Here is a 57,671-nt window from a genome sequence, read left to right on the forward strand (position 1 = left end):
TAGTCGGCAAGTGATGATGGAACCGCAGCGGATCATTCTGAACTAAGGCAATAACAAACAGCCAAATATCCAATTTTTTTTTGGAGAAACACGTCAACTTAATAGGTGTTGCTATTTTTGCTCAAATGGATAAAGTCCAGATGTAATAATATGTTATTTTTTGTGGATAACCTTTGATCGCAATTAAACTATTCTACGATGTTAGGTTTGATGCATGCTTAGNCAAATGGATAAAGTCCAGATGTAATAATATGTTATTTTTTGTGGATAACCTTTGATCGCAATTAAACTATTCTACGATGTTAGGTTTGATGCATGCTTAGTGTGTTTTACATCGTTGCGAGTGAACGCATCCTGCGTTCCTGTGCTGTAACGATGTTTTACATCGTTGCGAGTGAACGCATCCTGCGTTCCTGCGCTGTAACGATGTTTTACATCGTTGCGAGTGAACGCAGTCCTGTGTTCCTGTGCTGTAACGATGTTTTACATCGTTACGAGTGAACGCATCCTGCGTTCCTGTGCTATAACGATGTTTTACATCGTTGCGAGTGAACGCATCCTGTGTTCCTATGCAGTAACGATGTTTTACATCGTTGCGAGTGAACGCACCCTGCGTTCCAGTGCTGTAACGATGTTTTACATCGTTGCGAGTGAACGCACCCTGCGTTCCTGTGCTGTAACGATGTTTTACATCGTTGCGAGTGAACGCAGTCCTGTGTTCCTGTGCTGTAACGATGTTTTACATCGTTGCGAGTGAACGCAGTCCTGTGTTCCAATGCTGTAACGATGTTTTACATCGTTGCGAGTGAACGCACCCTGCGTTCCTGTGCTGTAACGATGTTTTACATCGTTGCGAGTGAACGCATTCTGTGTTCCTGCGCTGTAACGATGTTTTACATCGTTGCGAGGGAGCGCACCCTGTGTTCCTATGCTGTAACGATTCCTTTTCATCATTTTGTCACAAGTCGCAGAACTCTGCTGTAATGGAATGTGATAAATGATAGATGTGTATTCTTTGCTTGCCGCGTCCGCCTGGGATGAGTATTCCCCTTGAGAGTAAGCTGTGGAGCAGGCTGCGCGCTTTTTGCTGTTCAACATTTAGCGCTGAACATATGTCATTCGGTTTTACTTTTCTATTGCTGAGAAGCGCCATACGAATAATTTCTTTATCTTCGAAGGAGCAACTGCTGTACTGACCAGAGTGACTGGTTCCAAACCATTTTCCCATGAATTGATGGATCATTTGCTCGCACATTCTCGGTTTGTCTTTTACATCATCGAAGGAGAAGCGAAGCAATTTCCAGCCATCTAGCAGCAAATGATTTTGCCGGATCCATTGATCGGAAAACTGAGAGCGCGTAATATTCTGCAAGTGTGGACCGTATCCGTCGATTTCGATTGCCAACTTGACGTGCTCGCGAATGAACGCAAAGTCGATAAATCGTGTACCGTCGCGGAAGTCTTGGATTTCATACTCAGGCACCAGATTGTCAAAGTTTGAGAAGGCGGTCCACCATACGTGCTCCAAAAATAACTTTTCCGCATGACCGAGTCCTTCTGTCAAACGCCTCCGCGCTTCACCTTTTCGCGACTTTACATGGTGTCTTATAAATTCCGAATAAGCAAGTTCAACCTTCAAACACCATACCTCCTTAGGAAAAAATAAAGCCGCTCCCCAGTCAGGATAACCTGAAACCGGGCAGCGGCGTGTGCTTCACAACCGTATGTCTATTAAAAAATTATAGCACAAAGCTTAAAGATAATGCTACTTGAAACTTTTGATATTTTTGGAATAGGTAAGACAAGGCCATTGTAATCGGCAACCTAGCTCGCATGGAGTAACAGAATGGAATCTTGAAAGAAAAGATGCAGTACAGTAGCAGCCATCCAAAAATTCCCATCAAATAACCCCTGAAGATAGAATCCATAGGCACATATTACACCATCAAAACTATCCAATCATTGTGGTCGAATGATCCCTAAAAAAAGCATGAACAGCCTATAAATGTTTTTTCGTAGTGATGTAATGTAGTAATTAAGAGGTGATACCATGGAATTTATTAGACCAGAGGATTATTTGCCGAGAAAGCAAAATATACCGGACTTGAAGAAATACGGAATCGGCTTGATCGGCTGCGGGAGCATCGCGAATACGGCGCATTTACCCGCCTATCGTAAGTATGGATTGCATATTGCGGCTGTCTGCGACGTCAACGAGGAAGCGGCTCGCGCTACAGCGGAAAAATTTGATATTCCCTATTGGACGACCAATGTTAATGAACTATTGCAAAATGATGAAGTTGGGATTATCGATTTAGCGATCCATCCTGAACCGAGAATGGAAGTGCTGAAACTGATCGGCAAGGCGCCTCGGCCTGTTTTATGCCAAAAACCGTTAGCGTTGGATTTGGAGCATGCTCAGGTGCTTAATCAAGAGGCGAATCGGCTGGGTATCGTGCTTGGCGTGAACCAACAGGCTCGCTGGGCCCCGGCTCATAGAGCGCTGAAGATGGTTCTTGAGCAGGATCTCATCGGCGAGGTATACAGCATTCACCATGATATGCGTTCCTTTCAAGACCAAGCTGGCTGGTGGTGGACGAAAATGAACAATTTCAATATTGTCGATCACGGGGTCCACTATGTGGATTTGTGCCGATATTTTAACCCTAATCCCGAAGAAGAGTGGTCCCGGGTACACTGCACGACAGCTCAGTTGAAGCGGCAAAACGCGGTTGACCCGCTGATCTATTCGGCAAACGTTGAGTTTGGTCCGAAAGGCGGACGAAACCCGCTCATGGCTTCGCTTCATTTTAACAATATTGCAAAAGCAAGCCGTTCCCATAGCAACACATGGTGGATTGACGGGACAGAAGGAAGCCTCTGGTGTACGCAGGATACGCTCTATATGGCGCTCAACAAACACAAAAACGTCGTGCATGAGATCAAACTGAAAGGAACTTGGTTCCCTGACGCTTTCGCAGGATCTATGATCTCATTCATGACTGCCATGGAGGAAGGCGAGCGCCCGCCGGTTACTCCGGAAGATAACTTGCAGACTATCGCTATGACGACTGCAATGGTCATTTCCAGTCAAGAAGGATGTGTAGTTGAAAGAACGGACGTGTTGAAAGGAAGCGATTAGTCATGAACAGACTCGGTTTCATGAGTTACATATATCTAGGCTGGAGCGCGGAAGCAATCGCCGAAGACGCAAGCAAACACGGGTTGACTTATGTGCAGATCGACCCGAAGCAAGCTATGCACGTGATGGACGATGAGCCTTTTTCACTGACACGTGCTGAAAAAATCCGTACCATCTTCGAAAACAAGGGGATTTCCGTCGTAGGTTTATCGGGTTACACCAATTTGCTGAATCCTAACCTTCAGAAGCGTGAAGACAAGTTGAAACAGCTCGAGAAGATGATCGACCTATGTTCGGCTTACGATACACGGTATATCGCGACGGAAACGGGAAGCCTTCACCCTACTAACGCTTGGCGTGATTTTGAAGGAAACCGGACGCCTGAAGCATGGGATGAGCTGCTGAAAATCATTGACCGTTTGCGGAACCGGGCAGTTAAAAACGATGCCATGTTGTTGATCGAAGGATTTGCGCTTAATGTGCTAGCGACTCCGGAACATGGTGTCCGTTTGATGGAACAGCTTGGAACCGAAGGGCTGGCTCTCATTATGGATCCATTCAATTATTTGACGCAAGAAGATTTGAGCCGCCAGGAAGAGGCTATGGCAAACATTTTCGACAGCATTGCTCCACATTCTCCGATTGCGCATGCCAAAGACGCACTATACCGTGATGGAGTATTTACAACGCCTAGGGTAGGGGCGGGACAAGCGAATTGGAGCGTGTATGCAGCGCTGCTCGCCAGTCAATTACCGGATGTCCCGTTGATTCTGGAGCATGCAAAGCCGGAAGAAGTAGCGGAATGTTTGGATTTGATCCGAAAATCCTTTGAAAGCGCAGTTAGGACGTGAAGAATGTCTATGACGCATAAACCGAAATTGGGGATACAGGGTCCTGTTGTTGCATATCAGGATCCGTGGGCTGGGGAAGCTTCAGAGCTTATTATGCGGACGGGAACGGGAAGTATTTGTCCGTCTCAAGACCCAAAGCCTGAGCCTGTTGAATTTCTACACGCCTTGCGCGAATTGAAAGCGGACTTTTATGTTCATCATGTGATTCCAGAAATGAAAGGGCATTCAGAGCTCTTGGCAGATATCGCGGAAGCGGGATTAGACATTTGTCTCGGCAACGAATATGGAAACATTAATGGGCCCTGGACGGAAGGAACGAACCGGTACGACGTGCCCGATGAGACGATTATGCAAGCAGCGCGCTCAGGTCGGTGCATTGGACTGCTGTACGATGAACCGGAGCATCTGCAAATAAACGCAGGACAGTATCGGCATGATGGTTGGTTTCCGCATTGGGGCAGCACCGATGATATGAATTTGGAAGAGTCGCGCGACAAGGTTGAGCGGTCGGTTATGTCCCATGTCCAGCATGTACATAGCGTCTTGGAGCAATTTGGATCACCCCGCAGTTCCATGCCTTTGATTGCGGAGCATGTGTTTCCTACCATGTTCCACACATTTGCCAGAGCGGGAATGGACATCTGCCCCAAGATTATGAAGGAATCGTTTCAATCCTTGCAGCTATCCACCGCATTGGGAGCGGCCAAACAATATGACAGAGCGCTATGGATTTGCGCCGATTTGTGGGGGCCGGATACGGGAGAGTGGTTCACCCGCTTTCAAGGATTTCCCGGTCACTCTCCGCAGGAATTTGAATCTGCTTTGAAAATGGGCTACTTGATGGGACCATCTCATTTGTTCGTGGAAAATATCGATGTTTTGATGAAACACCGTCAAACTGGATTTGAAACAACCGAATTTGGTGAAGTATGGAAAGAGTTTGTCCGTAAATTTATCCCTGAACATCCGTTGACCTGGCACCATTCACAGGCGAATCCGGATATCGCAATCATTCATTCGGATGACGGTAATTACGGTCAAAATGAAAGATTGTTCGGCAATAGGACACTCGCTAATTTTGGCGGTTCCCAAAGTGTGTTTCACATCTGGCATTTGCTCAGCCGAGGAACGATACCAGCTCATGGCAGCTGCATGCATATCCCAGGCTACGACTTTCCAAGACACGAATTGAAAAGAGATGTAGCATACGAACAATTCCCGTTAGAACAAGGGTATGTTTCAAGCGACGGAAGAAGAGTGCATCCGTTATTTTTTCCGGTTAGAAATGTCCTTGCATTTGACGATAAAGTCAGCGTAGATCAATTGGGACGACCGAAATTGGTTATGGTTGGAGGCTCCTCGCTTTCCGCCGAAACACTGTTTGCTGTCATCAAAAGGGCGGAAGATGGGGGAGTCGTCGTGATCGCAGAATGGCTGCTGCCTCCTAATTGTCCGGAAAAGCTAAGGAACAGTGGAAAAATGGGCTTCGGAAGGTGGATCGTCACGAACGATTTTTTGGATGAACGAGTGAAAGAAATCGTCGAACCCTTTTTGGGGGAGGAACGCTGCTGGATGCAGCGCTTTGGCACTACAGAAGTGAGGATGTACCCAAAGGATAGGGACGGGTATACACTCGATTTTGAAATCGCAGCTGTATGAAACGAATCCAAGCGTTAAGGTTTCGGAATAGGGGGAGATAAGTTTGGAGCAAAACAAACATCAGGATCCGTTTGCGGAGATTGCCTTTCGCGAACATCCCGGAAATAAAGACGAATTGCGGGAGATTCCTCCCGTGGCTTATGAAAAAAAATATTTCACTCCGGGATCGGAAAAAGCGACGAACGTATCTCATCACACCTACGAGGAACAAATCGCAATTTTCCATGAAGAGTTGAAGCTGCTGCGTGAGAAGTATCGCCCATTTATGAGAAATTTGGCTCCCTCCTCCACCATGCGCCGCAACCGACAAGCATGTAAGGAGTTTCAATTTCGCTATCAAACGTCTGAGGACGCCAACTTTACGAATGTGCTGGAAGGAGCAGGGGATTGGGAATCGGTAATGGTTCCTGATTTCCGCGGACCGACGGGAGAAAACGGCAAATGGACGGGGTTTTACCGCAGTGAATTTCCGCATGCTCCGGCTCCCGAAGGAAAGAGAGTCTACCTCGTATTTAAAGGGGTTGACTATAAAGCGACCGTATATCTCAATCGCAAGTGTATTGGCAGCCATGAAGGGTTCTTTGCTCCTTTTGAATTTGACGTGACTGATTTGCTGCAGGACCTCAATACACTGGTCGTTGAAGTGGTTAACGATTATCCGATGATGGGGGTAGGAGGCACGAAGCTGGACGGGGATAAAATGTATGCTGCTACAGGCCCGGGATGGGACGATTCAAATAGCGGCTGGAGCCACTGTCCGCCAGGTGCCGGCATATACAATTCTGTCTATTTGGAAGATCGGTCGACGTTGTTTATTCAGGACATTTTTGTTCGTCCGAATATCGATGACGGCTTCGTGGAAGTATGGATTGATTTGATGAATACGACGAATATGCTGAAGGAAAACTTCGAATTGATGCTTGAAATCCTGCCGAAAAACTTCACCGGTCAAGGAATCCGGCCCATTTCATTTCAAGTGGCATACGCCGGTCCAGGTCTCAATTACTATCGCTACAAGGTGGATTTACTGTCATTCCGGATGTGGGAGCCGGAAACTCCTTTCTTGTATATAGCTCGCGCTCAAGTAAAGAACAGTACGGAATGTATGGATATTCAAGACCGCACCTTTGGCATGCGGAAATTTCATATGGACGAAAAGGACACCCCCAAAGGAACACTGTATCTTAATAACCAACTGATTATGTTAAGAGGCGCCAATGAAATGGGGCACTTGCAGCAATGTGTCATGAACAACGATTACGAGCAGTTAATTGACGATATTCTGATCGCGAAACTTGCCCATTTGAACTTTTACCGCATCACACAGCGTCCTGTTCAGGAAGAAATATATGACTATTTCGATATGCTCGGCATGATGCATCAATGCGATCTCCCAACGTTCGGATTTATCCGCCGCAACCAATTTGTCGAGGGAGTCCGGCAAGCGGCTGAGATGGAGAGACTGATCCGCAGTCACCCATCTTCGATTATGGTATCGCTGATTAATGAACCTTCACGTACGGAAAAGAGGCGAAAAGGCCACCGTCACTTGCACCGGAACGAATTGGAAGCCTTTTTCGTTGCCGCCAGACAGGCGATTTTCATTGAAAATCCTGATCGTGTAGTCAAAAACGCGGATGGGGATTACAATCCTCCTACCCATGAAGGACTGCCCGATTTTCATTGTTATAACATGTGGTATACGAACAATACGATCTCAGTAGGTAAAATGTACAAAGGTTTTCTTCCCTCGATTAGGGCGGGTTGGAAGGCGGGGTGCGGCGAGTATGGCACGGAAGGTTTGGATAATGTCCAGTTGATGATGAATCGTTATCCGAAAGAATGGCTTCCATCCTCTGAGAATGAGCATTGGCTGCCAAACAAAATTAATGGAGCCCAAACCTACGGTCTGCATCGAGATTGGTACGCGGAGCAGCATACGATTCGAGAGTGGGTCGAGGCGAGTCAGAAGCATCAATGTTTGGGGACGAAGCTGATGACAGACGCATGGCGCAGAAGGGCCGATTTGGTGGTTTCCACCGCCATTCACCTGCTGATTGACGCATGGCCTGCCGGCTGGATGAAAGCTCTCGTTGGCGTCGACCGAATTCCGAAACCGGCGTACTTCACGTATAAGGAAAGCCTGGAACCGGTACGCATCCATCTAAGGTGCGACAGGTGGAAGGTATATGAAGGAGAAACGCTGGAAATAGAAGCGTGGCTATTGAACGATACAGCGAAGGATTATGACCGGTGCCGTGTCGTCGTTACGCTTCGGGATGATAATCGGGATTACGGCAATTATGAAATGACAGGCCCTGTGCCTAAGGCGATGTCCAGATATGCAGGTACGATCAGTTTTTCGGTTCCATCGATATCAGATAGACAGAACTTGTACATGGATGCTTGCTTGCTGGATGAAAACGGAAAATTGATAAATAAGGAAAGATTTTCTTTCGAGGCATTTGCAAAAATGAGACATCCGAAACCGCATAAGATCGCTTTTCTAGATGCGGAATCGGAGCTGCTATGCTCCTTGCTACACATAGAAGGCAAATCTTATAACGGAGATACGCATAAAGAGGGCTCGCTTGTCGTTTCTTCGAAAGAAGTATTTGATCGCCATCGGACATCCATCCTCGAGAAGGTCCAAAGTGGAGCCACAGCCGTTTTGATTCTACGTGGTCCAGGCAGTGACTCTTGGGATATCGAAAATACGACGGTCAGAACGGTCAAATTACGTGGGATGTACACCTTAGCCGTTCAGACCGATGACCAGCACTTGCAGTGGATGAAAGCGGACGATTTCTCCTATTTTTATCATTTGACGAACGACAGGATAGATGGGATAACCAATTGTTACCTGCAAGGAGAAGGGATCGAACCGATTGTGTTCGCCTACGACACTCAGGTCGAACCGTGTGGTAAACAAAAGCTTCCTGTAGTGGGAAAGAAAACGCTCGGAAAAGGCCAAATCTTCTTCGTATGCTTACCGTTGTCGGGGAGAGTGGGATTTAACCCAACGCTAGATAGATTCTTGATTTCCTTATTGAACGAGAGAGGAGGGGACGATAATTGTACGCCATTGTTAGCCGAGACAAGCAAAAGCGGGCAGAAATAGCGGACACAAGTAATGGAGCACAGCTCATTCTGCGAAACGATAGCGAGCAGTCCCCTTATTTCACGGGACATTTGGATGAGATGTTCATTTGTTCCTTCGGAAGACCATGGCGTTCAGAATTTGTGCAGTTAGAGGATGTACAAATCACCTCCGAGCCGGATTTGATCCGAATTCGCGGGGAAATGGAAGCGTTAACCTTCACGATGGAACTAGCCTTCGACGAACATCATTTATTGAAAATAAACGCGACTTGGGAAAATCGGACGGATCGAACGCTGCATGAAGTCGCTGCGGGATTCCTATTCGTACGGCCAAGGTGGAGTAAGGAAATAGTTACGATTCCCCACATGATCTATAACAACAATCCTTCCGCTGATCCGAGCCGGGTTGTCCCTCGTCTTGGACTAGGACCTGACAAAGGATTTATTTGCGAAGAACACCGATTGCCGATCCCTTGCGTGAATGTGGAGTGGACGGAAGCCGCCGAAGCCCGCTTCTTCTCCTTATTTTCGGTACCTACGTACATGGAAAGAGCGGATGGAGTCGTGCACTACGGCTCACTTGGAGCAATCCAAGAGGAAGACCGGACTATGCTGGCAGCGATGAGCGGAGTCTTGATGTTTAATGGCGAGAAGGATTTGTATTATGTGGGTAAAAACAAAACAGGGCCTTATCACGGCGGCTATTTGGACTTCACACCTGGGTTGTCATTAACCAAACAATACGCTCTGGATTGGGGAGCTGCTGATCATCACGGGCAGGGCTTCCGCGAAATCGTTCGCAAAGGCTTGGAGCTGTTTGCGCCGATAGGGGCAAAGCCGCACTCACTCGAAGAGATGATCCAGCTGAAGCAGAACGCTCTGGACGATAGATGGAGGACTGACGAACATGGCGCCGCCGGATATGTGAAATTTTCCGATTCAAATGAGTTCGGCAACGTTTCTAAACGTCCGCTGCACTATATGTACGGGTGGACAGGACAATGCTTAAAGCTGGCATGGTGCGACGCCAAGTTAGGGTTTATCCAAGGCCTGGAAGACCGGATCTCCCATTGCGAACAGGCCGTCGACTTTTATTTGCGCGAAAGCCGAACCGATGTTGCCGGTATCAGACATGGCGCGTATCGGCTCGCGGAAGGGCAATGGGATGACTTCAACTGGAACAAACAGGCTGTTGTTTCCAGTCGTGCTCTCGGGGAAAGCATAGCCGATTTGGCGGAAATCATTCTTTTGTTCCGGGGAATGGGCAGGGAAGTTCCCGATTCCTGGGTGGAGGCTCTGCATGAATCAGCCGATTTCTTTCTCAGCGGTACCCTACAGTCCGGTATTTATCCGGCAGCTTGGCTGCTGGATGGCAGTTCGGCAGAAGATAGGATTACAGCAGCTGGATTGCCTTGCCTGATTGCAGTAGTGAAGGCTTATCGGGTTACAAGTGAAAAGCGGTATTTGGATGCTGCCGAAACGATGATGCAGCGTTATTATGAGCAGCACGCCTTGACATTCGAACGGCCGTTTGCACGCTCAACGCTCGATGCGAACTGCGAGGATAAGGAAGCTGGCATGTACTTCTTCCTGGCCGCTTATGAATTATATGTCTTAACAAAAAATGAGCGCTACTGTGAATGGGCCGAAATTTCAGGGGATTGGATCCTTACTTACGTTTATATGTGGAATCCCGTGTTTGATCGGGGGTCACAGTTCAGGAACGCGGGGTTTACCGCCACCGGATGGCCGGGAGTCAGTGTGCAGAATCATCATCTTGACGTGTTTTTTCCGACCTTCGAATTTTGGAATTTTGGTCGTTTAACTGGCAAAACGCTATATGAGCGTTTAGGACGAATGGTTTTCGATGCCATGGGACAGGGAATTTGTACGAAACCTGGAGAATGGAATTTTACCGTGGTTGGCGAACAGGGGGAAGGCTTTTTCCAAACGAATTGGCATCACCGGGGACATAGTAACAAATGGAATCCATCCTGGGTGACTGCGCTTGTTCTGCATAATGCCTTACGATTCCGAGATGCAGTTGAGTGATAGAGAAGAATGGGGGACAATCACGTGAACAATAAAGCCATACCGGATTGGGAAAATCTTGAGATTCTGCGGCGGAATATGGAGCCTCCGCATGCCGGAATTATTCCGTACGGCGATGTGGAGACAGCGCTCGACCACGAACGAGCTGCCTCGCCTTATTTCCAATCATTGAACGGCAATTGGAAATTTTATTATGCAGAGAGTCCATCCCAGGCTCCTGAACGTTTTTATGATTCGTCCTTCTCGACAGATGACTGGAATAAGATACCTGTGCCTGGCAATTGGCAGATGCATGGATATGGCCGTCCGCATTACTCCAGCAGCTACTATCCTTTTCCGATCGACCCGCCGCATGTGCCGAATGATAATCCGGTTGGGTGTTACCGTAGAAGTTTTATCATTCCCGATTCGTGGGATGACCGGCAAGTATTTCTTGTCTTCGAAGGGGTCGACTCGGCCTTTCATGTGTGGGTGAACGGACAATTCGCTGGGTATGGACAGGGCAGTCACATGCCTTCGGAATTTCGGGTCACCTCGCTGCTGCACCCGGGAGAAAATATAGTTGCTGTGCAGGTATATAAGTGGAGCGACGGCAGTTATTTGGAGGATCAGGACAAATGGCGGTTGAGCGGCATCTTCAGGGATGTCTATGTCAAAGCAACCCCTCATGTCCATATCCGTGATATTGCGGTACAAACCCGTTTCTATGAAAATCACGAAGACGCCGTGATCGGTCTGCGGCTTAACGTGAAAAATTATGCGGACTTAGATTCCGGTAAACATACATTACGGATATTGCTTTTGGACGAAGAACGACAATCCGTTAACGAAGAAACCGTCTTAGCTTCCTTGCTGCTGAGAGAGAACGAGGAGAACGCGCTTGATTTGGAAATTGCCGTCTCAGCTCCGCGTAAATGGTCGGCAGAGGAGCCGAATTTATACGTTCTCTTATTAAATCTGGAGGATGATCAGGGGAATTTGCTGGAGGCGGGGAGTGTGGTTGTAGGATTTCGAGACATCGCCATCCGGGACGGTCAACTCTTCATCAACGGCAAGACGGTGATTTTGAAAGGGGTCAACCGCAACGAATTCCATCCGGATTTCGGGTGTGCCATTCCCTACGAATCCATGATCGAAGATATACGCTTGATGAAACAACACAATATGAATGCTGTTCGCTCCTCCCATTATCCGAACGATACACGTTGGCTTGATTTGTGCGATCGTTACGGGCTGTATGTGATCGACGAAGCGGATCTAGAAACTCACGGGTGCCACTTTATTGACAACGAAAGCCATTTGGCCGAAGACCCCCAGTGGAAAAAGCCGTTCCTCGATCGCGCCGTACGGATGGTGGAAAGGGATAAAAATCATCCTTCCATCATCATTTGGTCACTCGGGAACGAATCGGGTTACGGTCCCAACCATGACGCCATGGCTGAATGGGTACGTCAGGCCGATCCCACGCGCCCCATTCATTATGAACGTGCCAAGAATGCTCCGATGGTCGATATTGTCAGCTGCATGTATCCATCCTTGGAAGCTTTGATCGAAGAGGGGGAGAAATCCGATCCCAGACCTTTCCTGATGTGCGAATTCGCCCATGCCATGGGCAATTCCGTCGGCAATTTGAAGGAATACTGGGATGCCATTTACAAATATCCACGATTGTTAGGCGGCCTGATCTGGGAGTGGGCGGATCTCGGAATCCGGCAAAAGCTCGATTCAGGTGAAGAATGGTACGCTTATGGCGGTGATTTCAATGATCATCCGAACAGCGGACATTTTTGTATAGACGGATTGTTATTCCCTGACAGGAAAATTAAGGCTTCGCTCCTTGAGTTTAAAAAGGTGATCGAACCAGTGAAAGTAGAGCCGGTCGATGTACGGGCCGGAATCGTGAAAATTCAAAATCGATACGACTTTATTTCCCTTGAACATCTTGTTGGCTCTTGGTCCATTCTGTGCGATGGCGTAATAGTGGAACAGGGTGAACTGCCTGAACTTGATGTGCCTGCCAGAGGAGAGGCTACCGTCTTTATCCCTTGGAAAAAGAAATTCGGGCAATCAAGCGGCGAGTATTGGCTACATATCCGATTTGCTTTGCTGGAAGCTTCTCGTTGGGCGCCGCAAGGGCATGAAATTGCTTGGGCCGATCTGCCGATTCCAGTCACACAGCAGGTCGTTCCTTCCATTAAATTGGAAGTGATGCCTAGCTTGCTATCTTCGGAAACGGATAGGTTTCTTCGGATAAAAGGGAACGATTTCACCATGGAATGGAGCAAAGCTTGGGGTGAACTATCCGTACTTGAATATAACGGTATACCGCTATTATCTGCCGGTCCAAGAGTACATATTTGGCGGGCAACGATCGATAACGACTCACGTCAATCGAAAGAGTGGAAGAAGGCTGGATTCGATGCACTGACTCATCGCATGCACGATATGTCGATTCAACTTCAAAAGCACGCTGCGCAAATTACGGTAAAGTCGACGCTTGGCGCGGCTGGTCTGGGAAACTGTTTTACAACATGGATGACCTATACCATCTACGGATCTGGTGATGTCATCATCGAGACCCGCGTCATTCCACGAGAAGGACTTCCCCCGCTGCCGCGGTTGGGATTACAAATGGCTATGCCTGGCGGTCTCGATCAATTTTCGTGGTTCGGCCTCGGCCCGCACGAGTGTTATATCGATCGGAAAGAAAGTGGGCGGCTCGACGTGTACAGCGGATCAGTACAAGATCAATTCGTCCCATATATTAAGCCGCAGGAAAATGGCAATAAAGCGGATGTGCGTTGGGCGGCAGTAACGAACGCTCTGGGAACTGGTCTGTTTATTGGCGGAATGCCAAAGCTGGATGTCAGCGTGAGTCATTATTCCACCGACAATTTGACCAAAGCGAAGCATACCTTTGATTTAATCCGTCTAAAAGAAACCATTGTGAATATGGATTATCGCCAAGCACCGCTCGGCAATCATAGCTGCGGGGAAGCTCCTCCGCTCGATGCGTATTTAATTCATCCGGTGGACACTACGTTTTCATTACGGCTGAAGCCTTTTTCCACAAGAGATCAGACTCCGATGAAACTGAGCAAACGACAACCGGGGCCTTTTCAAATGGAAGACCGTGAGCAGTCCGCACCGATATCGAAACAGGGGGTGAACCTATGATCAGCCGCAAGTTCCCTAAATTTCTATTTGGCGGTGATTATAACCCTGAGCAGTTTCCGAAGGAAGTATGGGATGAAGATATAAGGCTGTTTCAATTGGCAGGAATCGACATCGCAACGCTCAATGTCTTTTCATGGTCCTTGAATCAGCCGGATGAGGAGACTTTTAGTTTCGATTGGCTTGATGAAGTCATGAATAAGTTGCATAAAAACGGAGTCCACGTATGCATGGGTACGAGTACGGCTGCTCATCCGGCTTGGATGGCGAAGAAATATCCGGACATTCTGACCGTGACCTCCGATGGAAAAAGAAGAAAATACGGCAGAAGACACAATTCTTGTCCGAATAGTCCGACCTTCCGTCATTATGCCGGGCTAATGGCGCGGAAGCTGGCGCAGCGGTACAAGAATCACCCGGCTTTACTTCTGTGGCATGTAAATAATGAGATCGGGATTCGCTGCTATTGCGACAATTGCGAAGAGGCGTTTCGGGAATGGTTGAAGAAGCGATATGGTACTTTAGAGCAGTTGAACCAAGCATGGTATACCCGTTTTTGGGGACACACTTTTTACGATTGGGATGAAATTGTACTCCCTAGCGCGTTAAGCGAAGGTTTATCAGGTGGGAATTCCGATCAAACCGCTTTTCAAGGCATCACACTCGATTTTTATCGATTTAATTCTGACAGCTGGCTGGACTGTTATCTCATTGAATACAACGCCATTAAAGAGGAAATACCCGATGCGATCGTAACGACCAACTTCCAAGGGAACGGGACCTACAAGCCGCTTGATTATTTCAAATGGGCGCCCCACTTGGACATTGCGGCACTGGACATTTACATCGAGAACCATACGCCGGAAAGCTACATGGCGCTCCGATACGATCTCATGCGCGGCTTGAAAGACGGTGCTCCCTTTATGCTAATGGAGCAAAGTCCGAGTGTGATTAACTGGAAAACGGTGAATCCTGTCAAAAGACCTGGCGTCATGCGGCTCCGCAGCTATCAGGCAGTAGCCCGCGGGGCGGAGTCGGTGATGTTCTTTCAACTGCGCCGTTCCCTTGGCGCTTATGAGAAATTCCATGGAGCCGTCATTGATCACGCGGGTCACGAGAACACCCGAGTCTTTAGGGAATGTGCGGAGCTAGGCAAGGAATTGCAGCAGTTGGGTGATCGTCTGTTGGACTCGCGTGTGAAGAGCAGAATCGGTATCCTGTTTGACTGGGATAATTGGTGGGCTGTTGAGCTAGGGGGCGGGCCATCAGCCTATATCAAGTATTTGGATCAAATCCAGAAATATTATGACGCGTTTTACGAGAATCATATTCAAGTCGATTTTATACATGTCAATACAGACTTAAGTCAATACGATCTGGTGCTAGCCCCGCTTTTGTATATGGTTAAACCTGGTTACGCTCAAAAGCTGGAGCGATTTGTGGCGGATGGCGGGACGTTCGTAACTTCATTTTATAGCGGGATAGCGAATGAAAATGATCTGGTTACACCGGGTGGTTATCCGGGTGAGCTTCGTAAGCTTCTGGGCATCTGGGTGGAGGAGATCGACGTTCTTTTTCCGGATCAAAGAAACCTTATGGTTATGAAGCAGGAGCTTGGACAACTTCAAGGATCGTATGAATGCGGATTAGTATGCGAAATTGTTCATCTTGAGGGAGCGGAAGCGCTTGCGGAATTCGGCAGAGATTTTTATCAGGGATCACCGTCCTTGACCTATCATCGCTTCGGGAAGGGTGAGGCGTGGTATGCAGCCACTGATCCAAGTAGGGAATTCATGCAGCAATGGATAAAGGCTTTATGTGAACGCGTAGGGATTTCCCATTTGTACGAGGCACCGCCGGGAGTTGAGGTCACACAGCGCGAAAAAGACGGGGTTCGGTTTACTTTTGTAATGAACCACAGCGATCAAATTCAAAAAATGAATATAGGGAAGAACGGGCAGAAGGAGCTGCTGTGCGATCTAAGCGTCAGTGGTGATATTGAGCTCGAACCCAAGAGTATCATGATCCTGCAGGCGTAAATATGTTTAGATGGAGGCGAATGCCGATGGAAATAAGTGAATATTTACGTGAAAAATTCGACCATCCATCGGTCGAATACAGGTCGGTGCCGTTCTGGGCATGGAACGATCGTCTAGAAGAAGAAGAGCTGGTCCGTCAAGTGAACCAAATGAAGGAACAGGGAATGGGCGGATTTTTCATTCATTCTCGAGATGGATTGGAAACCGAATACATGGGACGTGAGTGGATGGCATACACCCGGAAGACGGTGGAAACCGCTGAAGAGCTCGGTATGCATGTATGGCTGTACGACGAGGATCGCTGGCCATCCGGCTTCGCTGGAGGACTTGTGCAAGACAGAGGCGGGGACGCATTCCGCGCCAAAGGTTTGACGATGGAAGTATGCCAGCAGATCGGTTCGGACGATTTGACAGATAGCGTGGCGCTGTTTAAGGCCGTTATCAACGAAAGGAACTTGGTCCGCTGTGAGAGACTGCATGATGGCAAATATATCGCGTTGAATGAAGATGAAGTACTATTGGTTTTCCGCGTAGAAATTTCCGAGCGAAGTGCGTGGTTCAATAACGAATCGCCGCCTGATAATTTGAATCCGGAGACGGTACAGGCGTTTATTGATATCACCTATGAAGCCTACAAGAAAGAGGTGGGGGACCATTTCGGGAAAACTATCCGTGGCGTATTCACAGATGAACCTAGTGTGCACGATAGTCACTGCAAGTTTACTGCAGGTCGCGGTTGGCTTCCGTGGAGTTGGTCATTTCCTGACTTTTTCCAAGAAAGACGGGGATACGATCTCTTGGATGTCATACCCTACATGTATTTTAATGGAGAATATTCCTCCCAAGCCCGTCATGATTACTGGTGGACGCTCACTGAAAGATTCAGCGAGTCGTATTCCAAGCAGCTAGGTGAATGGTGTGAGATCAACGGTATTGACTTCACTGGCCATTATCTCTGGGAAAATAATATGGGCACGGCCACCCGCGTATGTGGAGCGGTTATGCCTAACTACCGGTATCAGCAGGTTCCGGGTATCGATATGTTAACCGAGCAGACGAACGAATACATCACGGTCAAGCAATGCACAAGTGTAGCGAACCAATACGGTAGAAAGTTCGTTCTCTCCGAAACATATGGATGCACCGGCTGGGCGTTCACCTTCGAGGGACAAAAGTGGGTGGGAGATTTTCAATATGTGCTAGGTGTTAATTTGAGGTCACAGCATTTGGCGCTTTATTCGATCAAAGGCTGTCGGAAGAGAGATTATCCCCCCGTGTTTAACTACAACACGAGCTGGTGGAAATACAATCATGTGATGGAAGATTATTTTGCCAGATTGTCGTCGGTATTGACGGAAGGCAGGCCAATCCGCGATGTGCTCGTCCTGCATCCTTCTTCAACCGCTTGGAGCATGGTCGGTACGGGACCGTACGGCTTCCCAGCTCGAGGAAAGGATAGGGACGTCTCCGCAACCAATACGTTTGGCCACGAATTTAATGCGTTTCTAGGCAAACTGCTCAGGGCGCATTATGATTTCGATCTCGGCGATGAGATCATTTTGGCGGAAACGGGGGAAATACACGGGGGGAACCTGGCCGTGAATCTGGTGGAGTATCCTATCGTAGTCATTCCGGCCATCCAGACGATGTTAAGCAGCACCTTTCGGCTGCTGTCAGACTTTCTGAAGGCAGGGGGAAAAGTAATTGCCGTAGGATCCCGACCGACGATGATCGAGGGTAGACCGACGGGCCTGCTATCCGAACTTTACGAACATGCGAACATGACCGTCGTCATGAACATCGAAGATGCGGTGTTAGCTCTGGAACGCATCCTGCCTCGGCGAGTTAGCTTAACGAACACGCAATCGATTGAAGCGCACGAGATGTTGTATATGCTGAGAGAAATAGGCGATTGTCGCGCATTGTTTGTCGTGAATAACGATCGACAGGGTACGCATCGGATTAGCATAACCATGGAGGGCACCGGCAGCGTGGAAGAATGGAATGCGCTGACAGGAGAAGCGAAGGACGTGCAGATCGTCGTCCGTGACGGGTACGTTCATTTCGAGGACGTGTTCGGTCCTGCAGATTCCAAGCTATATATAATGAATGCAAATAAAGCGGTAGAAAGCCACCCCGTACTAGGACGGAGTATTGCGGATGAGAGTTCTGTGACGGTTGTGGAGCTTGGTCCAGACTGTCGATTCACACGCATGATGCCTAACGTATTGACTTTGGACACCTGCTCATACCGATTAGGGGATGGCAATTGGTCGGAAGAAACCGGTGTATGGCAAGCTCAAAGAGCCATTCGGGATGCCTTAGGCATGAGACAGGTTTATTACAATGGGCTTGAGCAAAGGTATAAATGGATTGACGAGCCGCATCCGGAGAACGGTACGTCAGCATTGTTCAGATTCTCATTCCAGGTATCGGTCATGCCAACGACTGACGTTTATCTCGTCGTAGAATCTGCGGAATATTACGACATTCAGCTCAATGGCGAAACGATTTCGAATCTTCCTGTCGGTTGGTTTCTCGATCGAACGTTTGATAAGGTGCTTCTTCACGGACTAAAGGAAGGAGAGAATGAGCTGCTTTTATCTTGCCAATACCATAACCACTTGGAAGTGGAGGATATTTACCTGATCGGCGATTTCGGGGTCGATGCCGACAGGGCGGTTGTGGCGGAGCCTGAAACACTGAAGTTCGGAGACTGGTGCTTGCAAGGTTATTTCCATTACTGCGGCAGCATGATCTACCAATTCGACGTCATCGTGGAGAACAATGCGAAGAGGAGGACGGTTCTGGGGCTTGGTGAATATTCCGCGGTAACGGTTGAAGTTCGGGTAAACGGCAGAACGGCGGGGCATGTGCCTTGGCGGGCCGCGAACCGCCTCGACTTGACGGAGTATCTTCACGTTGGAGATAACCGGATAGAAATCGAAGTCATGGGAAGTCCGCGCAACATGCTAGGTCCTTTTCATCATACGGCTGGTGATACGTCGACGACCAATTGGGCATCTTTCCGCAAAGAAGGCGACGAGTACACGCCGGATTATAAGCTGCGCTCATACGGTTTGTTTGACCAAATCAAGCTCTACCGTATCTGATTGAATGAAGAGACAGAAATGGAGGTTTGAGCATGAAAATAAGATGCCACAGGTGGAGGCTTTTCCTTTCCTTGATCATCTTGTGCACCGCGCTGTTGCCTGCAACTACGCACGCCGAAGTGAAATATTCGACCTATACAAAGGATAGTTACAACAATCAGATATGGCTTCAACCGGCTTATTTTCCACTGGATGTAATCGGGGAGGATCTGTATACAACGGATCCTAAGCAGCCAAATGTTAAAACGCCCTCACCGTTGCGAAATCCAAAAGACATCTTTATCGATGCGAAGAACGAAGTCTACATCGTTGATACGGGCAACAATCGGATTGTCCATATGACCGAAAAGGGACAACTGCTGCGATATCTGACGCTCCCGGAAAGCCCGCTCAACAAACCCGAAGGCATATTTGTCACCAAAGAAGGCGACATCTATATCGCGGATACGGGGAACAAAAGAGTGATTAAGCTGGACAAAAATGGGAAGATGCAAACCGAATTTAAACGACCGGACTCCAAATACATCCCAGCGACGTTCGTCTTCGATCCGGCAAAAGTGATGGTGGACGAACGGGGATTCCTGTACATTGCGGTGCATGGCGGTTACGAGGGGATCGTGCTGCTTGACCCGAAAGGTAAATTTCAGGGCTTTTTTGGCGCAAACAAAACGGCTCTTTCTCCGTTAGACGCTTTAAAGCGCATGTTATACACCAAGAAAATGTATGCCAATGAGGTCGCAAAGAGACCGGAGACGATCAACAGTGTCGCTACGGATAAGAATGGTTATATCTATACGGTCACGGGCGGTATGGCCAAAAGCGACCAATTAAAGAAATTAAATATTAAAGGGAATAATTTACTTCGCAGCTCCAATAAAACATTCGGGGAAGTCGTTCCCGGGGATGTTCCGATAGGCCCGATAACCTCAGGTCCGCAGCTGATTGATGTGGCCGTTGACCAAAGCGGCAACATGATCGTGGTCGATTCGCAATTTAAATATATTAGTCATTATGATGCATCTGGCAATTTATTGTACTTTTGGGGCGGCGCTTCAGCTGTCGGATCGTCTCAAGTAGGTCTCTTGAAAAGCCCTGTGGCACTCGATGTGAATGCCAGGAATGAATTGTTCGTTTTGGACGATCAGGAAAATATCGTTCAAGTATTCCGTTTATCGGAGTTTGGCCAAAAAGTGGATCAAGCCAACCAACAGACTCTAGCGGGTTATTACGAGGACAGTGAAAAATCGTGGCAGGATGTTCTTCGTATGAATGCCCAATTCACTCCAGCCATTATGGGATTGGCTCAAGCGGCTTTTACAAAAGAACAGTACGAAGAAGCGAAAAAGCTGTTTAAAGAAGCTGGGAACCAGGAAGGGTACTCTGACGCCTTTTGGCAAATCAGGATGAAATGGTTACAACAGAATTTCTCCTGGATTGCGAGCCTTTTGTTATTCAGCGGAATTTTATACATGTTGATCAATAAATGGACCTCCAAAAGCAGGTTTCGAGATAAATGGCGCAATAGGAGGCGGATACATCACAGCTTCCTAATGAACTTCAAGCATGTATTTTACATGATGAAACACCCGATAGATGGGTTTATCGCCATACGCTATGAAGGAAAAGGCAGCTACTTGAGTGCGATTATCATCTTACTTTGCGTGTATGCTTCCCTGGTGATCAAAAGGCTTGTTACCAGCTTTTCCTTTGACTCTTCGATCCATGTCGATATTTATTCGATATTTACACAGTTTTTCATTGTTTGGATTGCGTGGGTCATTGCCAACTATCTCGTGAGCTCCATTTATCGAGGAGAGGGCAGGTTTAGAGATATTTTTATCGGAAGTGCTTATGCGCTCGTACCGTACATGGTTATTGGTATTCCGCTTGCCTTCATTTCGAATATCATGACGATGTCCGAGTCTACTATTTACCATTATGTGGCACAAGGGATGATTGTATGGATCGGTTTATTGATATTCTGGAAAATTCAGTGGATTCATAATTACAGCGTAGGTGAAACCGCATTGAACATCGTATTTACGCTTTGCACCATGTTGGTCATTGGTGTTCTCATCTTTATTACAACCGGATTGACCAACGATTTGGCATCATTAATCTATGAAATGTACCAGGAGGTGATCTTGAGATGATAGGGATAATCAAACGGGGGAAAACCGCAGCAGTCGTTACCATCCTGCTCTTGGTCGCCATCTTCTTGGTCGTGGTTAATGTCAAAATCGAGTTCAAAGCTCCGGAAAATCGCGTACCCTTACCGGCGAAGATAGAAAGTTCAGCAGCTGCTGTCAATAGTGTCACCGCCCAATTGCCTAAAGAGAGCGACTTTAAAAATGTCGCCGAAACGGATCTGCTGCGTTTAAAAATGGATGAAAAAACCGGCCATTTTATCGTGGAAGACAAACGGAATGCAAATGTCTATCGTTCTTTTCCAAATCCGGAATATTGGGATAAGGAAAAGATCTCGGAGACCTGGAAAAAGCATTTGGCCTCACCGCTAATGGTTCAATATGTCGATTTCTCGAAAAACATCCTGCAAGCGAAGGAAACAAACTTGGCAGCGGATGGGGGACGGGTCAAAGAGATAAAATTGATTCCGGGCGGTTTTTCATTGGTGTATGAACTGCCTGCAACCGGATTTACGATCCCGATTGAGGTGAAAATCGAAAACGATTATGTAGAGACGAAGATTATACGCGAAGGCGTCAAGGAAGCGAATATGGGTCTCGTCTGGGCTAGGTTGTTTCCATTCTTCGGAGCTGAATATACCGTTTCCGGACAGGAAGGATATATGTTCATACCAGACGGCGCTGGAGCATTGGTGCGGTTTAAGGATAATCAGCTGAACGTCAACAAGATATACGATGAAGCTGTATACGGTCAAGATAACACTTTCGCGGGTCTTAGCAACAATCGCAACAAAATTGTGATGCCGGTATTCGGTATGAAGACGGGTACCAAAGGGTTTGTGGCCATCGTTCACGACGGAGACGAATACGCCAACATCGTTGCAGCGCCGGCAGGGGTGCTCAGCAACTATAACTGGGTGACCGCTCAAATGAATTTCCGATCGAGCTTCTTGCAGTTTACAACGAGAAATACGAATGTCCCTGATTCATGGGGGTATATCGATTATAACCGAGAAGAAGTATTCGGCAGTGACCGTATTGTACGTTACTACCTATTAGACAGCCAAAAATCAGACTATGTAGGTATGGCTCAAACGTACCGCCAATATCTGATGAAGGAAAAGGGGGCGAAGCCCGTCACAGTCAGCAATCCCAATATACCGATGCATGTAAACTTCATCGGGGCGGATCAAGAAGACGGCTTAGTCACCTCGCGATATCTTAATTTGACCACGACGGACGAAGCCACTCAAATGGTCAATTCTTTACATGACAAAGGCATAACCAATATGTCGCTTACGTTTAAAGGTTGGCAGAAGGGGGGCTACAGCGCCTTTGGGAACACGTTTCCGGTTGATTCCCGTATCGGTGGCGATAAAGGAATGAAAGCATTTATTGACAATGCCCACAGTTACGGTTTGCCGGTTTATTTAGAGGCCGAATATGCTTTGAATAACACAGGGGCATCGGGTTTCGACGAAAAATATCACGCCATCGTCAATTTGGCCGGGCGAAATCAAACGGTAAGTACTTTATATAACAGAGAACGAACACCAGCGGTCAGCTATAAATTTGCAGAAGAAATGGTTAAGAAAGATCTGAATGCATATAAAGCGATAGGTGCTGACGGAATTGCTGTTAACATACTCGGACAAAGACTGTTCAGCGACTATAATTCGGGGTTCGGTTCGACCAGAGATGAAGCTCGGGATGTTCAGGAGCGAATTCTAAAAACGATAAAAGAATCATTAGGCGGCGTACAAGGGAAATATGCCAATCTGTATTCGCTGCCTCATATGAATTATATTCAAACGCTGGTTTACGATCATTCCTATGATTTATTTACCGACGAAGCCGTTCCTTTCGTTCAGATTGCTACCCACGGTTTAGTCACTTATTCATCGGAATATGTGAATAACCGGCAAGAAGACGTACACGACTTTTTGCGTGATATTGAATATGGCGCAGAGCCATCCTTCATTTTCACACGGGCGGAATCGAAAAAATATGTGAATTCTTTCGGCATTCGATACTACAATACCTATTTTCCCTATTGGGAGACTTTCGCCGTGGAGCAGTATAAACGATACAACGAAGCGCTCGGTGGTGTACAAGATCAGTTTATTGCCGATCACAAGACGCTGGCCCCAGGTGTAAAGCAAACAACCTACGAGAATGGTACACGGGTCATTGTGAACTATAATTTGGAGCCGTACCGCAGCGGCGATCTTGACGTTCCAGCACAAAACTTCGTTGTGATTCGAGGAGGGGCAAGCCGATGAAAAGAAAGATGAGACTAAATTCGTCCCTAGTCGAATATTTGGAGGGTGCGCTCTTTATTGCCCCTTGGTTTATTGGCTTTCTAATTTTCATGGCGTTCCCAATTGGCTTTTCCTTGTATATGAGCTTTCAAAAAGTGACGATAACGGCTACGAAAACGACAACCGAGTATATTGCTTGGACGAATTACCGGTATATTCTTTTTGAGAACGGACAACTGCTGTACAACGATTTATTGCCGTTTCTCCGGCAAGCCTTGTTTATGATCCCGATTATCGTCCTATTCGCCTTGATGATCGCCATCATTCTGAATCAAAAATTTGCCGGCCGGACATTTTTTCGCGCGATATTCTTTCTTCCAGTTATCTTAGCGACGGGTCAAGTTGTAGCGGAATTCCTGACGCAAGGTGAGGGGGACTTGGGTTTTATGTCGAAGTACAATGTTTCCGGCCTCATTAGTGCTAATCTATCGTCGACATGGTCTGGGCCACTCATCAAGATTCTCGACTCGTTCGTATTGATTCTGTGGTATTCAGGCGTACAAATCTTGATTTTCCTTGGTGGCAGACAGACCATTTCGAATTCAGCCTATGAAGCGGCGCGAATTGACGGCGCGGGTCCTTGGGAAACGTTCTGGAAAATTACACTTCCAGCGATGACGCCATTTATTTTCCTTAATATGATCTATACCGTCGTCGACTTATTTACTTTCCCGACGAATCCTATTTTAGGAAAGGTTAGAGAAAGTGAATATGGGTCGTACAGCGCGTTAATTTGGATTTATTTCCTTATCATCAGCTTCTTCCTGGCGATTATTTTCATCATCTTCAGCAGGGTAACAAAGTCGCAAAGGGAGACTGTTTAACGTTTAAACAACAAAAAACTTATTGTTGGGGTGAAGCTATGATCGGATTAAAAATCAAAAAAGAGCATTCGGATTCGTTTCTGCTTTGGTTAAATAAAGCCCGCTATATGATTATTGGCAGAGAAGCGGATAAAGGAATGCTGTTTAAATTTTTTATTTATTTAATATTACTGGATACAGCCTACATTTATCTGAAGCCTATCCTCCATATGATAACGACGATGGTCAAAAACGCAGATGATTTGCTGGATCCTTCCGTTAACTGGTTTCCACGGACGATCTACCTTGGAAACCTCCAGGAAGCTTGGGCTTGGTTGAAATATCCGAAAGCTTTCACCATCAGCTTGACACTCTCTCTTTCCGTGGCCATCCTGCAAACGCTTTCCTGTGCTGTGACCGGTTATGCCTTCGCAAGATTGAAAGTCCCTTTTAAGAGGCTGATGTTTTTTCTATTGCTGCTGACATTTATTGTCCCAATGCAGGTTACCATCTTGCCGAATATCATTTATGCTAGGGAATTAGGTCTTCTGAATACGATTTACCCCATTATTGTGCCCGCATTTTTCGGCCTAGGTTTAAAGGGGGCACTGTTCGTCATCATTTATCGTCAATTTTTCTCCACCCAACCGAAGGAACTGGAGGAAGCAGCCAGAATTGATGGGGCCAATGTGTTTAAAATATTTTACAAGGTTATGATGCCGCTTGCCAAACCTGCTATTCTCGTCGTATTTTTGTTTTCCTTCGTATGGACCTGGAATGACTTCTATTTGCCGAGCATGTATTTGTCCGATATCGAAACAGCACCTCTCTCAATGGGTATCTCACGTATAGCCTCTGCGCTGCGGCAGCAAGCCGAACAATATGGACCGTCGGTTAATGACGAAGCGATCAGAATGGCTACCACGTTCATGATGATCATTCCGCCGATGCTTTTGTATACATTCACGCAGCGCTGGTTCGTTGAGGGTGTGGAAAGAACAGGCTTGGTAGAGTAGTACAATGCAGCTAAAGGAGGATTATGGAAAATGAAACGAGTTATTGCCTTATGCGTTATCGCCGTATTTATGATTTCTATGATGGCATGTTCATCGACGGAAACGGCCACTGCACCCTCAAATGCCAAAAAATTGCTTTATGTCAAAAAGAATGAAGGCAGCAATGATCCCATTATCATTAGTCATCTGAAGAAGCTTGGCTATCAAATCATGGATACAACGGACAGTGTCTTTAAAGCGGAAGCAGCGAACGGCTATGGCGTCGTGTTTATTAGCGATTCCGTCAACTCCTCCAGAATAGATGCCAAACTGAAGAATTCCACGGTTCCCGTTGTCTATGCCAAGACTCAATCGGTCAGCATTGCCGGTTTGACGGGAATTCTGGATTACGGGGAATTGAATGATGTGAAAGCCATACAAATTAAAGACAGCAAACATCCACTTGCAGCAGGATTGAAGGATCAGGTAACTGTTTATAACAGCAATGGAAAAATGGGGTATGCAATTCCGGGCAAAGAAGCGGTTATTATTGCAACGGCGCAGGGCGACGATAAGAAAGCCGTTATTTTCGGGTATGAAAAGGGAGCGAAAAACATCAAAAATGAACCCATCCCGGCTCGTCAGGTGTTTTTCTATTTACCCGCCGGGCAAGAAATGAACCAGAACGATGAGGGGTGGAAGCTTTTGGACGCCTCCATTCAGTGGGCTGCACAAAACGGAAAAAAGTAATGATTAAGCGTTTACTATTATTTTGGCAAAGGGGATTTGATTCATGAAACGTTTAGTGAACATGATCACTGTCTTAATGCTGTTTATGGCGCTAATGGCTTGTACATCGGCTCCGGTCAATATGGATTCCGTGACCAATCCATCAACAGCTCCGAACAAAACGCAAAGTAACGGGAAAAAAGTTCTTTTTATCGGAAGAGACAGCGGCGGAGATGCCATCGTTACCAAGCGCTTAAAAGAAGTGCATGGCTTAGAAGTCACGGTCATATCAGACAAAGAGGTTGCTGCAGCAAAAGCGAATGATTATACGTTAATCTATGTCAGCGAATCCGTTAATTCCGGTAAAATCCGCGACACGTTCGTAAAGACTGCCGTACCCGTCATTTATGCCGAGCCTCAATCAACCTCCGATACAGGAATGACGGGTACGGATGGATTCGGTAAATTGGATGCAGGGAACGTGGCCAAAACAATTCAAATCAAAGACAGTAAGCATCAACTTGCAGCAGGGCTAGAGAACCAAGTTGACGTCTATAAGGCTAACGGGAAGATGGGTTTTGCCACCCCAGGTGCAGAGGCTATTGTAGTGGCTACGGTACCAAACGAGGAGCAGAAAGCAACCATTTTCGCCTACGAGAAAGGCGTGAAAAACGCAAAGGACCAGCCCGTAGTCGCGCGCGAAGTGTTCTTCTATTTGTTCAATGGGGAAGAAATCAATCAAACCGAAAGCGGTTGGAAGCTATTCGATGCAGCCGTTCGTTGGGCCATGGGGAAAAAGTAGCTTTTTACAGCAAAGGAGTGATATCTCTTGAAACGAATATTGAGCCTTCTCATTATTGCTGTGATCCTGATTTTCGCTACGGCTTGCACAGTAACAACACAGGGAAGTCCTGATGCGAGCCAGGGGGGAAATGCTACCAAAGTGTCTGGTAAAAGCAAAAAAGCGCTCTTTGTTGGCAGAGAGAGCGGTGGTGATGCCATTACAATTAAACATTTGAAAGCACTCGGATTTGAAGTCGCGGTGACTACGGACAAAGAACTTACCGCCGACGAAGCGCTGAAATATGCTCTGGTTTTTGTTAGCTCAACCGTCAACTCTGGTCGAGTTAGCAACAAGTTGATTGCTTCTCCGATACCCGTCATTTATGCCGAATCTCAAAATATAGGAGATGTGGCTTTGTCGGGTAAATCGACTGACTTTGATAATGGCGATTACTCCGGTAAGAGCGTTACGATCAAAGCAGGCAATCATCCGATGGCAGCTGGGTTAAAGGGCAATGTGGACATCTATAAGCTAGATGGGAAGATCGGATTCGTCGTTCCTAGCAAGGAAGGTGTCATTGTTGCCTCAGCTCCCGATGATGACCAAAGAGCCGTTATTTGCGCGTTTGAGAAGGGCGTCAACAACTTGAATAACGAACCAGTGCCGGCACGTCAAGTGTACTTTTATTTGGTAAACGGAGAAGAAATAAACCAGACCGACGATGGCTGGAAGCTCTTCGATGCTGCCGTAAAATGGGCGATTGGCAGCAAGTGATACTTGATCTATGAGGAACACATGCAAAAGGCTTCTCCGCTCAGGAGAGGCCTTTTCTTCATTTTCATCATACGAAATGATGCAACAAATAACCTATAAAAATGAACGATCCCCTAATGAAAGCACGATTCATTCCTAATAAAGTTACTTAGTAAGCGCTTCCGTGAAAGCGAGAATCTTAAAGGAGGTTCGATAAAGAATGATAAAGTATCTATTTTCATCCTTATTTTTTGTGCTGGCATGTTTAATCTTGACGAGCTGTAAGTCAGAACCTGTAAGTTCTGATCAAACTCCGGTAGCCAACAAATCAACGGAATCGCCGGAGAACGAATTGTTCATCTATACGGCTTGGCCTGCATTTTACGTCAAAGAAGAAATTTTTGAAAAGCAAATCGGTCAATTTATCAAAAAGAAGTTCCCAGATATTAACGTCAAGCATGTCCATTGGAATAGTCCGGGCAGACGGTATGAGGACTTGATTGCAGCAGGCACTATTCCCGATATTGTATTTGATGAAGTACGCCGCAACACGTACAGGCAGGTTCGAAGATTCGAAATGCAATACGACATGACCGATTTGATTAAAAAATACAATTTTGATACGAACAAACTGAACCCGGCAGACATGCAGCATTCCATAAATACATCGGACGGAAAACTTTATTCGCTGCCCTTTAACTCGAACGAATGGGTGCTGTTTTATAACAAAGATATTTTTGATAAATTCGGAGTGGAATATCCGAAGGATGGCATGACATGGGATGAAACTTATGAGATGGCTAAAAAGCTGACGCGACAAGAGGGTGAAATTACGTATAAAGGTTTTCAGATGAATCCTGCCCATTATTTGAAGTTTAACCAGCTATCGGAACCTGGACTCGACCCAAACGAAGACAAGGCTTCCATGGTATCAGATAAATGGGTGAAGAGTGTAGATAATATCAGGCGATTCTATGATATTCCCGGCAATCAGTTAGTCAAAACGAATGCCTTCTCTAAGGGCAATATTGCGATGATTGTGGACTCTTTGGAAAATGCGGTGAGACTGGTTAACGAGAACAAAAGCTTAAACTTCGATGTTTCTTCCATTCCTGTTTTTCCGGAGGCGCCTAAGACTAAATTTCAGCCCAACACGAACGGTATGTTTATAACGAATCAATCTAAAAAGAAGGATCTGGCGTTTCAGGTCATCGCTTATCTTCTGTCGACAGAGTTTCAAATCGAGCTGTCCAAACAAGGAATCATTTCTACTCTAATAGACCCGGCGGTTCAACAGGTATTCGGGCAAGGCATTCAGGAGTGGAAAGGAAAGCATCTCCAGTCGCTCTTTTATTTAAACAGTGCTAAGCCTGCTCTTCGTAAACCTGGCTTGACCTTCATCGACTCGAATACGGATATGGTGTGGAATTTAATTGCGGAAGAATCCAAAGATAGCCAAACGGCACTGCGTATGACCAATGATGCCATGAACAAAGCAATAGAAGAAACGAAAGTGATTCAGAAGGATGGCGGAACAAGTCAATATCAATAGGGATGATCACCGTAGGAAAAGATGCAACAAACAACCTATAAAATGGAACTCCACCCCTAATGTAAGCGCAATTAATTAGTAATAAAGTAAGGATATACAAGAATGCCAAACGAAAGTTGCCGGTTCTCGCTTCATTTTTGTAACAAAATAGAAGCGTTTACATGGCGAATAATGGAGGCGAGCTATGAAGAAGTATCTTATTTCACGAAGCAATCGACTAAAGGTATTCAAACTGAGAAAGCTGCCAAGTAAGATCGTATCCGATGGGATTGAATCAAGAACTTAGGGGGAATTAGTTAATGAAACGTTTTCTCATCCTGCTCGTCATCGCTTTGATGACAATGACCGTGATCGGCTGCTCATCATCCGAAGGAAATCCTGAGGCGAGCGTCTCGCCAAAAGTCACAGTATTAGCTACCACATCGATATCGCCAGTACCTACGATATCGGCAGCGCCTACGGATTCTTCCATGGCTTCTACGGCACCAACACCAATAGCTACTTCAGTGGTTTCGGTAACTCCTGCACCTACGGACGCTTCCAAAACCACAGTAACCCCTGCAACTACAGATTCGTCCAAGGCATCGGCAACACCTGTACCTAAGGATTCTCCCAAATCTTCAGCGACATCTACACCAGCAGCGACACAACCCGAGCCATCACAGCAGCCTGAAATTTCACCAAAGGGGAAAAAAGTGCTCTTTGTTGGACGGGAGCAAGTTCCTGTGCCTGCGGAAGATGTTGTTATGGCCGATCGTTTGAAGGGCATGGGCTTCATTGTTACGAAGCTTGGCGATAAAGATTTCACTGCCGATGAAACCAAAGGTTATGACTTGCTCTATTTCAGTCAAACGGTGAACTCTAAGTTTTTGAAGGGTGGCGTCATGAAAGATGTCGCGATTCCAACCGTCTATGTGAAAAGCCATGGTATGTTCTATCTGGGCTTATCCTCGCTTGAGGAAGGAGCCACGGTTAAAAAAATTAAATCGATCGACATCGTTGATAGCAAGCATAAAGTTGCAGGTGGCTTATCAGGCACAGTGGACGTGTATAAAGAAGCTGACACTGGTTACGGTGTTAGTTACGGAATAGTGGGCAAGGAAGCGAAAGTGATTGCAACGATCCCGGGAGATAAGACGAAGGCTGCGCTCTATTATTACGATAAAGGCTCAAAAGCCGATAACGGATACACGACTAAAGCTCGGTTATCATTCTACTATTGGAGTAACGGGATGCAGGATAATTCTACTGACGCAGGATGGAAGCTTTGGGACAATATCGTCCTGTGGACTTTGCAAAATGGCTAATAGTGTTGGAGCAATGTATAGGACAATTATTCATCATTGGAGGTACTAAACACAGTGAATAAATATGTAAAGAGCACCTTGTTTATCGTTGCATTGCTCACACTAATAACAGGCTGTGAAAGTGGTCTTGAATCAAATCCTGTTACTACAGCCAACAAACCGACGAACAAATCGCCTGAAAATGAATTGTTTATTTACACGGTTTGGCCTTCCTTTTATGCAAAAGAAGAAAATTTTGACAAACAAATCGGTCAATTTCTTAAAAAGAAATTTCCAGATATGACGATTAAGCATGTGCACTGGGATAATCCGGGCAGACAATATCAGGACCTAATTGCGGCTGGCACCATCCCGGACATTATTCTTGATAACACTCGTATGAATGCGCAAAGATATATTATAGATAACGATCTTCAGTATGATATCAGCGATTTGATCAAAAAGTATAACTTCGATACAAACCAATTAAATCCGGCCCATATGGCCCAGATGAGAAATATGACGCCGGATGGGAAGTTATATGGTCTGCCATTCAATAATAACGATTTCGTTCTATTCTATAACAAAGACATTTTTGACAAATTTGGCGTCGACTATCCGAAGGACGGGATGACCTACGATGAAGCTTACGAGCTGGCCAAGAAGCTGACACGTGTGGAAGGCGAAATCACATATAAAGGGTATTCTCAAAACCCTGGTCATTATATGAACTACAATCAGCTTTCTGTCTCGCCGCTTAGCCAAACGGAAGACAAGGCAAGCTTGAACACGCCGGAGTGGAAAAAAATTGTAGACAACTTGAGACGTTTCTATGATATACCCGCCAATCAGTTTGACACCGTCGAAACTTTCGCGACGAAAGGAAATATTGCTATGGCTGTGGCAACAGTGGACCATATTGTTTCGTTCCATGAGCAAAACAAAAACTTGAACTTCGATGTCGTGTCGGCACCTTCGTTTAGTGATGTTCCGGATACTAGGTATCAACCGAACCTGTATGCCATGTACATAACGAAGCAATCGACGAAAAAAGATCAAGCTTTCCAGGTTATGGCCGCAATTCTCTCCGAAGAGCATCAAGTCGATTTGGCAAAAGAAGGTGTCATCGTGCCTTTGGAAAGCAAAGCAGTCCAAGAAGCGTTTGGCCAAAATTTGACGCAAATGAGAGGCAAGAACACGAAAGCTATTTTCCATGGCAAAACCGCTTTGCCTCCGGCGGCACGCGCAGCAGGTTTAGCCTGGTACGACGTTCCGATGCAGAACGTATTCGGACCTTTGATTTTCAAAGAGTCCAAGGACTCTGTAACGGCACTGCGCATGATTGAAGAACAATCAACGAAAGGAATTGAAACAAACAAGGCTGAAAAGGCTGCACTCGATAAATCTATCAAGAAATAATCAACCTCTTAAAGACCTATAAACATGAGTAAAAGCCCCTATAATCGATTCATCTTTTCGTATTAAGGTATGTATAGTGCGAAGATGCCCTTGATGAGGAGGTGAAAAGTAAGTCGTGTAAAGTAATACCTGTTATTTACTTACCTGACCGCAAGCTCGTTTCTTTATTAATCTAATATTGGATGGTGATCTGTTTGAAAAAACTTATATCAACCCTATTAATGGTTCTTCTTTTATCATTCACTTTGCTTCCATTGGCTTTTGCAGAGGGTACCGATTCGGCCGACACTCCTGCCGTTAAATCCGTGGATGATTTCAAGGATTTGAAGGATCTGCCGCAAGACGTGAAGGACAAATTGGATTCACTGATTAAAGGCGGCGTTTTTAACGGATTGACCGAAGATACATTCGGTTTGGATGCCGAAATGAATCGCGCTCAGTTTGCTAAAGTAGCCGGCATTATTTTTAAATTGACCATTGATGAAACGCTTAAAAGCTCAACATTTACGGATGTTCGTTCTGATGATCCCGCCAATTCTTATGCACTTCCTTATATTGAGGCACTGAAGAAAGCAGGGCTAACAAACGGATACGACGCAGAGGGGAAAACGTATAAGCCGTCTGGCGCAGTGTCACGTCAAGAGCTCGCGGCGTTCCTCATACGAGGTCTCGGTTTGGAGGAAGATGCTAAAAAAGCCACGCCTGTTTCGGACAACACTGTAGACGATTGGGCAAAAGGATATGTCGCACTTGCGCTCGAAAAGAAACTTATGACGAATCAAGAAGACGGTAAATTTAGCGGTTCGAAATCGGCTACAAGAAAAATGTTGGCGCTTGCAAGCTATGAAGCGAAGAATCTGGTTGAGGCAGATGCTACGACTGATCCGGGTACACCGACGACTAAGCCCGACACACCGACTACACCTGCTGGTGAAATTTCGGCGCAAGGTAAAAAAGTGGTGATTATCGGAAGGGAATCCGTTCCACTTCCTACAGATGATACGATGGTTGGCGATCGGTTGAAAGCCCTTGGATTTAGGGTCACTTATTTAAGTGAAAGAAAACTCACACCAGAAAAATTGGAAGGATATGATTTGATCTACATCAGTCCAACCATTAACTCCAAGTATTTAAAAGGCGGAGTCATGAAAGATGTCGCGATTCCGACTTTATATGGTAAAAACCACGGAATGTACTATCTTGGTCTATCATCAATCGAAGAAAATGCGGAATTTGCAAATGGAAAATCGATTAGCATTGTTGACAGTAAACATAAAGTAGCAAGCGGTTTATCCGGTAATGTGGATGTATTTAAAGAAGCTGACCCAAAAAGGGCATTTGGTTACGGAATTATGGGTAAGGAAGCGAAAGTGATTGCCACCGTTCCCGGCGACAAGACGAAGGGGACTATCTATTACTATGATAAAGGCACGAAAGCTGACAACGGGTATGCCGTTAAAGCGCGAATATCGTACTTCTTCTTCACTGGGGAGAATGAAGAGATCACTGACGATGCTTGGAAGCTTATGGATGCTCTCTTTTTATGGACGCTGCAAAACGGTTAAAATCCTTTCTAAGAATGAAAACTCCAGTTTATGGACTGGAGTTTTTTCCTAACATATCACATGAATTCTCAGAAGGGAGTGATTTAAATGAAGCAGATAAAACTTTTTAGCATGCTTTCCGTGATCTGTTCATTGTTTTTCTTAACTCAGTCAGCGATTGCACAAATAAACCCTAATATAAAATGGACGAATACCTTATCAAGCAGTGATTCTACTTATAATCATTGTTATTCTTCGGCTGATGTCGGTGACGGTTACACCACGGTAGCTGGTTACAGTAATAAAGAGAATTGTTCGGGTATATCCAGAGGTGAAACTTATGTTGAAAACATTTCCCGAATTACATTTGGTTGGTCGTACTATGTTGAAAGAGACGCTAATATTACGGTAACCGTAGCTACTTATGAAGGCGATTTATTCAACATTACGAAAAATGACAGCAGTGATTTTGAGTATGAAACAGCTATCGACTTACCAGGAGGATATACGGGCCCTGTTTATTTCAATGTCGATGTCAGTGCATGGGATAATGGTTTTGGTGAAGCGAAAATTGAGAATATTGCTTTTGAATAATTGAATCTTTGAAAACACTCACAAAGAGGAAACATTCATGTTTCCTCTTTGTTATAGACAGACCTGTATATTAGGAGTGTGACTACGCATGATGATCGAGCAACAGCAACAAAACACCAAAGCTCTTATAAGGGTAGAAGGGGTTACGAGGGTGTTCGGACGAGGTTCTACCGCTGTTCACGCATTGAAAGGAGCCTACCTATCGATCCCGGGAAAGCAGTTAGTTGCTCTCAAAGGTCGGTCTGGATCCGGCAAAACAACGTTAATGAATATGCTTGGTGCTCTTGATAGGCCAACGGAAGGCAAAGTGTACTTTCATGATGCCGAAATCAGTGGATTCACAGAGAAGAAACGCAATGAGCTGAGACGTGAACACATGGGATTGATTTTCCAATCCTTTGCTCTGGTTCCATTGATGACAGCTTACGAGAATGTGGAGTTCGGTTTAAGAATTGCGGGCATTCCGTCCGCACTTTATAAGGAATACGCGGAAAGGGCGCTAGAATTCGTAGGGTTGAAAGCAAGAATGAAACATCGGCCCTTTGAGATGTCCGGGGGAGAGCAGCAGCGGGTTGCCATTGCGAGAGCGATTGCTCACAAGCCCTCATTGATCCTGGCGGACGAGCCGACGGCAGAACTGGACAGTAAGATGGGGCTTCAAGTGATGAAGGTATTTAAGGATTTGGTTCAACACGAGGGGATGACCATCATTATGACGACTCATGATCCCTCAATAATGAGCGTTGCCGATCATGTATACACATTGGAGGATGGTCAAATTGTCGAAGAAGCTTAGCAAAATCCTGTTCTCGGTGCTTGGAACATGGTGCATAGCTGGTACCTTGGCAGGCTGCTCTTTGCTGCCGATTGAAGAACCAGAATTGAAACCGCCGCTTGTTCAACCTCTCACCGAATCCTTAACACTTTTTGAGGTGAAGAACGCCAATATCGCTAAGCAAATTACGGGAGTGGCGACGTTTGCATCGGATCAAATGGATTACTTATTTTATAAAGAATCCGGCGGTAGATTGACGTCATTCAGTGTGAAATTAGGAGATAAAGTACATGCAGGCGATGTCGTAGCTTCAACAGAAACAGGCGATTTGGAAATGAAAATTCGGTTGCAGGAAATTACGCTCGAAAAGATCAAAATTTCAATGGCCCAAGAAATAGCGGATAAGGGTGGCGATGATCCAGCTGTTCGTTTGAAAATGCTTGATTATGAAAGCGCTCAAATTCAGTTGAAATCGCTGCGGAGTCAATTGGAGAGAACGACTCTCGTTGCAACGGTTGACGGCATCGTAACTTACATTGAACCGATGAAACTGGGCGATCAAGTATCGGCGTATAAACAACTAGTGACAATCTCAGACCCGAATAAGATGAAACTCGTTTATACGGCCTCCAGTCAGAACGATTTGGTTGGCGTTGAAATAAACATGGATGTCAATGTGAAAATAAAAGATAAGACGTATGTAGGGAAGGTCGTTCAAACGCCAATGACCGCTCCGATAAGCGATAATAAAACGGTACAGGATAAGAACTCGAAGTCACTCTTTATTAACGTACAGGGACTACCGGCAGAAGTGACGATTGGTTCCCAAGCAGACATCGCCATAGTGACGGAAAAGAGAGAGAATGTGTTGGTCATCCCTAGAGCGGGGCTGCGCAGCTACATGGGACGCGACTATGTACAGGTTATGGAAGGAGAAAGCAGGAAAGAGATCGATGTGGAGAAAGGGATCGTTGCGGCAAGGGAAGTGGAAATACGCAAAGGTATTACCGTAGGGCAGAAGATTATTTTGAATAATTAGGAGGTTAAGAGATTGGCATTATTTATCATGATCTTGCGCAAAATGATCAATAATAAATGGCTGGAGCTTAGCCTGCTATTCGGATTGGTGTTATCTGTGGCTCTAACGAGCACGATGCCGATATATACAAACGCAATCTTGCAAAGATTACTGATTCAGGAGCTGCAGCAATTGCAAACCTCTAGCAGTCAGTATCCCGGCATCTATTGGTTGTCAGCAAATTTGGTTCCAGAAGATAAGCAAAAGAACGAAAAAATTTCTGAAACCGATGAATTTCTGAACAAAGCCAGTCATCGCTTTGGCCTTCCTGTCCAGCAGCTCGTCCGTGAAAGGTCGACAGAGCGATATGGTCTTACTCCGGCCGAACCAGACAAAGTTGATATACACATACAGCGGTCAGCGGATTTCTCTGCCATTGATGGCATGGAGGAACACATTCGGCTAGTGGACGGACGTCTACCGGAGAAAGAGCCGGTTAATGGGGTGTATGAAGCGCTTGTTGTAAAAGAAGCTTTGACAGAACTTGGCATGGTGCTGAATACCGTTTTTACAATCCAAGATGAGAATATGAAACAACCGGTTTACGTCAAGCCAGTAGGCGTATTCGATCGTAAGGATTACACGGATCTATTCTGGTATAACATTCCAAGCAGCTATAAAAATAGCTTTCTGATCAATTTTGATTTATTTGAAAAAGAGTTCACAGCAGGAAGCAAACTAACTATTCAGTCTAGCTATTGGTATTTGGCCCTTGATTATAGCAAAATGTCGCTGGTATCCACGAACGATTTCATTGATGCTCATCGCACGATCACGGCTCATATGGAGAAACGTTACGAAACTCACAATACGAATGCTCCTGCCTTACAAACTTTGGGTGCCTATTACGTAAAAGAAGCCAATCTAAGGCTCATGCTCTGGTCGTTAAATGTGCCAGTTATGCTCATGCTCGCCTTTTACTTGTACATGGTTGCAAACTTGATCACGGAACGCCAGAAAACGGAAATCGCCGTATTACGCAGTCGTGGAGCTAGTCGCTTGCAAATCATTTTCAGTTATGTCGTGGAGGGCTTAGTGCTCGGCACAATTGCTTTCTTCATCGGACCGTATTTCGGTGCTTTTTTGACTAAACTATTGGGTGCTTCGAGCGGGTTTCTTGAATTCGTACAGCGGGCTAAGCTTGAGGTTGAATTGAACCGGGATGCTTTCCTGTACGGGTTAATTGCTGTCGCAAGCTCACTTGTGATGACGCTGATTCCGGTATTCCTTGCCATGAGGGTAACGATTGTTGGGCAAAAACAACAGTCGGCAAGACAGGAGAAAAGCTCTTTTTGGCATAAATATTTCATAGATGTCATGTTGATTGGGATAGCCCTTTACGGCTTGAATAATTATAAAACGCGTATCAAAGAGCTGCTGTCGCTTGGCTTAAAATCCGGCGATTTAAAGGTAGATCCGCTGTTGTTTCTCATTCCTGCACTTTTTATATTGGGTATGGGTCTGTTCATTCTTCGATTTTACCCTTGGTTTATGCGTTTGGTGTTTAAGGTCGGCAGACGCTGGTGGCCACCTTCCCTTTACAGCACACTGATACAAGTCAGCCGTTCGACCATTCAATATCAATTTATTATGGTTTTTCTGATTATCACAATTGCCACAGGCCTATTCAGTGCCAGTGCTACCCGTACGATCAACAAGAATACAGGTGATAAAATCCATTACTCCGCGGGTGCCGATATCACGATGCAAATCCGTTGGGAGAATGACGCCCCTCCGGCTATTTTGACCGGTTTAATGGAAGAATCCGAAGAGGAATCAGCTGATTCCAATGCTGATTCCGATGCTCCGCATAAGACGCAATATACAGAGCCGTCATTCCTACCGTTTACTCAGCTTAATGGTGTGGAACACGCCGCAAAGGTGTTTAATAAAAAGGATGCGATTTACACTCGGGGAAAAACAACTGAAAATATACAACTTATGGGAATCGAAAGCAAGCAATTTGGTGAAACCGCATGGATGCGTGATCGTTTACTTGACCATCATATCAATGATTACTTAAATTTGATCGCTCGCAACCCGTCTGCTGTTTTAATTTCCAAATCAATGGCGGAAGAATACGGCTTGAAACCTGGCGACACCATGACTCTTGGCTGGGAAGGCGTAGAAGGTGCCCAATTTACCGTGTACGGGGTGATTGATTATTGGCCGTCTTGGAATCCAAACCCCGGTGTGAATGACACAGTGACAACCACAACGAAGCAGGGGTCCACTACGAAAATTAAGAAGCCAAATCTTGTGATCGGCCAACTTCCGTATATTCAAAACAATCTTGCGCTGGAACCCTATGAGGTTTGGTTGAAGCTGAAACCAGAGGCTAGCAGTCAAGCGGTATATCAAGCCATCGTTGATCATGGCTATGAGATAGAGTCTTTGAGGGATGCCAAACAGGAACTGATTAAGTCGATCAAGGATCCCTTCCAGATGGCCATTAATGGTGTGATGACGCTCGGGTTTCTGATATCGATCTTTATTTGCTTTTTTGGCTTCCTGTTATATTGGGTTCTCTCTTTATTCGCTCGGACGCTTCAGTTCGGCATTTTGAGAGCGATGGGCATTTCCTTTTTCCAGTTGATTCTGATGCTTATTGGTGAGCAAATCTTGATCTCAGGTGCGGCGATTCTCATTGGAATTCTGACCGGTAACTTGGCGAGTCATTTGTTCGTACCTTTATTTGAATTGTCATTCGATCCGAAAACGCAGGTACCGCCATTCAAAGTTACATTTGATCCTCGTGATCAAGTTCGGCTGTACTGGATCGTCACGATGATGATCGCAATTGGATTGGGAGTACTCGGGTCTTTCGTGTCCCGAATCCGAATTCATCAAGCTGTTAAGTTAGGGGAGGATTAGGATGATCCATTGTGAAAATCTGGTCAAAATTTATAAAATTGCCGATTTGGAGGTAGTTGCGTTACAAGGATTGGACTTGCACGTGGAGGCTGGTGAATTGATGGCTATTATCGGCAACAGCGGAAGCGGTAAGTCGACACTGCTAAATATGCTTGGGGGGCTTGACAGCCCCTCAGCTGGCAGTCTAAGGGTCGATGGCAAAGATTTGCTGGGCATGTCAGAGAAGGACATCGTGAGTTACAAACGAGAGACGGTAGGCTTCGTATGGCAGAACAATGCACGAAATTTAATCCCTTACTTGACGGCATTGGAAAATGTGGAGTTGCCCATCTTACTTCAGGGCAAGCGCAAGCGAGAACGAGCCATGGAACTGCTGGAAGCCGTAGGCCTTAGCCATCGGCTGAAAAACAGACTGAACCAACTCTCTGGCGGTGAACAGCAGCGTGTTGCCATCGCTATTGCGCTGGCGAACCATCCGAAGCTCTTGCTTGCCGATGAACCAACCGGCTCTGTCGATACGAACATGGCCAATCAAATTCTGGATTTGTTCCGGCATTTGACCCGGAGTCTGGGGCTCACGGTCGTTATTGTTACGCACGATCCGCTGCTTGCCAAAAAAGTGGATCGCGTAGTAGCTATTCGAGACGGGAAAACTTCCTCGGAAATAGTGAGGCGCAAATCGTTCGATCAAGAACTGCTTGAAGCAGTCCATGGCATCGAAGAGCAGGAAGAAGAGTCGCACGTCGAATATGCGGTGCTGGACCAAGCGGGCCGGTTACAAATTCCTTCAAACTACTTGGAATCAATAGGAGTGAAAGATACGAATAAAGTCCAAGTTACGTTGGAGGAGGGAAGAATCGTACTTCTGCCACCCGAATAATGATGAAGTAAACAACCTATAAAGATGCATAAAAGCCCCTATAAAAAGTTCGCATTTTTGCCATATAGTTAGGTCATGCAAGTAAACTGAGATTGGAGAGTGGGTTGATGTGATCAGAGAGACAACAGTGTTCAAGCGAAATGTAAGCGTTTTATTTTCACGTATTTTTGCTTGTCGGGAGGTGTATGCATCAAATGAATAAACAAATTGCGCTTTTCTTATCGTTCTTATTTTTCTGTTACTGCGTAACTCCTATGGCTTATGCGGCTGATACCTCGTCGCAAACCTCACAAACGACAACCACACCGTCAACATCGACTACACCATCTGCGACACCAGCGGCAACTACAAAAGCAACAACTCCATCATCGTCTGTAACTTCAGACACGTATCTGGCCGACCAGTTTGGCGATTTGAAAAGTATTTCGAAGGACGACAAGAAAAAGATTAACGCTTTATTAAAAATGGACGCGATCGATACGGCGTCAGTAGATTCTTTCGGTCTGGACCAACAAATCACTCGAGCTCAATTGGCGAAGTCAGTTGCAATCATTTTAGGATTACGCATCGACAAGGCGGTTGCAACATCGAACTTTTCCGACGTCCAATCGGATGACCCTACTCGTCCTTATATCGAGGCTTTGAAGAACTCGGCTCTTACGTACGATGTTGTAGATAAGTTCAATCCGACCGGGCAAGTGACCCGTCAAGAACTCGCCATGCTGCTGATCAAGGGACTTGGTTTGGATGAGAAGGCGAAAGCAGAGATGCCTAGCAAGGATGAAACCGTAGACAGTACATACAAAAGCTATGTTACCTACGCAATTAAGCAAAAAATCATGACTAACCAGACTGAGGGTAAATTCAGCGGAAGTGTCCCTGTTACCAGAAAAGCGTTTGCGCTTGCAGTTTATGAGGCCATGCAACTGCATTTGACAACAGCGAAGCCTGCAAAAGCATCCATCGCCGAAGTCAAATTAATGGGTACAGGCAAAATATCCGTAAGACTTAATCGGGATGTCGACAGCAACAAGGCCATTTTGAATGTCACGAAATACGGTTCGGATACGGCGATGCCATCAAGCACCGTGTGGTCGGATGACAATATGAACGCGACGCTCGAAACGGATGCGTTAACGTATGGCAAATATACAATTGAATTATCAGGGATGGATGCTGGGAGTATCGATAAGGGGAAAATAGAATTTCTCTCTGAAGTGGGGCAGATCCAAAAGTTGGAGATTGTTACTTCTTCGGAAAAGCTTCCTAAATCCAAAGTATTGATCGAGTTCAAAGCAACAAACCAATATGGCGAGAATGAGATCTTATCCGCAAGCGATTTGAATATCATGGTAGGTGCTCAAAATCGTAAAGTAGACTTTTATCCCGATAAGAATGCTTTCACCATCGATTTGAGCAAAGAATTAATAGATAGTAAAGTGATGGTTTCGTTATTAGAAAAGCGCAGCTTCAAGACAGCCAGCAAATCGTTTATCGTTGGGGACTTTCCTATTGTATCGAAAATCGAAGTGGGAGAACTGAAGATCCCTGGTGGTCAGTTGATCTTTAAAGCTGGTGTTAGAGCTTACCTCAAACTCAAAGCCTATGATCAGCATGGGTATCCCGTCGTTGATTCCGACATTTTAAACATGGGTATCCATAAGTCTTTTACCGAAACGGGGAATGTCATTAATCAAACAGGTGGAAATGATTTCGTCGACTTTGACAATGACGGTTTTCCGGAAATGCAAATGGAAGCGAATATGGATTTAGACGGAGATAAGGAAGTAATTGTTAATTTATTTAGTGCTGGTGAGCAGGTATCTACGACGATTAATGTAACAGCATTGAAAACACCTGCAACCGTCGTAATAAAACCGTTAGCAGAACCGGCGGCGGAAGGTGACGGCGAGAAGTTGTTCGGTTTGGTCATCAAAGATTCAACGGGTTACGAGTTCAGTACATCCGAAATTGTGGAGGCAGAAACGACGGGTAGAATTTCAGTATATGCCACAGGTGGTATCGTACTGGAGGCAGATACACTAACACGTGAAGGTAGACAAGTGGCAATTAGGTCCACGGATGGGCAAATTCGTGTCAAAGAGGTAAAGGCAGCAGGACCGGCGACCATTAATGTTCGAATGAATGCACTTAATGAAACGGTAACGCTGCCCATGAATATAGAGAAACCTCGCAAGCCTAACTCAATTAAACTTGATGCCGAGAGTTCTGTGAGCGTTACCTTGTTTAATGGGGTGAACCCTTCAACGACCTTTAGAATTTATGATCAATATGACATTGAATACAGTACGAACCAGACCGATTATAAGGTTGAAATGAAGCTTGAAAAAATAAGCGGAGAAAAAGGGGCTATATCCAAAACGGTCTTGCCAGGAAACGTGGCGCTCGTCTCTGATGCGAATCCTATTTTACTGAAGGAAGTTAATCAAATCGCTGGTAAAGGCATCACTATCACGCCACATGCAACATTGAAGGGAAGCTACCGCCTGACCGCTTCATTGGTTAAAGTCGACTCAAATTTGCAAATCGTAGAGACTTTGGACTCCTTGTCTGTATCATTAAATGTAGTTGACATCAAAAAAGCGGATCTAGTCTACTGGTTAGATCTGGGCGATAGCTTGAATGCAGCAGGGAAATTATATTACGATTGGGGAAATACGAAAAGCGTTACGGATGCGACTTACTTATTCAACAACGCCAGCTATAAGCTCGCTGGCAAAGATGTCGTAGTAGGAGTCAAAGATAGCTCAGGTTATAAAGTATCCTATACCCCTAAGGTCAAGTGGTTAGCTGTTAGCAATCCGAACATTATCGCGTTTAATGGAGATCCTGTGAATCCTAAGTTCATCGGTATCAACGAGGGAAAAACGACCTTAAAGGTCTTCTTCGACACACCACTCGGACAGAAAGATCTCACCATGGAATACCCGATCTCTGCCGACCCAATGGATGTGTCAGAACTTAAGATTAATCAACCTACTCCAAAATCGGTTGCGGGCGGCGCTGCTTTGCCTTTGAACGGTCTCTATGTTTGGGACACAAAGCTGATGGGTCAAATTCAGGTCGTTTCCAATTACGGCAGTTTCGTAAATCAAAATTGCACGGTTTCTGCCAGTTGTCCTACTGGGTACCAAGATCAAATTACGCCAGTTAATAATATTCTTCAAGCCAAGATGTGGATCAGTGACATTGTGTATCTGACGGGAACGACTTCGGCCCAGCAAGATACGATCTCGATCGGCAATGATTTTAAAATATCGTATACCCGAGTTGGCAGCACGACTTCGAACAACATTAAGCAATTTACCATTAATTTCGCTTCTCAAGACCAGTACAAAACTTTTATCGCTGTTCTTCAATAGTGGTTTATGATCCCTGTCGGGTTTTCCCGGCAGGGATTTTTTTGGTGTTAAATGTGGATATTACGTCTCGTCATATCCCTTAGACAGGATTGACCTATAATCAAGATCGTATTTACTAATTCTTTGCCCATCGCATATTTGTATACTTAACCTAAGATTGGAGGGCGAACACTTTGACAAGAAAAAGATATGTCATCTGCGGAGTTAGTACTAGAGCGAACGGCATGTTTATCAAGAACATGCTGGAAACCTTTCAGTCGCATTGTGAAATTGTTGGATTGCTCGACGCGGATCCCGGACGATTTACGAATTGTTTCAAGAAATTTCCGGCGTTAAGCGGGCTTCCCGTTTATCTCCCTGATCAATTTGAACAGATGATTCTGGAGACGAGCCCCGACGTCATTATTGTCGCAGGCGCGGACCACACCCATGCGGATTACATTGTTAAAGGATTGGAGCACCATCTTGAAGTCATTTCGGAAAAACCAATGGTTACCAGCGGAACAGATTGCAAACGTGTTCTGGATGCTCAGAACATTAGCAGCGGGAAGCTGTATGTAGCCTTTAATTACCGCTACTCCCCGATTCATACGAGAATCAAGGAGTTGATTCTTGAAGGTAGAGTCGGGAGGGTGACATCGGTCGATTTGAATTGGTATCTCGATACGTACCATGGCGCAAGCTATTTTAAAAGATGGAACCGTAAAAGAAGCCATTCCGGCGGATTGTCAGTACATAAAAGCACCCATCATATTGATCTTGTTAATTGGTGGATCGATCAAAAGCCGGTGGAGGCTTTTGCATACGGTGCACTGAATTATTTTGGTCCAGAAGGCGAGCTAAATCCTATGAAGGAAGACGGAAGGCACTGCGGAACATGCCAAGTCAAGCGGAATTGCGCCTATTTCATGCGATGGTCTACACGGAGTAAGGAGGTTGTGCCTGAAGACGATCATTTGACCAATATGGATGTAAAAGTGGGCAGCTATACCGGATATCGCGCGGACGGCTGCATCTTCGATTCGGATATCGATATTGAGGATACGTACGCTGCGGTTGTCAAGTATAACAAAGGTGCCATGATGAGTTATTCCGTTAACTTTTCGCTGCCTTACGAAGGGTATCGACTGGCTATTAACGGGACAAAAGGGAGAATCGAAACCCAGGAAGTGATGTCCAAGCGGACAACGCATCAGGTACCCGAGCAAACAATTGAATATTTCCCATTGTTCGGTGGCAAAGAAACAATCCATGTGGTCCCGCGACCGGGAGGGCATGGAGGAGGGGACCCTCTCATTTTGGAAGATTTGTTCTTAGGAGCAGATCCGATTCGTCCCTATGAGATTATGGCTGGAGCGGAAGCGGGAGCTGACTCTGTGTTGACAGGTGAAGCGATATGGAAGTCTGTACAAACTGGCTTGCCAGTCCGCATAGCCGACCTGTTGGTTTCATCGAACACGGACTGATATGAAAAAAGGGGGACATAACTACAGTGTATGAGAATCTAGAGAATATGGGAATCGCTCACTTTGATGTGAAAAGCCAGCTTCCGCGTTGGGTTTACGAATCCGCTATGCGCGCAGCTGAGAAGGGCGAACAAGCACGTTCAGCTATCAAGGACAAGTCAATGCTTAAGCAGCGGCAGATGGAAATTCGCGAAGGGCTGGAACGCTGCATCGGTGGCATGCCTTCTTCGGATGCACCGTTAAATCCAAGAGTTACAGGTACAGTTGAAGGGAACGGTTTCCGTGTTGAAAAGGTCATTTTCGAACCGAGGCCTCATGTATACGCGACTGCTAACTTGTATGTACCCGACGGGTTAACTGAGCCTCGTGGAGCGGTTCTGCTTCTATGCGGGCATCGTGAACAGGCTAAACACTGTGACGAATACCAAACGGTTTGTCATTATTTGGTCCATACTGGTCTTGTCGTGATGTCGCTTGACCCAGTCGGTCAGGGGGAGAGGTTCGGATTTTATGATCCAGAATCCAAACAGGCACCGATGACTAGCGTTACTGAACATGAAAATGTCGGGCGGCAGTGTATGCCGTTAGGGGATAGTTTAGCCCGCTACATGCTTCATGACGCCGTACGGGCAATAGATTATTTATGTACCCGGCCGGAGGTCGACCCGAACCGTATAGGTGTGACTGGCCATTCTGGTGGGGGAACGCAGACTTCGCTGGTTATGATGTACGATCATCGCATTGCCGCAGCGGCGCCAGGCGGATTTATTATGAATCGGCCGTATTTTCTGCTAACCGGCAAAGCCCAAGATGCCGAGCAGAAATGGCCTGGTTTCTCCGCGCTAGGTTTCGATCATGAAGACATTGTGATGGCTATGGCTCCCCGGCCTGTGCGCATTCTTGCTACTACGTATGATTCCGTCCCGATAGAAGGTCCCAGGCATACAGTAGCTGTAAACCGCAGATTTTGGGAGATGTATGGCCGAGGTGAAGATCTAGACATTTTCGAAGATGAAAATGTTCATCGATTTACGATTCCATTGGCACGTGCGGCGGCACAGTTTTTCTCCAAGCATTTGCTCGGACGTACCGACGAATATTCAAATGAAGAAATCAAGCTGATCCCTGCCGAGCAGCTCCGGTGTACACAAAGCGGGCAGGTCATCGGTGAGTTGGAGAATGCGAAAAGCACGCACGTTGAAAATAGGGAACGGCTAGCGAAATTTGAGAGATCACGTGAAGCATTGCCAGAAGACGAAAGAAAAAAGCGCGCTATCGAATGGCTTCGAATGCGTGTACTTTCAGACAGACAGCTTTGCGACCTTAACCCGCGTCCGTCTGGTGGAGGGGAAGTTGCGAATATGTGGGTGATCCGTAAGATCTGGTGGAGTCAGACCGGATTATTAAACCATTGTTTACAATTTTTCGATTCGAAGCTTGCGGGTAATAAACTCCCGGTAACTATTGCCGTCTGGGACGGCGGATCGAGTCAGCTCGAAGCGCATGCCAAGTGGATTGAAGCAACCTGTGCTTCTGGACGGCTTGCCATGGTGCTCAATCCAACAGGGATCGGACCGCTTCTTCCGCATTTGAATTCTCCTACGGATAAACCTTTCAAACGATTTGGAATGATGGACAGATATACAGACGAGATGATGTGGCTGGGCGACAGTATGGCTGCCATACGGACATACGATGTACTGCGGGCAGTGGAGCTTGCAGCTGGATCATCCAATATCGATCCTTCGGACATTAGACTATATGGGAGCGGACGATATGCCATATACGCTGGATTGGCGGCTTTACTTGATGAACGTGTACAGAATGTTTGCATGGAGAACCGTATGAATAGTATCTCCGATTGGATCAAGGAACCGTTTTACGATGAAACGGACTCCTTAAGTTTTATTTTTCCAGGGATGCTTCGATATTTCGATCTGCCTGATGTGGATAGATGGCTTGCCGAGCAAGGCAAGCTTTACGATTCTTCGCCTGTTAGCAGCAATTTTGTGAGCTGAGGGAGGGAGTGTGCAGCTGAAGGCAATGAGACCTGAAGAACTGAAATTAGCGCGGTGTTGAAAGTATGATGAACCTATATAAATGAAATACCACCCAATGAAAGCGTTGCAATTTTGTAATAAAGTAAGATTAAAGAAAATGTTTAAGCAAATCTTGCGATGTAAGTTTCACAAAAGCAAAACTCTAAGGAGGTTCAAAAAAGTATGAAAAAGTATCTGAAATCATCCTTGTTGATTGCGATAGCAATCACCGCTATTGCAGGCTGTGAATCAACACCTACAGCACAAAGTCCAGCAGTCGAAAAATCAACAAAAGCACCAGATAACGAATTGTTCATTTATACGGTGTACCCTGCCTTTTACGCGAAAGAAGAAAATTACGAGAAGCAAATCGGGCAATACCTGAAGAAAAAGTTCCCTGATATCTCCTTTAAACATGTGCATTGGGATAATCCAGGTCGACAGTATAAGGATCTGATCGCGGCCGGTACGATTCCCGATATCATCATTGAGAATTCGAGCGGCAACTTTGAAAAGAGTATTATTAAGAACGATCTCCAATACGATATGACCGAATTGATCAAAAAATATAATTTCGATACCAGCAAATTAAATCCAGCAGCCATGGCAAAGATGAAAAATAAAACTCCGGAAGGGAAAATATACGGATTGCCTTACCAATTAAGCGATTTCGTTCTTTTCTACAACAAGGACATTTTTGATAAATTTGGAGTCGATTATCCCAAAGACGGCATGACCTACGATGAAGCTTACGAATTGGCCAAGAAGTTGACTCGTGTTGAAGGAGAAAATACGTATAAGGGCTACCAGCAGCATCCCGGTTTGTATATGACTTATAATCAACTCGGGCTATCACCGTTCAGTTTGACAGAGGACAAGGCAGTACTCGCAACGGACGGATGGAAGAAGGAAGTTGACAACTTAAGACGGTTCTTTGAGATACCGGCTAATCAATTTACTTCGGTGGACGATTTCCCAAAAGGGAAAATGGCGATGAGTGTCCATGTTTCAGAGAAAATCGTTCAATGGTATGAGCAAAATAAAAACCTGAATTTCGATATCGCCGCCATGCCTTCCTTCGCCGATGCTCCTAATACGAAAGCGCAACCGAATATGTATGCGGCTTTTATTACGAAGCAATCTACGAAGAAGGATCAAGCGTTCCAAGTTATTCAATATATGCTTTCCGAAGAGATGCAAGTCAATTTAGCCAAAGAAGGCATTATCGGCTCGCTGCAGACACCTGCGGTTCAAGAGGCGTTTGGGAAAAACCTGCCGCAAATGCAAGGTAAGCACGTTCAGTCGATTTTCTACGGTCAAAATGCCATGCCTCCGGCTGCACGTGCTAATGGCTTAACCTATATTGATGTGCCGCTCCATAATGTGTTCTCTCCTTTGATTTTTGGAGAATCCAAAGATTCGATGACGGCGCTGCGGATGATCGAAGAACAATCAACCAAAGGAATTGAAACAGAGAAAGCCGCCAAATAATCTTTTTCGTCGAAACTCCAGTTTGAGGACTGGAGTTTTTTCTCGAAGCTGGGAAGGAAGAGGAACATATGAACTTATTCCAATTACATAAAAAGTTTGCTAATGCAGACCCGCGTTTCGGACCGGTCCCCTTCTGGTGGTGGAGTGCTGAAGAGGTGACGGCGGAGCGAATTCGCTGGCAAATGAAAAAGTTTCGCGACGGAGGGCTGCGTAACATCGGCATTATTAATTTGGCCCCCACAGGACCGCAGTATGGTTCTGTGAGCGATCTTCCCGTGTTTGCAAGCGAGGATTGGTGGTGCATGTTCGAGGTTGCTTTGCGCGAAGCAGAGCGATTGGGCATGTATCTTTGGTTTTATGATCAAATTGGATTTTCCGGATCCAACATGCCGTCTCGTATTGTGACAGAGGATCCAGAAATGGGCGGGTATCAATTACGCCGATTCATGCATGGCGAGGAGATGCCAAAGTCTTCGGAAGTCCTTCTTGAAACAAAAGATTATGTGTATGCTTCGGTACGTCAGGGCTTCAATTGGCTCGATCCTAAGGCAACGGGACAATTGATTGACCGGATTCACGGTGAAATGGAGCGCCGCTTCCCTTACGATCTCGGCAAGACGATTGTGGGAAGCTTTCAGGACGAACTTCCACCGCTGCCTCTGTGGACACCTGAGTTGACGGATCGTTACAAAGAAAGGTTTAAAGAGGATTTAACGCCTTTTCTACCGGCATTGTATGATCCGCTTCCTGGGTCTGAACAAGTGCGTCGTCGTGTTTACCGTCTTGCTGCTGAGCTTGCAGAACAATCGTTCTTTATTCCACTCGGTGAATGGCACCGGCAGCGCGGAATGCTCATTTGCTGCGATCAAGCCGGACCAGCCAGAAGAGCAGATCCTAACGGGGCGCAGCGGCTTTATTTGGATTATTTTCGGACACATCGATGGTATAACGCTTCAGGAAGCGACATGGATGGCGAAATTAAGCCGCATTCGTCCATGGCGCATTTACACGGCGGTTCACGCGTATTCTTAGAAGCATTCCATTCCAGCGGTTGGGGCGGGACATTGGAGGAAACGATGCATTGGTTGATCCCATGGTTTCAAGCGGGAGCAACCGTATATAGTCCCCATGCCGTTTACTATAGCACCCGTGGCGGTTGGTGGGAGTGGGCTCCGCCCGATACGGGATGGCGCCAGCCTTATTTCGAGCATTATCCGGTCTTTGCCGACTCGATTAGCCGTATTTGTTATTTATTGAGTGAGGGGACGCACGTTTGCGACGTTGCTGTCCATTACCCGTCATATGCGGTATGCGGATACTTGTCTTTGGCGGATGGGAAAATGAATGAGCATCCGATGGGGGTCTCGAATCGTGAGCACAACAATCAAGTAGCCCATATCCAAAACGTATATAGGAAAATAACAGGCAGTTGGAGCCGCAGAGATCACAAGCAGCCTGGTGCGCTAAGGAAAGCGCAGCTTGATTTCGATATTGCAGACGATAGTGCTCTGCAAAAAGCTACATCAGAAAAGGGCAAACTAAAAATCGCGGATGAGCATTTTTCCGTTTTACTTTTGTGCGGAACAACCGTTATGGATGAGGAAGCACGCGCACGAACCGAAGCATGGTTGAATGAAGGCGGTTTTGTGATTGCTATTGATGTACCGGAAGTTGAACGGGATTTGGCTGGCGCCATATATGTCGATTCAGCAGAGGATGCTGTAGCACTCATGGAATCCCGTATTCCGAAAAGGGTGGAGGGACCAGGTGAATCCTTGCATCGCAAAATCGAGGATGCCGACATCTACTTGCTTCTTCCAGAGAACGGAGCTTTGTTAAGCATGCATCAACCAGCATGTCCGGATACCGTATTACCGGAGTCTGCCGTTTACCGATTAAGAACTGATCGTGAGCCTCAAATTTGGGATCCGGTTAACGGATCTATGGAGCCGATTCCGTATAAACGCGAAGGCGAATGGATTGAATTGCAAGTTTCATTCACATCCTGGCCTGCTGCGTTGATCGTATGCGCTGAGCCGAATGCAACCATTGCGGCATTGGAAAATAATCATGAAGACTTCCCAAATCGTCCCTTTCCAGCACAAATCGGTCAATTGGAAGCGAGCGGGAAAAGGCTGGAGTTGGCAGTTGGCGATTGGCGCATCCGAGTGGAGCCCACTTTGGACAACCGGTACGGGGACTTTGATTTGCATGGCGAACATAACGGCTTTATGCCGATCGAACGACGCATGATGAGTGTGCGCTTAGAGAGGGAGGAGACAGAGGGGGAGAAGGCTGACTGGCATAAACCCGGTTTGGATGAATCCAATTGGTTGACGAGATTGTGGAGCGAATCCGCTTATTGGCATGTATGCCATGGAGAAGAGTTCGACGAATTGCGTTCTGTTCAAAAAGTGTACAGTAACGTGTTTGGAGATCTTGCCATGCGTTCTTGGGCGGGCCGTATGGGTCGTGTTCCTCGTCGATTTCTCAATCTTGGTGAGTTGAAAAAAAGAGAATTCGTTTGGGCAAAAACATTTGTTATTTCACCTTCGAGTGGACGTTACTGGATCCGGTCAGAAAGTAACTCTAACATTACTGGACATATCAATGGCAAGGAGATCGCATGGAGCGGAGGACCCGAGGAGCAAACGGCATGGATCGAGCTGCAAGAAGGGAGCAATGAGCTGCTGTTGAGGGCACAAGCTATCGGAAACGGGGTCATAAGGGCAGGCATTGAAGTGAACACGATCGCACGTCTGCCACTTCCGAAATGGTTATTTACCCTTCATCCTAATTTGCAATCCAGCTTGATGAACCACATCGAAAGCAGACGCGATCACCCATATCAACGGGTTCGAATCGTGTTTGCCGCTCGCGGGAGAGCCATACTTTATGTGAACGGTGTCAATGTGACCGAGCACGGGGATTTCAACCCTTACATCCGGCAAGGACAGGAAGAAATAGATGTTACGGCTCTATGGCAATACGGCATGAATGAAGTCAGGGTTGCTTTACCCGAAGGGAAAGGCGAGGTATTTGTAGACGGAGTTATTGAGCTGCAGAATGGTGAGTCTATAACTTTCTTCTCTGGTGAAAATTGGTTCGACGAACAAGGGAATGCTCCGGGTATCCATCATTTCTCCGTTCTCCAATTTGCGGAAACGGAGTCATTATGGATTTCTGCTAGGCCGCATCCGCTTCCGATGGTGGGCTGGCTTATGCCTGAATCTGTTCCCGAGCCGAAGCCGCTCTCTTTCTCTGCTGATCCTACCTGCAACGGAAGACCCGTTTGGCTGCGCTTTCCCCTGCCTATAGGAGCGAAGAGAATGCGTATCGAAAGCGCATGGGAGATGCGTGTTTGGATTAATGGCACAGAAGTCGCAGCAAATGGCGGCAATGTGGAGTTTGAGCCACAGCTAGCTGGGGCCTTAGCTGCCGTAAGAATAACTCCAGATGGACCGTCTACAGAAGCGGCCGTTCTTCTTGCACCGATTCGCTTCGAGACGACACCTGTACAAGGCTCGTTAGGTGATTGGCGGACATCACTTTGTTTGCCCCATCATAGCGGCGCAGTGGAGTACGAAACTGTTTTTGAGACTTCATCTCACGTTGGTGCCGAACTTGAATTGGGGCACGTCAGGGGGACCGCGGAAGTTTGGGTAGAAGGTATGCCTTTAGGAGTAAGGCTTTGGAGACCATATCGGTTCACTCTCCCGAAATTGCCTGAAGGCAAGCATCGGCTTAGGATCCGGGTGACAAACACACTTGGCACACACTACGAAATCGGCAAGCCAACAAGTCTGGTGGGAGGAAATCCTGAGGTAACCTATTGGAACCGAGGCCGAAATGAGGATGAGCTTGGTTGGCAGGAATGGTTTCCCACCGGCGGTTTATATGGACCTGTCGTGATCGTTACGGGTGATGTTTAAGGATACTAGTGTTGCATTCTGTACAACAATTGGGAGGCCTAAAGGCTATTTTGCAACTTGAAGTTGCAGTTCGTACAACATTTTGAGCCCATTCGCTGCAAAATCGGCTGTATCGGGCCCAATTGGTGTACATTATGCAACAACGAAGGGTGAGAGGCTAGATTTAGGCAGCAATTGTTGCAATTTTACAACATCATTCATCCGGCAACCTCAAGTGTGGATAGATGACGAGGGACTCCGATTTAAGACATCTCGATGTAGAAGAAGTTTGGATGAATGAATAGCAGTCTATAAATTCCAATGGTCTAGGGGATTTAAGTCATGAACAACCTATATTTATGGGATTATTGCCCTATGATGTTTTTTTCATTTTATTATACATTTTAGTCAAAGCATCGAGACATCGGATATGTGAACCAAAGATTTACAAGTAAATGCAAGCGCTATCAAAACCTTATTTGGAAAGGGGGGATCATTGAGTTTTCATGTAGATCATTGGAAGGTTAGACAAATTGCATCTGGAGGTGTATAAATTTGCGTATTCAAATTCAACGAATACTATGTTTCGCGTTGTTGTTTAATGTTCTGCTAGGAGTCGGAATGCTGGGGCAACCTCCTGCAGCTGCCGCAGATTTAGTTGTTGAACCAACTACTTTGCTGGACAAAGATTTTTCTAGCGCAATTGAGGGACAGTCGGCTTCCCAGCTTGGTTTTGATTATTCCACGCTTCCTTCAGGCGCCACGAGCAGCGCAGTTGTTGAGGTTGATCCGGTAGCTAAACAAAAAGCACTGCATCTTACAGTTAACGGTGCGGGTACCAGCCAGTTCTTGATCAATAAAACCTTCAGCGAGACAAAAACCGGTACAGTAACGGCAGAGATCACTTTTATGCAGCCGGGTACTTCCAAAGCCAAGGACCAGATTATTTACCTCACGAATGCTGCAGGCACCAAATCGCTGGTGATTGCGGGTTTGGATTCTTCGAAGGGTGTGGTTTATTGGCCTGATACAGCGCCAGTCGATCTCAAAACACCTTATCAATTGAACAAATGGCACACGATAAAAGTTGAACTAAATACACTGACAAAGAGATTTAATATGTGGTTTGACGGTACGCTTATCTCTGCTAGAAAAAATACAAACGATGCCATTGATGTGAAAAAGATATCCATCGGCACCCCGGCGGGCAATGGCGAGCTTTATGTCCGCAGCATCAAAGTTTCGCATACGCCACCGAATTATATGCCAGCAAAGCCTAAAATCGCTTATTGGGTTGGGCGGGATAAATCGATCGCGATGTGGATAGAACCGGACGCATGGGCTTCCAAATATAGTATTAAAATAAAGGAGAAAGCGGAAGATCCTTGGTATACGACTGCGACATACACATCTATTCCTACATCTATTCCGCCATATGCGTCTCCTTCGGCCAGCAAAATCTGGGACCCTGTGACCAATACGGCTGTTGCTTTAACGAATGGCAAGACATACATAGTAGGTGTAGCCGTAATTACCAGGGATGAAACAGCAAAAATAGATTATGAGGGTGAAATTGCGGAATTTACAGCCACCCCCTACGCCGTTACACCGATCGAAACTCCTGACACCAACGTCATCGGAACCGTTACGGCATATAACAACTACAATGCGAACAGATGGTCAATCAATTCCGGTCTCCATGTTGATGACGAGCCATTTGCAGACAGAACGTCTGCACTCAAGATTACCGTTCTTCCAGAGAAGTATAGCCGCATGGATTGGATCAAAACACACGCAGATACAATGAAATATACGGGAAGCTCCACAGGCATGCAGATTGCTACTTTTCCAGTTCGGGATAAGGCTTCGATTTATGTGGCAATGGATCAAAGGGAAACACCGCCTACATGGCTATCATCAGATTCGGGCTGGACGGATACCGGTGATACCATACAATTGGCCGACCCGGCACTTTCCTATACATTCAAAATTTATCAAAAAGATATGGCCTCTGGATCAACTGTCACAATGGGTCTGAATAATGTAACCGATTATAATGCAGGCAAGAACGCTGGTTACTTCGTCATGGCTGAACGGGTTCCGACTGGCTTGAAAATGGATTCATTCGTACCTTGGACGAATAAATCCAAGTACACATTGAAGGGTTCCTTAGATGAAACAAGTGTAACCTTGGCTGTCTATAACAATCAAACTCTTGTCTATGACAGCAGACTAGAGCAGAATCAATTTTCTATGGATGTCGAGTTGACTCCTGGCGCAAATAACATTGAATTAATAGCAAGAAGAGCTGGCAGCAATTACTCGGATAAAATCTCTGGCATTGTTCATTTTGATCCGGTTGCACCCGTACTTCATATGACTGTACCACCAACTTCCGTGAAAGACTTTCTTTACAACGTACAAGGAACTGTAGATGAGGAATCAAAAGTAACGATCAAGAACAACGGCGTATCGGTTGTAGATTCCGTGTACACATCGAGCAACATTCCGTTTTCATATCCGGTGCAGTTGTCGGAAGGAATGAATCAAATGGAAATTTCCGCAATTGACGCTGCAGGTAACGAGAGTATGAAAAGCTTTTCCATCGATTATACGTTTTGGGCAGGAAAGCCGAATTTTTACAATTTAAACGAAACTGAATTGACGACGTTAGTATCATCAACGGATATGATTGCACAGAAGCAAATAACAAATACAACACCGAATGCAAAGCAAATTACGCTGTTTGTTGTGTTGTTTGATGCGAACAAGAAAATGGTTGATTTTTCGACACTTATTGAAGAATTTGCCCCTGGAGAAACCAAAACGTTGAGCACTGGATTTCTGCTGCCTGCAGAAGTGAGTGGTTACAGTTTGAAAGCATTTATTTGGGACAGTTTGGACGGTATGATGCCCTTATCCGAGGAATCGATTATTGAAGGAGGTTAACACATGAAGAAGGCCCTAAGTATAGGGATGTGCCTTTTGCTAGGATTAAGCGTATTCCCGTTAACTATGAATGCTGAAGCTTCAACGATGTCGACTATGGCGCAGACAATATCTGTACTCACGAATCCGACAGGACTGACAGGGACTTCAGGCGATAATCAGGTTGCTTTATCCTGGAATTCCGTATCGGGTGCCGTATCGTACAAGGTGAAGCGAAGCGCGATAAACGGCGGACCGTATGAAACGATCGCAAGTAATATTTCAACTATATCTTACACGGATACTTCAGCTTCAAACGGCATGATCTACTACTACGTGGTGACAGCTGTCGGCTCAACAATGGAGAGCATGATCTCGAATCAGGCTAAAGCTGCTCCGTACACTCCGATTTCGGGGGCACCTGCCGTTCCTGTTGATTTCTCTGCCACAGCAAATGACGGAAGTGTAGAATTATCATGGACGGCAGTTCCTGGAGCAGCTTCTTATTCTTTAAAAAGAGGCGAAACGAGCGGCGGTCCGTATACGGCCGTTGGCAGTGGTCTGACTTCAACGACTTACAAGGATACTACGGTTACAAATGGGAAGCAGTACTATTATGTCGTCTCAGCTGTAAATTCTAGCGGTGAAAGCCAACATACAGATGAGCTTATTGTCACACCTGCTAGGGTTGTTACTGTAGCACAGGATGGAAGCGGCGATTTCACAAACGTGACTAATGCTCTCGCTACCATTCCTGCTAATAATAATGTCCGTACGGTCATTTATTTGAAAAAGGGTACATATCGAGAAAGATCTATCGTAACCGCTCCTTATGTGAGCCTTGTGGGTGCTGGACGGGATGATACGAAAATCGTTTACGACCTTTCAAACGCTGATATGCCTAACCAAGCTGTAAATGGCGCAACCGTAGCTGTAAGTGGAGATTATTTTACTGCAGCTAACCTGACGATTGAAAATGACTCCAAGCCAAGCGACGGTCAGGCTCTAGCCTTGTCCGTTAACGCAGACCAAGCCGTTTTTGAGAATGTGAAGCTTGTCGGCTATCAAGATACGTTGTACGCGGGTATCCGAACGGCTAGTCCGCGACTCGGCCGACAGTATTATCGCAACAGTGTGATTATGGGCCGCACAGACTTTATTTATGGTCCGGCAAGTGCAGCCGTATTCGATCATGTTGATGCAATCAGTATAAATGCATCGGATTCAGGCGGTTATGTTACGGCGGCTGCAACAAAAAATGAAACTGATCCTGGCCTTGTGTTTATCAATTCAAGGCTTCTGAAAGACAGTTCCACCAATGGTCTTCATTATTTGGGCAGACCATGGCAGGATAAGCCATCTACGCGTTACATCAATACCTGGATGGATAGTCATATACAGCCTGAAGGCTGGACGCCCATGCAAGTTCCGCCTTTCTTCTATGGAGAATATAACAGCACCGGTCCGGGTGCAAATCCGGGTACGCGGGTCATGGGAACACAAATGACAGCTGACGAGGCTAGTGCCTTAACGATTCCGCGAATGTTTGACGGATGGGATCCAAGTAAATCGGTCATCATTCCAATGATGTTTCCAAAACTTACTCCTGCTGTTTCACCGGCGTTGCCAGACGGGCAAAATGGGGCTTATACCAAACCGGTGATGGTTTATATGGAAGTGGACGGAGCGCTTCCTGAGGACAATCGTGTTCAGTATCGGATAAATGGCGGAAGTTGGGGTGCCTATACGACTGAATTCGAGGTCGGCCAAACAGGTACGAACATGATCGACTATCGTTTTGTCGACAAAGCAGGCAATGCGAGCGCTGTAAAAACATTAACAATCAAAATCGATCCGACTGCCACAACAAGAGCTCCGGCTTTCCCAGGGGCTGAAGGAGCCGCCATGTATGCAAAAGGTGGCCGTGGGGGTCAAGTTTATGAAGTAACGACCCTACAGGATTATGACCCTTCGAAGGGTGAAGCCGCTATTCCGGGTACTTTGCGAGATGCTGTAAGTACAGGAAATCGGACGGTAGTGTTTAGAGTATCCGGTACGATTAACCTGAAGAGGGGACTGGATATTACTTCCGGGAACTTGACAATAGCAGGGCAAACTGCACCCGGTGATGGTATTGCTGTTAGCGGGTATATGGTCAAGTTCGGAAATAACGACATAGGAACAGATCTTATTATCCGATATATACGTTTTAGAAATGGCATTAACGTGTTAAGCGATACGGCTGACATTTCGGGCAACAATATTATTGTCGATCACTGCTCCTTCAGTTGGAGCTCGGATGAGACGTTCACTGTGAAAAATCGTAAAAACTTTACAGTTCAGTGGAGCATCATTAGCGACAGTCTGAATCAGTCGATTCACGGCAAAGGAGCGCACGGTTACGGGGGGATATGGGGGGGGACGAATGCGACCTATCACCATAATCTGATCGCCAATCATAACAGTAGAAACCCTCGTTTTGACCGACAAACAGATCCGGACAATTATCCGACCAAAATCGACTATCGAAATAACGTTGTGTATAACTGGGGTGCAAACTCAGCGTACGGCGGCGAGCAGGCAGCGGGTATCAATATGATCAACAACTACTACAAGCCAGGTCCGAGTACATTTGATAATGTGAAAAACCGGATCGTCGCGCCGTCCAGCGCAATATTCAGCGGTACATGGTATATCGATGGCAATTATATGGAAGGATCACCAGATGTTTCGGCAGATAACTGGGTTACAAACAGCAATGGGTCATGGAAAGCAATCAGTCCTGAA

General features: G+C 46.1%; 34 protein-coding genes (1 of these 34 running past the window's edge). 33 read left to right on the forward strand and 1 reads right to left on the reverse strand.

The features are described 5' to 3' along the window. Positions 1-478 precede the first annotated feature (478 nt). A complete protein-coding gene (locus tag ASD40_RS37170) occupies positions 479-757 on the forward strand; it encodes a hypothetical protein (protein ID WP_156389995.1) in 279 nt (92 codons plus the stop codon). Positions 758-958: 201 nt separating this feature from the next. Here ASD40_RS37170 and ASD40_RS13350 read toward each other — a convergent pair whose 3' ends face one another. Beyond that, positions 959-1,639, reverse strand: coding sequence for a hypothetical protein (locus tag ASD40_RS13350; protein ID WP_057303759.1), 681 nt, complete (start codon positions 1,637-1,639; stop codon positions 959-961). A 411-nt stretch (positions 1,640-2,050) separates the two neighbouring features. Here ASD40_RS13350 and ASD40_RS13355 point away from each other — a divergent pair, with 411 nt between their 5' ends. The 32 genes from ASD40_RS13355 to ASD40_RS13505 form a co-directional block, all read left to right on the forward strand. Next, positions 2,051-3,142 (forward strand): Gfo/Idh/MocA family protein, encoded by a 1,092-nt coding sequence (locus ASD40_RS13355; protein ID WP_057303760.1) that lies wholly within the window; start codon positions 2,051-2,053, stop codon positions 3,140-3,142. 2 nt (positions 3,143-3,144) lie between these two features. Next, positions 3,145-3,993 carry a sugar phosphate isomerase/epimerase family protein gene (locus tag ASD40_RS13360; RefSeq protein ID WP_057303761.1) on the forward strand — a complete coding sequence of 283 codons (849 nt, stop codon included), beginning with the start codon at positions 3,145-3,147 and terminating at the stop codon, positions 3,991-3,993. 3 nt (positions 3,994-3,996) lie between these two features. Then, positions 3,997-5,652, forward strand: coding sequence for a hypothetical protein (locus ASD40_RS13365; RefSeq protein ID WP_235549251.1), 1,656 nt, complete (start codon positions 3,997-3,999; stop codon positions 5,650-5,652). A 43-nt stretch (positions 5,653-5,695) separates the two neighbouring features. Beyond that, positions 5,696-8,773: a glycosyl hydrolase 2 galactose-binding domain-containing protein gene (locus ASD40_RS13370; protein ID WP_235549252.1), complete on the forward strand. Its 3,078-nt coding sequence runs from the start codon at positions 5,696-5,698 to the stop codon at positions 8,771-8,773. Continuing rightward, entirely contained in the window at positions 8,728-10,806 is a 2,079-nt protein-coding gene (locus tag ASD40_RS13375; protein WP_057303764.1) for a hypothetical protein, read from the forward strand. Before ASD40_RS13370 ends, ASD40_RS13375 begins: the two co-directional genes overlap by 46 nt. 24 nt (positions 10,807-10,830) lie before the next feature. Continuing rightward, positions 10,831-13,983, forward strand: coding sequence for a glycoside hydrolase family 2 TIM barrel-domain containing protein (locus tag ASD40_RS13380; protein WP_235549253.1), 3,153 nt, complete (start codon positions 10,831-10,833; stop codon positions 13,981-13,983). After that, positions 13,980-16,019, forward strand: a complete 2,040-nt coding sequence (locus ASD40_RS13385; protein ID WP_057303766.1) for a beta-galactosidase — start codon at positions 13,980-13,982, stop codon at positions 16,017-16,019. The genes ASD40_RS13380 and ASD40_RS13385 overlap by 4 nt, the downstream gene beginning before the upstream one ends. 26 nt (positions 16,020-16,045) lie before the next feature. Beyond that, on the forward strand, positions 16,046-19,132 hold the full coding sequence (locus ASD40_RS13390; protein WP_057303767.1) for a glycosyl hydrolase: 3,087 nt from the start codon (positions 16,046-16,048) through the stop codon (positions 19,130-19,132). Between the two features lie 32 nt (positions 19,133-19,164). Then, positions 19,165-21,285 carry a YIP1 family protein gene (locus ASD40_RS13395; RefSeq protein ID WP_057303768.1) on the forward strand — a complete coding sequence of 707 codons (2,121 nt, stop codon included), beginning with the start codon at positions 19,165-19,167 and terminating at the stop codon, positions 21,283-21,285. Then, positions 21,282-23,561 (forward strand): DUF5696 domain-containing protein, encoded by a 2,280-nt coding sequence (locus ASD40_RS13400; protein WP_057303769.1) that lies wholly within the window; start codon positions 21,282-21,284, stop codon positions 23,559-23,561. The genes ASD40_RS13395 and ASD40_RS13400 overlap by 4 nt, the downstream gene beginning before the upstream one ends. Beyond that, complete coding sequence (locus tag ASD40_RS13405) at positions 23,558-24,424, forward strand: carbohydrate ABC transporter permease (RefSeq protein WP_057303770.1); 867 nt, start codon at positions 23,558-23,560, stop codon at positions 24,422-24,424. The genes ASD40_RS13400 and ASD40_RS13405 overlap by 4 nt, the downstream gene beginning before the upstream one ends. Before the next feature lie 38 nt (positions 24,425-24,462). After that, on the forward strand, positions 24,463-25,419 hold the full coding sequence (locus ASD40_RS13410) for a carbohydrate ABC transporter permease (protein ID WP_057303771.1): 957 nt from the start codon (positions 24,463-24,465) through the stop codon (positions 25,417-25,419). Positions 25,420-25,449: 30 nt separating this feature from the next. After that, complete coding sequence (locus ASD40_RS13415) at positions 25,450-26,148, forward strand: hypothetical protein (protein ID WP_057303772.1); 699 nt, start codon at positions 25,450-25,452, stop codon at positions 26,146-26,148. Between the two features lie 43 nt (positions 26,149-26,191). Then, a complete protein-coding gene (locus ASD40_RS13420; RefSeq protein WP_200957408.1) occupies positions 26,192-26,929 on the forward strand; it encodes a hypothetical protein in 738 nt (245 codons plus the stop codon). A gap of 27 nt (positions 26,930-26,956) precedes the next feature. Further along, positions 26,957-27,685, forward strand: coding sequence for a hypothetical protein (locus ASD40_RS13425; protein ID WP_057303773.1), 729 nt, complete (start codon positions 26,957-26,959; stop codon positions 27,683-27,685). 199 nt (positions 27,686-27,884) lie between these two features. Continuing rightward, positions 27,885-29,216 carry an ABC transporter substrate-binding protein gene (locus ASD40_RS13430; protein WP_057303774.1) on the forward strand — a complete coding sequence of 444 codons (1,332 nt, stop codon included), beginning with the start codon at positions 27,885-27,887 and terminating at the stop codon, positions 29,214-29,216. A 102-nt stretch (positions 29,217-29,318) separates the two neighbouring features. Next, on the forward strand, positions 29,319-29,468 hold the full coding sequence (locus ASD40_RS37175; RefSeq protein WP_156389997.1) for a hypothetical protein: 150 nt from the start codon (positions 29,319-29,321) through the stop codon (positions 29,466-29,468). 47 nt (positions 29,469-29,515) lie between these two features. Next, on the forward strand, positions 29,516-30,523 hold the full coding sequence (locus tag ASD40_RS13435; RefSeq protein WP_057303775.1) for a hypothetical protein: 1,008 nt from the start codon (positions 29,516-29,518) through the stop codon (positions 30,521-30,523). Positions 30,524-30,577: 54 nt separating this feature from the next. After that, complete coding sequence (locus ASD40_RS13440) at positions 30,578-31,921, forward strand: ABC transporter substrate-binding protein (RefSeq protein ID WP_082562215.1); 1,344 nt, start codon at positions 30,578-30,580, stop codon at positions 31,919-31,921. A gap of 194 nt (positions 31,922-32,115) precedes the next feature. After that, positions 32,116-33,486, forward strand: a complete 1,371-nt coding sequence (locus ASD40_RS13445) for an S-layer homology domain-containing protein (protein WP_057303776.1) — start codon at positions 32,116-32,118, stop codon at positions 33,484-33,486. An 87-nt stretch (positions 33,487-33,573) separates the two neighbouring features. Continuing rightward, a complete protein-coding gene (locus ASD40_RS13450) occupies positions 33,574-34,059 on the forward strand; it encodes a hypothetical protein (protein ID WP_057303777.1) in 486 nt (161 codons plus the stop codon). A gap of 88 nt (positions 34,060-34,147) precedes the next feature. Then, positions 34,148-34,855 (forward strand): ABC transporter ATP-binding protein, encoded by a 708-nt coding sequence (locus tag ASD40_RS13455; RefSeq protein WP_057303778.1) that lies wholly within the window; start codon positions 34,148-34,150, stop codon positions 34,853-34,855. Next, a complete protein-coding gene (locus ASD40_RS13460) occupies positions 34,830-35,873 on the forward strand; it encodes an efflux RND transporter periplasmic adaptor subunit (protein ID WP_057303779.1) in 1,044 nt (347 codons plus the stop codon). Before ASD40_RS13455 ends, ASD40_RS13460 begins: the two co-directional genes overlap by 26 nt. A gap of 12 nt (positions 35,874-35,885) precedes the next feature. Further along, entirely contained in the window at positions 35,886-38,786 is a 2,901-nt protein-coding gene (locus ASD40_RS13465; RefSeq protein WP_057303780.1) for an ABC transporter permease, read from the forward strand. A 1-nt stretch (position 38,787) separates the two neighbouring features. Next, entirely contained in the window at positions 38,788-39,666 is an 879-nt protein-coding gene (locus ASD40_RS13470; RefSeq protein ID WP_057303781.1) for an ABC transporter ATP-binding protein, read from the forward strand. A 194-nt stretch (positions 39,667-39,860) separates the two neighbouring features. Next, complete coding sequence (locus ASD40_RS13475) at positions 39,861-43,049, forward strand: S-layer homology domain-containing protein (RefSeq protein ID WP_057303782.1); 3,189 nt, start codon at positions 39,861-39,863, stop codon at positions 43,047-43,049. Between the two features lie 173 nt (positions 43,050-43,222). Further along, positions 43,223-44,515, forward strand: a complete 1,293-nt coding sequence (locus tag ASD40_RS13480; RefSeq protein WP_057303783.1) for a Gfo/Idh/MocA family oxidoreductase — start codon at positions 43,223-43,225, stop codon at positions 44,513-44,515. Positions 44,516-44,541: 26 nt separating this feature from the next. Continuing rightward, complete coding sequence (locus ASD40_RS13485; RefSeq protein ID WP_057303784.1) at positions 44,542-46,533, forward strand: alpha/beta hydrolase family protein; 1,992 nt, start codon at positions 44,542-44,544, stop codon at positions 46,531-46,533. Positions 46,534-46,737: 204 nt separating this feature from the next. After that, positions 46,738-48,045 (forward strand): ABC transporter substrate-binding protein, encoded by a 1,308-nt coding sequence (locus tag ASD40_RS13490; protein WP_057303785.1) that lies wholly within the window; start codon positions 46,738-46,740, stop codon positions 48,043-48,045. Between the two features lie 68 nt (positions 48,046-48,113). Beyond that, positions 48,114-51,977, forward strand: coding sequence for a hypothetical protein (locus tag ASD40_RS13495; protein ID WP_057303786.1), 3,864 nt, complete (start codon positions 48,114-48,116; stop codon positions 51,975-51,977). Positions 51,978-52,511: 534 nt separating this feature from the next. Then, positions 52,512-54,905, forward strand: coding sequence for a hypothetical protein (locus ASD40_RS13500; RefSeq protein ID WP_057303787.1), 2,394 nt, complete (start codon positions 52,512-52,514; stop codon positions 54,903-54,905). A 3-nt stretch (positions 54,906-54,908) separates the two neighbouring features. Further along, positions 54,909-57,671 carry the 5' portion of a pectinesterase family protein gene (locus ASD40_RS13505; RefSeq protein ID WP_057303788.1) on the forward strand. Its footprint extends 2,133 nt past the window's final position, so the window shows 2,763 of its 4,896 coding nt (coding positions 1-2,763); its start codon is at positions 54,909-54,911; its stop codon lies beyond the right edge, outside the window.

This window comes from Paenibacillus sp. Root444D2, assembly GCF_001426375.1.
GTDB lineage: Bacteria > Bacillota > Bacilli > Paenibacillales > NBRC-103111 > Paenibacillus_E.

Bases quoted from the DNA above. Each gene is read 5' to 3' on its own strand.
- ASD40_RS13475 (WP_057303782.1), top strand. From the start codon at position 39,861: ATGAATAAACAAATTGCGCTTTTCTTATCGTTCTTATTTTTCTGTTAC.
- ASD40_RS13395 (WP_057303768.1), top strand. From the start codon at position 19,165: ATGAAAATAAGATGCCACAGGTGGAGGCTTTTCCTTTCCTTGATCATC.
- ASD40_RS13430 (WP_057303774.1), top strand. From the start codon at position 27,885: ATGATAAAGTATCTATTTTCATCCTTATTTTTTGTGCTGGCATGTTTA.
- ASD40_RS13450 (WP_057303777.1), top strand. From the start codon at position 33,574: ATGAAGCAGATAAAACTTTTTAGCATGCTTTCCGTGATCTGTTCATTG.
- ASD40_RS13460 (WP_057303779.1), top strand. From the start codon at position 34,830: ATGGTCAAATTGTCGAAGAAGCTTAGCAAAATCCTGTTCTCGGTGCTT.
- ASD40_RS13410 (WP_057303771.1), top strand. From the start codon at position 24,463: ATGATCGGATTAAAAATCAAAAAAGAGCATTCGGATTCGTTTCTGCTT.
- ASD40_RS13355 (WP_057303760.1), top strand. From the start codon at position 2,051: ATGGAATTTATTAGACCAGAGGATTATTTGCCGAGAAAGCAAAATATA.
- ASD40_RS13365 (WP_235549251.1), top strand. From the start codon at position 3,997: ATGTCTATGACGCATAAACCGAAATTGGGGATACAGGGTCCTGTTGTT.
- ASD40_RS13390 (WP_057303767.1), top strand. From the start codon at position 16,046: ATGGAAATAAGTGAATATTTACGTGAAAAATTCGACCATCCATCGGTC.
- ASD40_RS37175 (WP_156389997.1), top strand. From the start codon at position 29,319: ATGCCAAACGAAAGTTGCCGGTTCTCGCTTCATTTTTGTAACAAAATA.
- ASD40_RS13470 (WP_057303781.1), top strand. From the start codon at position 38,788: ATGATCCATTGTGAAAATCTGGTCAAAATTTATAAAATTGCCGATTTG.
- ASD40_RS13405 (WP_057303770.1), top strand. From the start codon at position 23,558: ATGAAAAGAAAGATGAGACTAAATTCGTCCCTAGTCGAATATTTGGAG.
- ASD40_RS13455 (WP_057303778.1), top strand. From the start codon at position 34,148: ATGATGATCGAGCAACAGCAACAAAACACCAAAGCTCTTATAAGGGTA.
- ASD40_RS13420 (WP_200957408.1), top strand. From the start codon at position 26,192: ATGAAACGTTTAGTGAACATGATCACTGTCTTAATGCTGTTTATGGCG.
- ASD40_RS13360 (WP_057303761.1), top strand. From the start codon at position 3,145: ATGAACAGACTCGGTTTCATGAGTTACATATATCTAGGCTGGAGCGCG.
- ASD40_RS13400 (WP_057303769.1), top strand. From the start codon at position 21,282: ATGATAGGGATAATCAAACGGGGGAAAACCGCAGCAGTCGTTACCATC.
- ASD40_RS13435 (WP_057303775.1), top strand. From the start codon at position 29,516: ATGAAACGTTTTCTCATCCTGCTCGTCATCGCTTTGATGACAATGACC.
- ASD40_RS13415 (WP_057303772.1), top strand. From the start codon at position 25,450: ATGAAACGAGTTATTGCCTTATGCGTTATCGCCGTATTTATGATTTCT.
- ASD40_RS13385 (WP_057303766.1), top strand. From the start codon at position 13,980: ATGATCAGCCGCAAGTTCCCTAAATTTCTATTTGGCGGTGATTATAAC.
- ASD40_RS37170 (WP_156389995.1), top strand. From the start codon at position 479: ATGTTTTACATCGTTACGAGTGAACGCATCCTGCGTTCCTGTGCTATA.
- ASD40_RS13490 (WP_057303785.1), top strand. From the start codon at position 46,738: ATGAAAAAGTATCTGAAATCATCCTTGTTGATTGCGATAGCAATCACC.
- ASD40_RS13495 (WP_057303786.1), top strand. From the start codon at position 48,114: ATGAACTTATTCCAATTACATAAAAAGTTTGCTAATGCAGACCCGCGT.